Genomic DNA, 57,671 nt, shown 5'->3' with positions numbered 1-57,671 from the left:
CACCGCGCCGATCTTGCTCTGCTGGCCGAAACGGCTGCGCAGGGTCTCGCTGGGCACGTCGGCGCGCACCACCAGGACGAAGCTGGCGCTGTCGAGCAAGCTGCGGTCGGCCAGCATGCCGACATGAATGCCGTAGGCCTTTTCGACCAGCGGGATGGCCACGGCCTTGCTGTCGATCAGCATCGACAGGGCCTCGCGCAGGGCGGCCAGCACTGGTGCGAAGGTCGCCGCCAGGTCGTCGTGCTGGTACACCGGATATGCCTCGGGGCGGCGACCTTCGCGGGTGAAGGTGGCGAACTCGCCGGCCAGGGCCACCAGCTCGCTGTACAGCCGCTCGGGGTGCAGCGGCGTCAGCTGGTTGAGGTGCTCGACCAGCGGCTGGGCGCGGTTGACCAGTTGCAGCAGCATGAAATCGGCGATCTCCGAGGCACCGCCGTTGGCCGAGGCCACCACGCGCCCGGCCAGGGCCTCGCCGCGCTGGTGCAGCAGGCCGAGCAGCTCGCCACGGAAACCTGACAGCAGGTTGCTGGCGGTCACGTCGAGCAGCGGCGGGATGTAGCTGTCATCCAGCACCAGGGCGCGATCGGCGCGTTTTTCCCGGATGCGCACCACGCCCAACGCGGCATAGTCGCTCAGGCCGTCCTCGGCGCGCAGCAGGCGCAGGGCGCGGCTGCCCAGGGCCAGTGGGGCCCGGTTCTCGAACGGGGCGTTGTCGTCGCGGACTTCGCTGATACGGCTGACATAGCGCGCACCATCAGGTATTTCACCGTCATCGACGGTATCGCGGGCACCGGCGCGCTTGAGCGGCAGGCCCAGGTAGATCACGCCGTTGCGCAGGTCATCGGGTATCTCCAGCGGCGCGGGCGGCAGGTCGTCACGCGGGATGTCGAACGGAGTACCGTCCGGCAGCAGGCCACGGGCACTGAGGATCGCCAGCTTGCCCTGGGCCAGCAGGCCTTGGTCGACCAACAGCTCGGAAAAGCCCCAGGCGGCGGCGTGGAGCGGCCGGCTGCGAGCATCGACGAAGTTCTCCAGGTAGCGGTCGTGTTGCTGGAAGTGCTGGGTGGTGATGAACATCCCTTCCGACCAGACCACGCGATTGTTCCAGGACATGGGTTCTCCGATTGCCTAGCGGGCAGGCTCAGGTTGTGGGGTGGCCACGGCGCTGCGCACGGCGCGCACATCGAGGCTGATCTGATAGTCGCGGGGCGGCACCGGCAGCACGCTGCGCCACTGGGCCTGGTCGACCTCGCGGTAGCCGACCACCAGGCCGACCAGGCGCGTGGACGGGTCGAGCGGACGCTCCAGGCGCAGTTGCTCGCCGGGCTGGAGCAGGACTTCGTCCTGGTCGATCAGGTCGGCGGCCAGGGTGGCCTGGGCGCGCTCGGCCAGGGCGAAATAGTCGGCGCGGGCGAAGGCGGCGCTGTTCTTCAACTCGTAGATGCGTACGCGCACCGGCGCGGGCGTGCCGCCGGCGCCGGGGTTGAGCCCGGCCGCGGCGCTGAAATACAGGGTGATGCCCGTGGCCGCCGGCGCCGCGTCGGTAACGGCGGGCTCGACCGGGCTGTCCTTGCTGCAGGCACTGAGCAGCACCATGGCCAGGGCTGCGATCAGTCTCGTTGCACTCATCCTCGTCCTCATGACGTCCTGTGTTCTTCCTGTGCTCCGGGCGTTGGCCTCAGGAGCGTTGAATGCGTTGGCTATGGGCCTCGTAGGCGCGGCTGAACTCGCGGCCGAACAGGTCCTGGAAGTCGTCTTCGGCTTCCTGGGAAATTTGGCTGTAAAGCTCGGTGAACTGCTGCCAGCAGTGGGCCTGGCGCGAACCACCGAACAGCTTGGCCAGCCCGGCGGCGGGCGCCAGGCGCTGCTCCAGGCGAGCGGGTTCGAAGCGTTTGAGCAAGTGCTTGATGGCCGCCTCGACACCCGCCATCACCGCCAGCTGGTGGGCGCGCAGGTCGTCGAAACTGTCGCGCACCGCCTGGTCCGGGGCCATGAACGCCTGATTGCCCTCGCGCAGCAGCAACAGCAACGCTTCGTCGGCGTTGGGGGCGAACTTCAGCGGGTTGTTACGCACCGGGGCGATGGTGGTCTGCTGCATGCGGAACTCGCCCTTCAGGCTGCTGCGCGCGCGCAGCACATCGATCAGGCCTTCGACCATCAGGCGGTAGCTGCGCCCGACCGCCTCCATCTGCGCGGCGGCATCGGCCGCGTCGATGCGCAGGTGCTCGATGCCCGCGCCACGCAGGAAGGCCTGCAGCAACGCATCGCCGGCACCAGTCGGGTCGGGCGCAGGTGCCGACACGGCGGTAGGTGGCGGCGCAGGCGTGACGACCGGTGCCACCGGCGCTACCGGCTCTGGCAGGGGCGGCGCGATCACAGGCGCAGGCTGGGGAGCAACCACCGGCGTTTCATCGAGCAGGTTCCAGTCGTCGGGGATCATGCCCGGCGCGGCGGGTATGGCGGCCTGCACTGGCGGGGGCGGCGGCGCCACTGGCGTGGGCGGACGGAAGTCATGCTGCTGGGCGGGGACATGATCCGGCAGGCTGACCGGAGGCACAGTGGATGGGCCAAGAAAATCGAACAGGTCCGGCAGGGTATCGTGGCTCGATGCACCCTGCAGGAATGCGGCCGGCGCGCCGACGATGGGCGCGCTCTGGGCGGCCGCCTGGTTGGCCATCAATGCTTCGAAACTATGGGCCTGCGGCTGCCCGGCAACCGGGATCGACAGGCCGGCATCGATGCGTGCCTGGATCTCGTAATCGCCGATTCGAATAACTTCGCCGTCCATCAACGGTTCGCTGTTACCGCGACGCAGGCGAATACCGGCGTGTACCAGTTCCACGCCGTTTGTGCTGTTATCGGTCAAGTAATAGCGGCCATCCTTGAACTGGATCACACAATGTTTCGAAGAAACAAGGCGTTCCGGATCGGGAAGTACCCAGTCATTATCCGCCGCACGACCTACGCTGATGGCACCGTTTTCCAGCAACTTCTCCGGGCATTGCCCAGGGGTGATCTTGTGATAACTGGTAATGGTCAGGCAAAGTGCCATCACGCCTCCTTGCATATATATGAAACACTCACACATCCATTTGAGTGGATTCGCGAGCCCGACCTCACTTTCCGGCTAAACCCTTGTAAGTACTGGGCCTCACACCGAAATTCGCTTCCCGGAAAGGTCGTATTAAACCCTATCGGCAAGGCACTTTGATGGCACCTGACCAATGGACACGAATACCTGCCAACTGGTTCACAGTCACCCTTCGCGGCGCGTAGCTTACCTTGACAGCAATTTGGAAATAAACCATAAATGCGCAACTTAAGAATGCCAAAGTGATATCACGGTGATATCAACTTCGCATTCTTTGACAAGTTTGTGCGCCATTTCACATTTGCAACTTGGCGCAAACGACGCCCTCACCAAGGGCCGATAGGGAGATCGATTTCTGGTGAACTCACCGCAGCTGCTCGCCGCTGTTTCCGCAGACTTTCCGTGCGGCGACGACCTCGAATACGATGCCGATTTCCTGCAACTGGAACGTGACGCCCAGGGCCGCCCCGAGCGCGTGATGGGCGACGCCGTGCAAGCGGCCGAGCCGCCGCAGTGGCGTGCCATCGAGCAGTCCTGCACCAGCCTGCTGCAACGCAGCAAGGACCTGCGCATCACCCATTTCCTGGTCCAGGCCAACCTGGCCCTGCACGGCCTGCCGGGCCTGGCCGCGAGCCTCGAGCTGATCCGCGACCTGCTGGGCGAATACTGGCTGCACCTGCACCCGCAGCTGGACGCCGCCGACGACAACGACCCCACCGTGCGGGTCAATGCCCTGGCCGGGCTCACCTGCGACACCAACATCGCCCTGCTGCGCGACGCCGTGCTGGTGCGTTCGCGCACCTTTGGCCCGGTCACCCTGCGCGCCGCCCTGCATGCGGCGGGCGTGCAGCACTTCGCCAGCGAGCAGCTGAGCGCCGAGGAACTGGCCGCCGCCCTGCGCGACGCCGACCCCGAGCAGCTCGCGCAATGCCGCCAAGCCCTGCAACTGGCCCGCGAAGCCCTGGACACCATCGAGAGCCGGGTCAACGACCAGGTCGGTTCGGCCAGCGGCGTCGACCTGTCCGCCCTGCGCCAGCCGCTGCGCCAGGTCCAGCAGGTGCTGGCCGACTACAGCCCGGAAGGCTCGGCGCCGGTCAGCGCGAGCATGGACGAAGTGACGGCGCATGGCGCCCCTGACGACCCGCAGCCCGTCGCCGTCGCCGCGCCACGTGTCGCCGTGCGCCCCGGCGAGGTGAACAGCCGCGATGACGTGCTGCAGAGTCTCGAGCGGGTGCTCCAGTACTACGCCCGCCACGAGCCCTCCAGCCCGCTGCCGGTGCTGCTGCGCCGGGCGAAGAAGCTGGTCGACGCCGACTTCGCGACCATCGTCCGCGACCTGATCCCCGATGGCATGTCGCAATTCGAGAACCTGCGTGGCCCGGAACACGACTGACGTCGTTCCGGCCGCCTAAACACCGACGCCCGCAACAAGCAGAGCCGCCGTACCGGCGACCAGGAGGAACAACGTGGCGAAAGACAGCTCCCAGAAATTCATCGCGCGCAACCGTGCGCCGCGGGTACAGATCGAATATGACGTCGAGCTGTACGGCGCCGAGAAGAAGGTCCAGCTGCCCTTCGTCATGGGCGTGCTCTCGGACCTCGCCGGCAAGCCCGCCGAGCCGCTGCCGGCCGTGGCCGACCGCAAGTTCCTGGAGATCGACGTCGACAACTTCGACTCGCGCCTGAAGGCCATGAAGCCCCGCGTGGCGTTCAACGTGCCCAATGAGCTGACCGGTGAAGGCAACCTGAGCCTGGACATCACCTTCGAGAGCATGGACGACTTCAGCCCCGCCGCCGTGGCGCGCAAGGTCGATGCCCTGAACCAGCTGCTCGAGGCCCGCACCCAGCTGGCCAACCTGCTGACCTACATGGACGGCAAGACCGGCGCCGAGGACATCATCCTCAAGGCCATCAAGGACCCGGCCCTGCTCCAGGCCCTGGCCAGCGCGCCGAAACCTGCCGACAACGAGCCGAAGGCCTGAGGAGACCGACCATGAACGATCCGTTGCGCGACAGCCAGGCCCCGCAGGCGGCCACCCAGGACCCGAGCGAGTTCGCCAGCCTCCTGCTGCAGGAATTCAAGCCCAAGACCGAGCGGGCCAAGGAAGCCGTCGAGAGCGCCGTGCGCACCCTCGCCGAGCAGGCCCTGGCACAGACCAGCCTGGTCTCCAACGATGCCATCGGCTCGATCGAGCAGATCATCGCCGCCATCGACGCCAAGCTCACCGCCCAGGTCAACCAGATCATCCACCACGATGACTTCCAGAAGCTGGAAAGCGCCTGGCGCGGCCTGCACTACCTGGTCAACAACACCGAGAGCGACGAGCAGCTGAAGATCCGCGTGCTCAACATCTCGAAGAACGACCTGCACAAGACCCTGAAGAAGTTCAAGGGCACCGCCTGGGACCAGAGCCCGATCTTCAAGAAGCTCTACGAAGAGGAATACGGCCAGTTCGGTGGCGAGCCCTACGGCTGCCTGGTGGGCGACTACTACTTCGACCAGTCGCCACCCGATGTCGAGCTGCTGGGCGAAGTGTCCAAGGTCTGCGCCTCGATGCACGCGCCGTTCATCTCCGCCGCCTCGCCGACGGTGATGGGCATGGGCTCGTGGCAGGAGCTGTCCAACCCGCGCGACCTGACCAAGATCTTCACCACCCCGGAATACGCCGGCTGGCGCTCGCTGCGTGAATCGGAAGACTCGCGCTACATCGGCCTGACCATGCCGCGCTTTTTGGCGCGCCTGCCCTACGGCGCCAAGACCGACCCGGTGGAGGCCTTCGCCTTCGAGGAAGACACCGACGGCGCCGACAGCAGCAAGTACACCTGGGCCAACGCCGCCTACGCCATGGCGGTGAACATCAACCGTTCGTTCAAGCACTACGGCTGGTGCTCGCGCATCCGCGGCGTGGAATCCGGCGGTGAAGTCGAGGGACTGCCGGCGCACACCTTCCCCACCGACGACGGTGGCGTGGACATGAAGTGCCCGACCGAGATCGCCATCTCGGATCGCCGCGAGGCGGAGCTGGCCAAGAACGGCTTCATGCCGCTGCTGCACAAGAAGAACACCGACTTCGCCGCCTTCATCGGCGCGCAGTCGCTGCAGAAGCCGGCCGAGTACGACGACCCGGACGCCACCGCCAACGCCAACCTGGCCGCGCGCCTGCCGTACCTGTTCGCCACCTGCCGCTTCGCCCATTACCTGAAGTGCATCGTTCGCGACAAGATCGGCTCGTTCAAGGAAAAGGACGAGATGCAGCGCTGGCTGCAGGACTGGATCCTCAACTACGTCGACGGCGACCCGGCGCACTCCACCGAGACTACCAAGGCCCAGCACCCACTGGCGGCCGCCGAAGTGGTGGTCGAGGAAGTCGAAGGCAACCCGGGTTACTACAACTCGCGCTTCTACCTGCGCCCGCACTACCAGCTCGAAGGGCTGACCGTGTCGCTGCGCCTGGTGTCGAAGCTGCCTTCGGCCAAAGGGGCCTAAGCCTGAACGGGGCCGCTGCGCGCCCCATCGCGGGACAAGCCCGCTCCTACAAAGGCTGCACAAACCCTGTAGGAGCGGGCTTGTCCCGCGATGGGCTGCACAGCAGCCCCACTAGCACCGCCAACCGACTGGAAATCCCGAGGACATCATGGCTGTAGATATTTTCATCAAGATCGGCGACATCAAGGGCGAGTCCCACGACAAGGCTCACAAAGACGAAATCGACGTGCTCAACTGGAGCTGGGGCATGTCCCAGTCCGGCAACATGCACATGGGCAGTGGCGGCGGTTCGGGCAAGGTCAACATCCAGGACCTGTCGATCACCAAGTACATCGACAAGTCCAGCCCCAACCTGATGGCCCACTGCTCCAGCGGCAAGCACATCGACAAGGTCAAGCTGACCGTGCGCAAGGCCGGCGGTGAAAGCCAGGTCGAGTACCTGATCATCAACCTCGAAGAGGTGATCGTCAGCTCGCTGAGCACCGGCGGCTCGGGCAGCGACGACCGCCTGACCGAGAACGTGACCCTGAACTTCGCCAAGGTCACCGTCGACTACCAGCCGCAGAAGGCCGACGGCACCAAGGAAGGCGGCCCGATCAAGTACGGCTGGAACATCCGCTCCAACGTCAAGATGTGACCGACCGCGCCCGTGCCGCCCCAGGCGGCGCGGGCGCCCCTCTCCACGCCTCACCCGCCCACGGTGAACATCATGGCCAAGCCTTCTTTCATCAACCTGTGGAATGCCTATCCGAAAGTGTCCTCGCCCTGCGATGGTCCGTGGGACAACCAGTGCGCCATCCGCATGAGCATCGCGCTCAACGGCGAGATGAGCCTCAAGGTCAACAAATCGACCTATACCGAACCCAAGTGCGCCCATGGCCATGCCCGTGGCGCCGAATCCCTGGCCAACTGGCTGGAGCGCCAGCTGGGACGCCCGCAGCGCATCGGCGGCAGCGCCCAGGAGCGCGACAAGCTCAAGGCCAAGACCGGGATCATCTTCTACAAGGACTGCTTCGCCCGCACCGGGCAAAGCCAGGAAAACCGCACGGGCGACCATATCGACCTGTGGAACCGCGGCCTGACCAAAGGCTTCTCCGATCAGAACTACCAGTCGAAACAGGTCTGGTTCTGGGAGCTGACATGAAGCGCGTGGCCTTGGCCGGCGCCCTGCTGCTGGCCCTGAGCGCCTGCGCCGACGCCGAACTGCTGGACCAGGCGAACCTGGGCGGGCAGGCCGTGAAGCTGACCGAGAACGCCGGCCAGTGCGTGCTCGACCGTGGCGAACAGCGCCTGGCGCTGGACATGCCATGGCCCTGCGGCCTGAGCCCCGATCGCGCCGGCAAGGCCCGGGTCGAGCAGTTCGACGGTGTGCCGATCGTGCTGGTGACCCATGTACAGCCACACCCGACGCTCAAGGGCGAATGCCTGAAGACCTCGCGCGCCGTGCGCCTGACCCCGGCCGGCCTGGAAGCCTCCACGCCGGCACCGAGCGCGTCCTGCGACACCGGTTTCGAAGACCAGAAAATGTTCACAGGGATGTTCCAGTGGTAGCCGAGATCGCCACCCGCGACCGCCTGCAGCCCTCGCTGCTGGATCGCCTGACCGATGACGACCCGGGCAACCCGCAGGAAGCCCCCGACAAGCGCGTGCTCAGCCTGCAGCAGCTCAAGGCCTCGGTGCTGCGCGACCTGGCCTGGCTGCTCAACACCACCTCGCTGCTCGACACCGGCGCCACGCTGAATTCCCCGGCCGGCGCCTCGGTGATCAACTACGGCCTGCCGGCCCTGGCCGGCAACAGCGCGTCGAACATCGACCTCAACGCGCTCGAGCGCATCATCCACCAGGCCATCGCCACCTACGAGCCGCGTATCCTCGCCCATACCCTGAAGGTGCGCGCCCAGGCCGCGCCCGGCGAGATGAACGCCAACGCCCTGAGCTTCGAGATCGAAGGCGACCTGTGGGCCCAGCCGGCGGCCCTGCCGCTGCTGCTGCAGACCGACGTGGACCTGGAGTCCGGACACGTGCGCGTGGCCCCCGCCGACCGCCGGAGACGCGCATGAACCCGCGCCTGCTCGAACTGTACAACCAGGAGCTGCAGCACATCCGCGAGGGTGCCGCCGAGTTCGCCAAGGAATACCCGAAGATCGCCGGGCGCCTGACGCTGTCCGGGATCGAATGCGCCGACCCCTATGTCGAGCGCCTGCTGGAAGGCTTCGCCTACCTCACCGCGCGGGTGCAGCTGAAACTCGACGCCGAGTACCCGACCTTCACCCACAACCTGCTGGAAATCGCCTACCCGCACTACCTGGCGCCGACCCCGTCGATGACCGTGGTGCAACTGCAGACCGACCCCGACGAGGGCTCGCTGGCCGCCGGCTTCCAGCTGCCCCGCGACAGCGTGCTGCGCGCCAACCTTGGCCGCAACTCGCAGACGCCATGCGAATTCCGCAGCACCCAGGACGTCACCCTGTGGCCGCTGCAGGTGGCCCGCGCCGAATACTTCGGCAACCCCGGCGCCGTGCTCGGGCGCCTGGCCGCCAGCGAACCGAAGGCCCGCGCCGGCCTGCGCCTGAGCTTGCGCAGCGGCGCGGAAATCCCCTTCAGCAGCCTGCCGCTGACGCACCTGCCGCTGTACCTCAATGGCGCCGACGAAACACCCTTCCGCCTTTACGAGCAACTGCTGGGCAGCGCCTGCGCGGTGTTCGTGCGCCAGCCGGGGGCCGACTGGGTCGAGCGCATCCCGGTCGAGCAGGCCTTGCTGCCGTGCGGCTTCGACGATCGCGAAGCGGCGTTGCCGGTGGTGCCCCAGGCGTTCCAGGGCTATCGCCTGTTGCAGGAATACTTCGCCCTGCCGCAGCGTTTCCTGTTCGTCGATTTCGCCGGGCTGGAGCGCGCGGTCAAACGTTGCAACGGCCAGGAGCTGGAGCTGCTGGTCCTGTTCGAGCGCTTCGACCCCACGCTGGAGAGCAGCGTGGGCAGCGCGCAGTTCGTGCCGTTCTGCACCCCGGCGATCAACCTGTTCCCGCGCCGTGTCGACCGTATCCACCTGACCGACCGGGTCCACGAGCACCATGTGATCGCCGACCGCACCCGGCCCACCGATTTCGAGATCCACTCATTGCAGCAGGTCAGCGGCCACGGCACCGGGCCGGACCAGGCGTTCCTGCCGTTCTACGCCGTGCGCGACCCGTCACGCTACGGCCGCGACCAGGCCTACTACATCGTCCGTCGCGAGCCACGGGTGCTGTCCAGCGAGCAGCGACGCAACGGCACGCGCTCCAGCTACATGGGCAGCGAGACCTTCGTCAGCCTGGTCGACGGCCACCAGGCGCCGTACCGCCACGACCTGCGCCAGCTGGGCATCAGCGCGCTGTGCAGCAACCGCGACCTGCCGCTGTTCATGAACGTCGGCGACGGGCGCAGCGACTTCAGCCTGGCCGACAGCGCGCCGGTGTCCGCCGTGCGCTGCCTGGCCGGCCCCAGTCGACCGAAGGCCAGCCATGCCCACGACAACCGGGCCTGGCGCCTGATCAGCCAACTGTCGCTGAACTACCTGTCCCTGGCCGAACAGGGCCAAGGCGCCGCCGCCCTGCGCGAACTGCTGCGCCTGTACGGCGACCAGCAGGACAGTGCCCTGCAACTGCAGATCGACGGCCTGCGCGAAGTCAGCTGCAAGCCCTGCACCCGGCGCCTGCCGATGCCCGGGCCGATCGTCTTCGGCCGCGGCCTGGAGATCACCCTGACGTTCGACGAAAACGCCTTCCGCGGCACCGGCGTGTTCCTCCTGGGCGCGGTGTTCGAGCGTTTCCTGACCCGCTACGTGTCGATCAACAGCTTCACCGAAACCGTGCTGCGCACCAGCGAACGTGGCGAGATCATGCGCTGGAACGCCAAGCCCGGGCGCAGGCCGACCCTGTGAACACGCTACAGGCCATGCAGGCGCAGCCCTGGGAGTACGACTTCTTCCAGGCCTTGCGCCGCCTCGAGGCGGAAAACCCCGAGCTGCCGCGCTTCGGCCATTCGCTGCGCCTGGCCGACGAGCCGGTGCGCCTGGGCCAGCGCCTGGATTGCAGCTTCGCCCCGGCGACGCTGGCCTCGGTCACGGCCAACGACGATCAGCCGGCGCGCCTGGAGCAGTTCTTCTTCGGCCTCGGCGGCCCCAACGGTCCGCTGCCGCTGCACCTGACCGAGTACATGCGCGAGCGCCAGCGCAACCACGCCGACCCGACCAGCAAGCGCTTCCTCGACATCTTCCACCACCGCCTGCTGAGCCTGTTCTACCGCGCCTGGGCCGAGGCCCGGCCGACCGTCAGCCACGACCGCCCCGGCGACGACTACTGGGCCGCGCGCCTGGCCGCCCTCAGCGGTCGCGGCCAGCCGGAACTGCAAGGCCAGGGGCCGCTGGCCGACAGCGCCAAGCTGCACTGGTCCGGCCACCTGGCGGCGCAGACCCGCTACCCGGACGGCCTGTGCAGCATCCTGTCGAGCTATTTCGGCGTGTCGGTGCGGCTCGAGGAATACGTCGGCCAGTGGCTGGAGCTGCCCGAGCGCAGCCAGCTCGGCGTGCGCGCCAACCGCCTGGGCGTCGACCTGTGCCTGGGCCGCTACGTCTGGGACCGCCAGCACAAGTTCCGCCTGTGCCTGGGCCCGCTGACCCTCGACCAGTACCACGCCCTGCTCCCCGGCGGACAGGCGTTCGTCGAGCTGGCGGCCTGGGTCGCCGAGTACCTGGGCCAGGAACTGGACTGGGACCTCAACCTCATCCTCGCGCAGGGCCAGGTGCCCGCGCTGCAACTCGATGCCGGTCAGCGCCTGGGGTTCGACACCTGGCTCGGCCGCCCTTCGCACGATGCACGCGACCTGAAGCTGGCCCGGTACTACGCCGACCAGCCGGTCGCCGCACCCCTCACAAGGAGTCAGGACCATGGGTGAAATCAGCCGCGCCGCGCTGTTCGGCAAACTCAACAGCGTTGCCTACAAGGCCATCGAGGCCGCCACGGTGTTCTGCAAGCTGCGGGGCAACCCCTATGTCGAGCTGGCGCACTGGCTGCACCAGTTGCTGCAGCTGCAGGACAGCGACCTGCACCGCATCATCCGCCAGTTCAACGTCGAGCCGGCACGCCTGGCCCGCGACCTGACCGACGCCCTGGACCGCCTGCCACGGGGCTCGACCTCGATCACCGACCTGTCCTCCCAGGTAGAAGAGGCCGTCGAGCGCGGCTGGGTCTACGGCAGCCTGATGTTCGGCGAAAGCCAGGTGCGCACCGGCTACCTGCTGGTCGGCATCCTCAAGACCCCGAGCCTGCGCAATGCGCTGCTGGGGCTGTCCAGCGAGTTCGCCAAGCTGAAGATCGAAGCCCTGAGCGAGCGCTTCGACGAGTACGTTGGCGACTCGCCGGAAAACAACCTGGCCGCCAGCGACGGCTTCAGCGCCGCCGCACCGGGCGAGGCCAGCGGCGCCGTGGCCCCGGCGGCGATGGGCAAGCAGGAGGCGCTCAAGCGCTTCACCGTCGACCTCACCGAGCAGGCCCGCAGCGGCAAGCTCGACCCCATCGTCGGCCGTGACGAGGAGATCCGCCAGCTGGTCGACATCCTCATGCGTCGCCGCCAGAACAACCCGATCCTCACCGGCGAGGCCGGCGTCGGCAAGACCGCCGTGGTCGAAGGCTTCGCCCTGCGCATCGTCGCCGGCGACGTGCCGCCGGCACTGAAGGACGTCGAGCTGCGCAGCCTGGACGTCGGCCTGCTGCAGGCCGGCGCCAGCATGAAGGGCGAGTTCGAACAGCGCCTGCGCCAGGTGATCGAGGACGTGCAGGCCTCGCCCAAGCCGATCATCCTGTTCATCGACGAAGCCCACACCCTGGTCGGCGCCGGCGGCGCGGCCGGCACCGGTGACGCCGCCAACCTGCTCAAGCCGGCCCTGGCCCGCGGCAGCCTGCGCACCGTCGCCGCGACCACCTGGGCCGAGTACAAGAAGCACATCGAGAAGGACCCGGCCCTGACCCGCCGCTTCCAGGTGGTCCAGGTGGACGAGCCGAGCGAGGCCAAGGCGCTGTTGATGATGCGCGGCGTGGCCTCGACCATGGAGAAGCACCACCAGGTGCAGATCCTCGACGAAGCGCTGGAAGCCGCCGTGAAGCTGTCGCACCGCTACATCCCGGCGCGCCAGCTGCCGGACAAGTCGGTGAGCCTGCTCGACACCGCCTGCGCCCGCGTCGCCATCAGCCTGCACGCGGTGCCGGCCGAGGTGGACGACAGCCGTCGGCGCATCGAGGCGCTGGAGGTGGAACTGCAGATCATTGCCCGCGAAGCCGCCATCGGCGTCAGCACCGGGCAGCGCCAGATCCAGGCCGACAGCCTGCTGGCCGAGGAGCGCGAGCGCCTGGCCAACCTGGAAAACCGTTGGGCCGAAGAGAAGGCCCTGGTCGATGAACTGCTGGCCACCCGCGCGCAATTGCGCGAGCAGGTCGGCGTGGTCGACCGGGAAGTGGACGCACAGGGCAGCCATGAGCTGCGTGAAACACTCATCGATCTGCAGCAACGCCTGAGCCTGCTGCAGGGCGAAAGCCCGCTGATCCTGCCGACCGTGGACTACCAGGCGGTGGCCTCGGTGGTCGCCGACTGGACCGGCATCCCGGTGGGCCGCATGGCGCGCAACGAGATCGAGACCGTGCTCAACCTCGACAGCCACCTGGCCAAGCGCATCATCGGCCAGGACCACGCGCTGAAGATGATCGCCAAGCGCATCCAGACCTCCCGCGCCGGCCTCGACAACCCGAACAAGCCGATCGGCGTGTTCATGCTCGCCGGCACCTCCGGGGTGGGCAAGACCGAGACCGCGCTGGCCCTGGCCGAGGCCATGTACGGCGGCGAGCAGAACCTGATCACCATCAACATGAGCGAGTTCCAGGAAGCCCACACCGTCTCCACCCTCAAGGGCGCGCCACCCGGCTACGTCGGCTACGGCGAGGGCGGCGTGCTGACCGAAGCGGTGCGCCGTCGCCCGTACAGCGTGGTGCTGCTGGACGAGGTGGAAAAAGCCCACCCCGACGTGCACGAGATCTTCTTCCAGGTGTTCGACAAGGGCGTGATGGAAGACGGCGAAGGCCGTCAGATCGATTTTCGCAACACCCTGATCCTGCTCACCACCAACGCCGGCACCGAGCTGATCGCCAACATCTGCAAGGACCCGCAGGCCCTGCCCGACCCTGAGGCCGTGGCCACCTCGCTGCGCAAGCCGCTGCTGGAGATCTTCCCGCCGGCGCTGCTCGGCCGCCTGGTGACCATCCCCTACTACCCGCTCAGCGACGCGATGCTCAAGGCCATCACCCGCCTGCAGCTGGAGCGCATCCGCAAGCGCGTGGAAGGCACCCACAAGGTCGGCTTCGCCTACGACGAAGGCGTCGTCGAGCTGATCGTCTCGCGCTGCACCGAGACCGAAAGCGGGGGCCGCATGATCGACGCCATCCTCACCAATGGCCTGCTGCCGGACATGAGCCGCGAGTTCCTGACCCGCCTGCTCGAGGGCAAGCCGCTGGCCAGCGTCAGCATCAGCCGCCGCGACAACGACCTGCACTATGACTTCGGCGCCGCCGACTGACAGGACCGACCATGCTGTTCAAGCAGTTCACGCGCCTGGCGCAGATCAACAGCCCACTGGGGCCGGACAAGCTGATCCTTGCCGAGATGGGCGGCAGCGAGGAGCTCGGCCGCCTGTTCGACTACGAGCTACAGCTGACCAGCGACGACCCGGCCATCGACCTCAACCAGCTGCTGGGCAAGCCCATGAGCCTGAGCGTGCAGCAGAGCGTCGGCAGCTCGCGGCATTTCCACGGCATCGTCGCCCGCTGCAGCCAGTCGGTGGACCAGGGCCAGTTCGCCGCCTACCGGGTCACCCTGCGCCCGTGGCTGTGGCTGCTGACGCGCACCAGCGACTGCCGGATCTTCCAGCACCTGAGCGCGCCGCAGATCATCAAGCAGGTGTTCCGCGACCTGGGCTTCTCGGATTTCGAGGACCTGCTCAGCCGCAACTACCGCGAGCGCGAGTACTGCGTGCAGTACCGCGAGACCAGCTTCGACTTCGTCAGCCGCCTGATGGAAGAAGAAGGCATCTACTACTTCTTCCGCCACGAGCAGGAACGCCACGTGCTGGTACTGGCCGACGCCTACGGCGCGCACCAGAAGGCCCCGGGCTACGAGACCGTGCCCTACTACCCGCCGGACGGCCAGCACCGCGAGCGCGACCATATCAACGACTGGCACCTGGCCCAGGAAGTCCAGCCAGGCTCCCTGGAGCTCAACGACTATGACTTCCAGCGCCCCAGCGCGCGCATCGACGTTCGCTCGGCCATGCCGCGCCCGCACCAGGCCGGCGACTACCCGCTGTACGACTACCCCGGCGCCTACGAGCAGACCCAGGACGGCGAGCACTACGCCCGCACCCGCCTGGAGTCGCTGCAGAGCCTGCACGAGCGGGTCGAGCTGCGCGGCAATGCCCGGGGCCTGGGCAGCGGTCACCTGTTCAGCCTGAGCAACTTCAGCCGCCAGGATCAGAACCGCGAGTACCTGATCGTCGCCGCCCGCTACTACGTACACCAGGAGCGCCTGGAAAGCGGTGGCGGCAGCGGCGCGGCGCAGTTCGAGAGCAACCTCAGCTGCATCGACGCGCAGCAGAGCTACCGCCCGGTGGGCAGCACCCTACGGCCGATCGTCAAGGGGCCGCAGACCGCCGTGGTGGTCGGCCCATCCGGCGAGGAGATCTGGACCGACCAGTACGGCCGGGTCAAGGTGCACTTCCACTGGGACCGCCACGACCAGTCCAACGAGAACAGCTCGTGCTGGATCCGCGTATCGCAAGCCACGGCGGGCAAGAACTGGGGCTCGATCCAGGTGCCGCGGATCGGCCAGGAAGTCATCGTCAGCTTCCTCGAAGGCGACCCCGACCGGCCGATCATCACCGGGCGGGTGTACAACGCCGAACAGACGGTGCCCTACGACCTCCCCGGCGGCGCCACCCAGAGCGGCATGAAGAGCCGTTCGAGCAAGGGCGGCAGCCCGGCCAACTTCAATGAAATCCGCATGGAGGACAAGAAGGGCGCCGAGCAGCTGTACATGCATGCCGAACGCAACATGGACACCGTGGTCGAGCAGAGCGAGACCCTGTCGGTGGGCATCAACCGCACCCAGACCGTCGGCATGCTCGAGACCATCACCATCGGCCAGGACCGCATCCGCGCCGTGCGCCGCGACGACATGCTGCTGGTCGGCGCCAGCAAGACCGACAGCGTCAGCACCAGCTACCTGATCGAAGTCGGCGAGAACCTGCGCCTGGTCTGCGGCAAGAGCGTGATCGAGCTCAACGCCAGCGGGCAGATCAACATCAGCTGCGAGCAGTTCAGCTTCCACGCCAACGCCGACGCCGAGATCAACACCGGCGGCACCCTTGACCTGAACGTGGGCAGCGGCGCGCAGACCGCGCCGAACAACCAGGGCGTGAAAACGGCCATCGACGGCGCGGTGAAGGCCCTCTTCCCCGCCGCCAGCAAGTAACGAGACCGAACCATGAGCTACCGCCTCAACGAATTCCGCTTCGCCCTGCCCGACGCGCAGGTACGCGACACCAGCATCAACATCCTGCGCTTCGAGGCGCTGGGCACCTCGCTGATCGTCAGCCGCAGCCTGCTCGAAGAGGGCGAGACCCTGCAGAGCAACTTCGACGGCCAGCTGCAGCGCCTGCAGCAGCAGGTCAAGGACCTGCAGTTCCAGCCGGCCCGCGCCACCCAGGTGGGCGCGGCCCAGCCGATCGAGGCGATCGAGCTGAGCAGCCAGTTCAGCAAGGGCCAGGAGAAGGTCTACCAGTACCAGCTGGCGCTGGTGCTGCCGGGCACGCGCAAGATGTTCGCCCTGAGCTACGTCAAGCCGACCCCGCTGGGCGAGGCCGAGGCGACGCACTGGGCGGCGCTCAAGCAGTCCCTCGCCTTCGACAACCTGGGCTGACGTAGCGGATGTCCGACGCACTCTGGGCTGCCCGCGAGGGCGACGCGCTGCTGCACACCTCGGTGATGGCCGACATCATCGGCGGCGTGCTGGAAGTGGCCGCCAACGTCGCCATCGGCGCCCTGGCCACCGCCGCGGTGGCCGCGGCACTGGGCATTACCGTGGTCACTGGCGGCCTGGGCTGCTTCGTGCTCGGCGCGGTGGTGGGCCTGGTGGTCGGCGTGGTCATGGCCAAGACCGGCGCGGACACCGGGCTCAGTCGATTATGCGAGGGCATCGGCAACGCCCTGTTCCCGCCGACCGTGCAGGCCACCATCGTCAGTGGCTCGCCCAACACCAGGACCAACGGCATGCGCGCCGCGCGCGCGGCTGGCGTGGTGACCGCCCCCTCGGCCCCGGTCAGTGGCGGGGGCGGTGACGCGCAGGCCGAGGAACAGGAAGAGACTTTCCTCGACATGGCCAAGGGCTTCTTCTCGCAGATGTGGCGGCCGACCGTCGCCAGCCCCGCGCCCAACACCCAGGAAGCCCCCGACGACAAGGTGCTGTGCACCAAGCACCCGCCGATGCCGCCGCAGTACCTGGCCGAAGGCTCGAGCAAGGTGCTGATCAACGGCCACCCGGCCTGTCGCAGCGGCGATCGCAGCACCTGCGAGGCGGTGATCGTCGATGGCGGACTGGTGTCGAACAACGTGCGCATCGGCGGCGGGCCGATCGTGGTGCGCGAGATCCGCAGCGGCAAGACGCCGGGGATCGGCCTGGCGATTACGGCGTTGATGATGTTGCGGGGGCGGGGGGGGAAGTTTTATAGCAAGTTTGGGTGCATGCTCGTCGGAGGCGTGGTCAGTTTTGCCAGCAGCCAAGTGACCGCCGCCCTGACTTCGGCCATCGTCGGCTCGCCAAACCCTGTACACGCGCCTACTGGCGCGAAGATCCTGAGCGACGAACACGACCTCGACTTCACCCTCCAGGCCATGATCCCACTGGACTGGCAGCGCTACTACAACAGTCGCGACGAACGTCGCGAGGGTCTGTTCGGTGCCGGCTGGAGCGTCCCCTATGAAGTGTCTGTGAGGGTCGAGCACGACCGCCTGCTGTATACAGACGAGCAAGCTCGCGTCATCGACATGGGCATGATCGCCCTCGGCGACGCCGTCTTCAGCGCTGGCGAAGGCATCAGCGTGCGACGCGCCCTTGATGGCGAGCTGCTGATCGAAGACATCAGCAGCGGCCTCTATCGTTTGTTCGAACCCAGTCCACAGGACGCCAACCACCTCCGTCTGGCGAAACTGGGAGATCGCAACGACAACCGCATCCACCTGGACTATGACGATCTCGGGCGCCTGATGTGGCTGCGCGACACCTTTGACCGCGTGCGGATCAAGCTGCACTACAGCGGCGCTTGGCCACGTCGAGTCAGCCATATCGAACGGGTGTTCGTCGATGACGATACTGAAACGCTCGCCAGCTATCGCTACGACGCCGCTGGCGATCTGGCCGAGGTCCACGATGCACTGGGGCAATTGCAGCGTCGATTCATGTATGACGAAGGTCGGCGCATGGTCGGGCATCAAACAGCCAATGGCCTGCTTTGCCATTACCAGTGGCAGAAACTGGACGACTGGCGGGTGATCCGGCACTGGACCAACGCCGGCGACGAGTATCACTTCGAATACGATATCGAGGCTGGCATCACCTGCATCACCGACCCGCTGCTACGCACCAGTGTGCGGCGCTGGAACGCGCAGTTCCAGATCATCGAGTCGAGCAACGCGCTGGGCCAAACCTGGCGCTTCCACTGGAACGATGAACGTCAGCTGCTTGCCGCTACCGATCCTGAAGGCGGTGAATGGCGCTTCAGCTACGACGAATCCGGCAACCTGTGCGAAACCATCGATCCGTTGGGACGCAGTGAATCGACCCAGTGGCTCGAGCATTGGGCGTTGCCTCGCAGTGAAACCAATGCCGCCGGGGCAACCTGGACCTATCGCTACGACCAGCACGGCAACTGTATTCGCGAAACCGACCCCTTGGGCGAGGTGACGCGCTACCGCCATGACGAACATGGCCTACCGCTGGAAACCATCGACGCCACGGGCAAGCGCCAACGTCAGCGCTGGAACGAACAAGGTCTGCTGATCGAGCAGGTGGACTGCTCAGGCTACGCCACACGGTTGCGCTACGACCGGCGTGGCCATTTGCAGAGTCTGACCAACGCCCTCGGCCAGACCAGCCACTTCCAACACAATGCCTTGGGACATCGGATACGCCAGGAGCTGGCGGATGGGCGCATTGTCCAGTACCGGTACACCGCCTCGGGCCTGCTCGAATGCTTCATCGATCCGCTCGGCAACGCCGAGCATTTTCGCTATGACCTGAATGGCCAGCTCATCGAGCAGCGGGACAACCTCGGCCGGCCGACGCTGTTTACCTATGACCGTTGCACACGACTGGTGGCACTGACCAACAGCAACGGTGAGTCCTATCGTTTCACCTGGGATGAGGCGAACCGCCTAGCCGAGCATGAAAATCTGGATGGCAGTCGCAAGGCCTACCAGTACGATGGACTCGGCCAGATCATCGCCATGGACTTCATTCCGGCGCCGGGCGCCAGAGAGGCGCCGATCCATCACCGCCTTCGACGTGACGCCGCCGGCAGGCTGGTTGCGTTGCTTACCGAGGACGACAGCACTACCTACAGTCTCGATCCGATGGACCGGTTGATGGAGGTGATCAGCGAGGATCGTCAGGGGAATGTGCAACGCGTCGCGTTCGAGCATGATGCCTGCGGACGCCGCACTGCCGAAAGCAACAGTGCCGGAAGGCTGGAGCACACCTACGACGCACTGGACAATCGCTTGCAGACGCGGCTGCCCGATGGCCGCCAACTGAACCGCCTGGTGTATGGCTCGGGACACCTCCATCAGATCAACATCGACGGGCAGGTGATCTGCGATTTCGAGCGCGATCGCCTGCACCGTGAGGTCTCGCGAACCCAGGGACGGCTGCTTACCCGTAGCCAATATGACCTCAGTGGCCGGCCGAGCGCCCGTCTGCGCTGGGGCGCCGACCACAACGAACACCTGCCTGCGCCCTGGCAGCAGCGCTTCGACTTCGATGATCGCGACAATCTGGTGCTCTACCTGCGCCAGCAACCCGATCATCAACATCAGCTGCTGATGCAATACGACGCAACGGATCGCCTGCTTGCCAACCAGGGACCGTTGCCAGGCCAAAACGAACAATACCTCTATGACGCTGCGGCAAACCGTGTGCCCGGTGCTGGGCAAGTCGCCCGCCATGACCAGTTGCTCCAACTGGAAGATCGCCACTACCGCTATGACGGTTTCGGACGCCTGTCGGAAAAACGCAGCACGCTGTATGGCGAACAGCATATGAGCTACGACCAGCATCATCGCCTTGTTCAGGTGCGCTCTGTACGCGGCGGGCGCGAGCGCATCGTCAAATTGCACTATGACCCTCTCGGGCGCCGCATCGGCAAGACCGAGCAAGACGATCAGGGCAATCTGCTGGGCAGCACCGACTTTGGCTGGGACGGTCTCAAATTGCTGCAAGAGCGCTGCAACGGCCACCTCACTTTGTATGTCCATGAACCGGGCTATAGAGTCCTGGCACGTGTCGACGGTCAAGGTGCGCATCAACGCACGCTCCATTACCACAACGCCCTCAACGGTCTGCCCGAGCAACTGACCGACAGTGACGGCACGCTGGCTTGGGAGGGCGAATGCTCCGCCTGGGGCATGACCTTGCGCGAGTGGAGGACTGAGGACTTCATCGAACAGCAGAACCTGCGCTTTCAAGGTCAGTACCTGGACCGTGAGACTGGCTTGCACTACAACCTGTTCCGCTACTATGACCCACAGAGCGGCCGCTTCACTCAGCCCGACCCTATTGGCCTGGAAGGCGGCATCAACCTGTACCGCTATGCGCCGAACCCTGTCGGCGGGATAGATCCGCACGGGTTGGACTGGAGCTATTTCCTTTCAGACGAGAAAGGCAACCCGTATTACAACGGGCGAGCCTCGGACAACGATACGCTCGAAGGCGTGGTACGCCGACATATGGAAACCAAGGGCGCAGACGGCCCACGCTTCAAGGAAGGTGACCGCATCAACCGCGTGACACCGATTGGTACCGACTACGACACGATACGCGGCATCGAGGACTCAGGGATCCGCGAGCGAGAAGTGCTCGGCAGGAAGAACCCGAACGTGCGAGGCAACAAGATCTATGGCATCTCCGACGCCAAGGCGAAAAAAGACCCTGGCCTCGAGCGGATAGCGCTCGCCAACGACTTCCTGAAGGCACGCGGTGTCAGCAAAGTCACGCAACTGCCCGTGCTCGACAGCCGTGGCGCCCTGCCCCCCAAGGCCAACAAAAGCTCCTGCGGGAAATGAACATGACTGCAACTCCTGAACAACTTTGCAAGATCCTCAAGGCGCAGCATCCCAGCGAGCCACCAAGCTCGGCGCTGGTAGCCACAGGCCTGGCGACCGAGACCCGCAGAATGAGCCATGACCAGGTGCTTACCTGGCTGTTCAAGGCGCGAGAGACCGTGGTGAAGAAAGAGGTGGTCGCCAACTTTCTCACCGGTGTCGAGCGCAACCAGGCCTACCTGCGCGCCGCCCTGTCGGCCTATGCTTGCGCGACACACCTGCCGCAACACGCCTTCACGGCGCAGGACCAACTGAACTGTCAGGTCTGCAGTTTCTTCAAGGAGCGCGAAGTCAACTTCATTGCCCTCAACAGGGTGCGTTTTCTGATCGGCGCAGCGCTTTTCGGCAGCCCCTCCAATATCGCGTTCCAGTTGCAGGAGCATAACGCCGGGCCGAAAGAACAGCCGGGCAACCTGGAGCTGATGGTGTCGATCCTGGACCTGATCCGTAACGTGCCTGCCGTGACCAAACCCAAGGACCTGCTCAAGCTGCTGCGTAAACTACCCGGTATCAAGATGAGCGAAGAAGAGGGCCGGGGGTTCCTCGACCTGCTGGGACACTGCGGAATACTGCAGACGCCAGAGCATCCAGGCCTGCTGTACCGCTACACCAACCTCGGCCTGGCGCCACGTAGCGCGCGCTCGTCAGATTGGAGCTACCCGATGGACTTCTGGCGCGGTGAGCATGGTCTCAATCAGGATGCCCTGGACTATTGGTTCAGTGACTATCCCGAGCTGCTCAAGGTTTAAGTCCTTGGCGGCCAATCTGCTCGCTGGGCGCCGCATGGGCAATACAACTGTTGCGCGCCCCCCTCATGGCAATGGCTCTATGAAAGACGTTGCGACCAGAACAGCAAGAGCCGTGAAGCCTGATATGAACATCTATTTTGTCTGCAACGCACAAGCACCCTGGGGCGATTGGGGTGAGGTGCTAGCCTACGGCATGATCGCCTGGGACGAAGACACCGACATTGACAGCATCGAGCGTACCGGCCCCTACACACCGCCCGCCTACATCCGCTCTGGCCTGCTGGTACTGACCGAGCCGACAAAGGAGGCGTTGGAGAAATCTGGCCTGAAAGGTATCAGCCGCTTCGAGCATCTGGAAAAGACCCATATTGTCGAACTCGACTGGCAGCAATGGGACGCAGCCAAGGACATCAGCGTCTACCTGGAGCTGGAAGGCGAGCCCGAATCGATCATCGAGTCACGCCCCCATGACCCTCAACTGTCAGCACGCATGCCGGCGTTCTGGTGCGCCTACGTCGCTGGCAAGCTCGCCTTGCGCATGGACGAGAGTGTGAAGAGCAACGATCCCTCTCATTACCTGCAGGTAGTCCGTGCTGATGAGCGCGTCGACTTCTTCAAGGCCGATGTGCACGGCGGCTATTTCGTCAGCGAACGGGCAAAGAACTGGCTCGAGCAGCACTGCCCGGAAGCATTCCAGTTCGCCTTGATACCCCTCCCGCGCAAGTGATATTTCCGTGTGGCTGACAAGGGTCTTACTTAACTGAACCAGACCCTCGGACGGGGAACCGCTATTTGATGATCGGTTGGCAACAACTCTACGAAAAGCATGAGACCAAGCTCGACCGCCTCTACGACGATGTAGAAGAAGGCAAGCTGGAGCGGCTACGTGCGTTCGCACAGAAATACCCCGAACTGCTGGTGCTGCCCCGCTATGGCGAGGCCGACGAGGAGGGGCTGCTGCACATGGCCGCCCGAGCCGGACAGGCGGCGAGCTGTGGCCTGCTCCTGGAGCTGGGCCTGGCGCCGAACCAGCCGTATGTAGACGAGGGTCATGCCAGTGCTCTTGAACTGGCAGCCAGCGAAGGGCACCTTGAAACCTGCGTTTGCCTGCTCGATGCCGGTGCCTGGGTCGACGGCCTGCCACTCAGCGTCTGCCCACCGCTATACGCAGCGGCCCAGTCGGGCCACATCGAGGTCGTTGCACTGCTGCTGACACAAGGCGCACAGGTCAATCGCCTGCACCGACGCGCCAATGACAGCGCACTGGACGCTGCGCGCGAATGGGGGCATCAGCGCACGGTCGATCTGCTGCTCGAACACGGCGCACGCAGCATCAACGATGTCGAGGGCGCCGATGCCGAAGGCGCCGGACAGGCCATTGTCACCTTCGTGCACAATACCGCTGGGTGGGTCCTGCCCACCGCGTTCTGCCCTCCCAGTGAAGACCCTCGCAGCACGCTGCATGTCAGCCTGATCGATAGCAAGACCGACTACAAGCTGCTGTTCACCACCGGCCTGTACCAGGTTGCCCCGATGACCGAGTTGCTCCTCTGCCTGCCAGGGGACTGGGCACTGCCCCAGGCCGGATTGCCGGTGCCAGACGCCTGGTGTTTTCCAGTAGGAATGCTGGCACGCCTCGCCGCCAGAACCTTCGAGCAGGGCCCGGTGGCCGAGGGCATGCTGTTCCAGCGTGACGATCCACAGTTTGCCGACCTGCACTGGCCTTGCGCGGTGGATGCGCTGTTGGCGGTGGACAAGCCCTGGAACAAGCATGGTGATGGCGAGCGGATTCCCGAAAGTGAGAAGGTCACCCTGCTGACCCTGGCACCGGTGAAGTTCACCGACAAGGGTGCTCCGACCGCCAAGGCCCTGGCCGCGCTCATCGAGCGTAAACGCAAGGCGAGCTGGAAGGTCCTGGCGCTGGAGACGCCGATCTGAAGTGGAACAACCCGTAAGACGCAAAGGATGCTATTGACCATGACCTCGCAAAAAATCGTGCTTTCCGGCCAGGATCACGGTCTGGGCCAGATCGGCGGCGGCGCCCGTCTCAAGGATGCCTCGCTATGGCCACGAAGCCCGGACACTGATGAGCCGATGACCCCGCTGCTGACATTGAGCGACCGCTTCCTGCCCGTCACCTTCATTCCACCCGGCATGGCGATCACGGTGTTCATCACCGCGCGTCAGCAAGACGGCGCCTTCAACCGGTCCACCCAGCGCCACTACACCGTCAATCAGCAGAGCGAGCTCGACGAAAAGCGCGCCAATCGTTTTGCCCGGGTCATCCTGCACGAGCTGGCCGACCAGTCGATCGCCCCGCCCGCCGCGGCCTTACTGCTGGACCGTGCCTACATTCAGTTCGAACCCTTCAGCGATGAGGAAGAAGAACAGGAACTGGAGGACGAGGACAGCGGTATCGACCTGAGCAAGCCCGTCGGCAGGCCGTGCTGGCTGCAGGACCCGATCTACGAACCCCAGCGCTTCCTGTTCCTGATGCAACTGCTCGACAGTGATGTGGCCGCCGCCAGCCGGCAGCACGTGGGATTGTTCTCGGACGGTATCGGCTACCTGTATGTCGACAGGCAGGCACGGCGCGGCAAGCAAGGCGATGAAGCCGGCTTCTTCTTCATCCAGTTCACCTGATTGGAGACCGGGGCCCTGGCTACAGTCAAACCTGGCCATGTGCTCTCCAGGCAATTCCGCGTCGAGTAACAGTCTTTTACCGAAACCCCAGGTTTTCCCCCCGCAGCCTTTGCCTATCCTAGGCCGGGTCATCCCGCCTGCGATGGACCCATGAAAGACTCGCTCCCCAGCCGCTATGCCTGCCTGTTCCTGTGCCTGGCCTTCACGATCACCAGCGTCCCGTTCCTGCCTGCGCACACCTGGCTCTGGCCCTTCACCGTCATCAGCGCCCTGCTCAGCCTGGTCGGCCTCAACGACCTGCGCCAACGCCACCACGCCGTGCGCCGCAACTATCCGATCCTGGGCAACATCCGCTACCTGATCGAAACCATCCGCCCGGAGATCCGCCAGTACCTGATCGAGGGCGACGACGACAAGCTGCCGTTCTCCCGCGCCCAGCGTTCGCTGGTCTACGCCCGGGCCAAGAACGAGAGCGCCGAGAAAGCCTTCGGCACCCTGAACGATGCCTACAAGCCGGGCTTCGAGTTCATCAGCCATTCGATGCTGCCGGTGCCGATGCCCGACCCGGCATCGTTCCGCATCCGCATCGGCGGCCCGCAGTGCCGCCAGCCGTACTCGGCGTCGATCTTCAATATCTCGGCCATGAGCTTCGGCGCCCTCAGCGCCAACGCCATCGCCGCGCTGAACAAGGGCGCGCGCCTGGGCCGCTTCGCCCATGATACCGGCGAGGGCAGCATCAGCCCCTACCACCGCGAACACGGCGGCGACCTGATCTGGGAAATCGGCAGCGGCTATTTTGGCTGCCGTACCGAGGACGGCCACTTCGACCCCGATCGCTTCGCCGAACAGGCCCGCGCGCCACAAGTGAAGATGATCGAGATCAAGCTCAGCCAGGGCGCCAAGCCGGGCCATGGCGGGATTTTGCCGGGGCACAAGGTCAGCGCCGAGATCGCCGCCACCCGGGGCGTGCGCGAAGGCGAGGACTGCATCTCGCCGGCCGCCCACAGTGCCTTCAGCACACCGCGGGAGCTGCTGCAGTTCGTCGCCCGCCTGCGCGAGCTGTCCGGCGGCAAGCCGGTGGGTTTCAAGTTCTGCCTGGGCCATCCGTGGGAGTTCATGGGCATCGCCAAGGCCATGCTGGCCACCGGCATCACCCCGGACTTCATCGTCGTCGACGGCAAGGAAGGCGGCACTGGCGCGGCGCCCCGGGAGTTCTCCGACAACATGGGCGTGCCGCTGCGCGAGGGCCTGATGTTCGTGCACAACACCCTGGTGGGGCTGAACCTGCGCGAGCGCATCCGCATCGGTGCGGCGGGCAAACTGGTCAGCGCCTTCGACATCGCCAGCGTGCTGGCCATCGGCGCGGACTGGGTGAACTCGGCGCGGGGCTTCATGTTCGCCATCGGCTGCATCCAGTCGCAGAGCTGCCACACCAACAAGTGCCCCACCGGGGTGGCGACCCAGGACCCGCTGCGCCAACGCGCGCTGGTGGTGCCGGAGAAGGCCGAGCGGGTCGCCAGCTTCCACCGCAATACCTTGCATGCCTTGGCCGAGATGCTTGCCGCCGCCGGCCTGGACCATCCCAGCGAACTCAAGCCCAAGCACCTGGCGCGGCGTATCAGCGCCAGCGAGATCAGCCTGTTTTCCCAGCTGCACACCTTCCTCAAGCCGGGCGAGCTGCTCAGCGGCGCGATCGACAGCGAGTTCTATGCGCGGATGTGGCGGATGGCACGCAGCGACAGCTTCGCGCCGGAGACGAGTGAAATCGAGGTGGCGGCGGCGGTCAACGTGCGCCGGAAAGAAACAGCCCCGGCATAGGCCGGGGCTGCGGGTGACGCGGGATCAGGATCAGAAGATGCTGATCGGGTACTCGACGAATACGCGGACTTCGTTGCCGTCGTCCATGTAGAAGTCGGCGACGTTGCGCGAAGTACGCAGGAAGGAACTACGCAGTTTGACCGAGAGATCCTTGGCCGGGCCTTCTTGTACGACGTAACGCAGCTGGTTGAAGATTTCGCGCTCTTTACCTTCACCATTGCCGTGGGTGTTGATGTTGTCACCACGCACGTAGGCAACTTTGTAGGTCAGGCCAGGGACGCCGAATGCGCCAAAGTCCAGGCCGTAGCCGATCTGCCAGGAGCGCTCGTCTTCTGCGTTGAAGTCGGACCAGTAGGAGTTGGCCAGGTAAATGGTCGAACCACCATCGCCGAAGCCGCCATCACGCTGGTAACCGCCGTAGTTGTAGCCGGTATCGCCAGTACTGCGTTGGTGCGCGATGGTTACCGAGTGAGGACCGTACGCATAGGTAGCCGCCAGGCTCCAGATAGTGTTGTCCTGATCGCCCTCACGCATGCCCCATTTTTCGATGAACTTCTTGTCGAGCTTGGACTTATAGCCATTGAAGTCCAAGGTCAGGGACTGGTCTGCCGCGATCGGGTAGACGTAGTTCATGCCCAGGTAGTGCTTTTTCATCACGTCTTCGTTGTCGGCGGTGTACAGCGACGCGGTGAAGTTGTCAGTGAACTTGTAGCTACCGCCCAGTACGTTGATTGCCTTCAAACGACCACTGTCGTGACCTTGGGCGCTCTTTTGCACTTCGCTGGTGAAACGCCCAGCGTTCAGCTCCAGGCCTTTGATCTCTTTGGAGGTGATCGAAGTACCGCTGAAGCTTTCTGGCAACAGGCGCGAATCGTCGTACTGCAGGACCGGCAGGGCCGGCATCTGGTCACCGTACTTGAGCACGGTGTTGGAGACGCGGAATTTGATCGCCGCACCGGCGCGGGCGAGGTCATTGGCAGCATCGCTGCGCTCACGCTCGTTGACCGTGTTTTCACGCTTGAAGAAATCGATACCGCCACCGCCGTTACGGCCTTTGCCGCCATCCAGGCGCAGGGCGTACAGACCGAAGGCGTCGACGCCGACACCGACGGTGCCCTGGGTGAAACCGGAGGAGAAGTTGGCGATCACACCCTGGCCCCACTGGGACTGGTCGTTGGTGTGGTGCTTCTTGTCACGGTTGATGAAGGCGTTGCGCAGCAGGACGTTGGCGTGGCTGTCCTCGATGAAGCCCTTGCTTTCGGCCTGCTCATTGGCCTGTGCCTGGGTCGCGGCGATCATCGCCAGGGCGACCAGGCTGATCCTGGTTTTCAACATGTTGTTTTCCTTATTTCGTATTCAAAAACGCTCTGCATTAGAACGCCAGGAACCAACGCCCCTTCGTAGGTTCGACGCTATGCGGATCCAAGCCGAAAGGCCCGCCAATGGTCTGCAACGGGCCTTGCAGCCGCATGGCCAGATCATGGCCAGCAGGCGTAGAGCCCGAATCCTAGCCCTGCCTGCTTATACATGTCAAAAAAACGTGAAATGCAGGTTGATATAACCAAAAACTAGGTCAGTGCTGGTGCATTTCCATGCATATCTGCCGTGGGTCAGCGCAAATTTGTCTCTTTTGTGGAAAGCGGGCGAAATCCATAAAACCGTCATACGACCGTGCTCCCGCAGGCCTCTCGATACCCTGTCGGAAATTGCCCTGAGCAGCGTGAGAGCGGCGGTGCGACTTGCCCCGCGATAAGGTCGGCAATGCCCCCATCACCGTCCAGCCAGGGCGCCATCGCGGGACAAGCCCGCTCCTACAGGTCATCCCCGTGCGCATCTGTATGAATATCAAGACAATTCAAAATCAATCCGAATAGATAGCAACATTTTGAAACATATGTAAAGACAACCCTTTACAAATGTCGATGCAACAGTAAATAGCAAGCATTACCATTCGCGCCCAATTTCTCACTCCATTCCTTGGACGCCTTCGATGCCTGCCCCCTGCCGCCTTTCCCCCCTGACCCTGGGCCTGTCACTGCTGTTCAGCGCCGGCCTGGCCAGTGCCGCCACCACGACCCTGCCGGAAACCTCGGTGACCGCCGACAGCACCCGCGAAGAGGACAACCCGCGGGTCAAGGACGTGACCACCGCGACCCGTACCTCGACCCCGGCGCGCTATGTGCCGCAGGCCATCGATTCGGTGAAGACTCGCAACGTGCTGGACTACGGCAGCAGCAACCTGGGCAAGGCGCTGGAAGGCATCCCCAACGTCAGCAGCGGCGCCGACACGCGCTTCGACAGCCTGCGCATCCGCGGCTTCGACGCCAGCAACGACTTCTACCTGGACGGCATCCGCGACGACAGCCAGTACACCCGCGACCTGCACAACATCGAGCGGGTCGAGGTGCTCAAGGGCCCGGCGGCGGTGCTCTATGGCCGTGGCAGCCAGGGCGGCATCGTCAACAGGGTAAGCAAGGCGCCGGAGCACGGCCGCCGCTCGACCGTCGAAGCCCAGGGCGGCAGCCAGGACCTGCGCAGCCTGTACGCCGATCTCAGCGCCGACCCCAGCGACACCCTCAGCCTGCGCCTGAACCTGGGCAACGAGGACAAGAACAGCTTCCGCGACGGCATCGACGGCAACCACCGCCAACTGTTCGCCCCGTCCATGAGCTGGCAGATCACCCCCGAGCTGAACTGGCTGGTGCAGTACGAGTACAGCCGCTACGACCGTACCCCCGATCGCGGCATCCCCGGCAACCCGCTCACCGGGCGCCCGGCCGACGTCAGCCGCAAGACCACCTACGGCGACACCCAGCGCGACTACATCAACGACCGCGCCGAGTCGCTGCGCTCGCGCCTGAACTACGAGCTGAACGACCAGTGGCAACTGCGCCATACCTTCAGCCTGTTCACCCTGGAGAGCGACTTCGACAACACCTACCTGACCGCCTACCGCCCCGCCGCGGGATTGGTGGACCGCCAACGCTGGCAGCAGGACCTGAGCACCCGCAACCTCTACAACACCATCGAACTGGAAGGCCATGTAGAGACCTTCGGTCTCGAGCACACCCTGCTGGTAGGCCTGGAAATGGGCGAGCAGCGCCGCAACTCGCTACTGCACCAGGGCGTCGGCGTGCCATCGGTACCCGTGCAGGGCTCGACGGCCAGCCAGCAGCACAACGGCACGATGCGGGTGTCCAGCAACAACCACACCGACGTCGAGAGCACCGGTATCTACCTGCAGGACCAGATCCGCCTCAACGACCAGTGGCAGCTGCTGGCCGGCGTGCGCTTCGACCAGTTCGAGGTGGACACCACCAACAAGCTGCGCGACATCTCGGAAAAACAGAAGGACAACAGTTTCAGCCCGCGCATCGGCGTGGTGTACACGCCTTGGCAGGACCACTCCTTCTATGCGTCCTGGAGCAAGACCTACTCTCCGGTCGGTGGTGGCCTGATCGGCATCACCCCAGGCGCTGCCGGCAACACCAACCAGACCGACCCGGAACAGACCCGGCAGAAGGAGATCGGGGTCAAGAGCGAGTGGTTCGACGAGCGTCTGAGCACCACCCTCGCGATCTACGAACTGGAACTTTACAACCGCCGTACCCGCGACCCGATCAACCCCGAGCTGATCCAGCTCAGCGGCCTGCAACGCTCGCGCGGCATCGAGCTGACCGCTACCGGCAACGTGGTGGGCAACTGGTATGTGCGCGGCGGCATCGGCCTGCAGGACGCGACCATCGTCAAGGACAACAACGGCCAGCAGGGCAACCGCATCAACGATGTCGCCAAGCGCAACGCCAGCCTGTTCGTCACCTGGAAACCGGAGCTGGGCTGGTACGCCGAAACCGGCCTGACCCTGGTCGGCGACCGCTACGCCGATAACCAGAACACCGTGATCCTTCCGGGCTATGGCCGCTGGGACGCGCTGGCGGGCTACCGCACCCATGACTGGGATGTACGCGCGGCGCTGAGCAACATCACCGACAAGACCTACTACAGCTCGGCCACCAGTGCGGCGCAGATCCAGGTGGGTGATCCGCGTAGCCTGGTGGTGACCGGGACCTACAGCTTCTGATCGTCAAAGGCCATACACGATCCCTGTAGGAGCGGCCTTGTGTCGCGAAAGGGCTGCGAAGCGGCCCCAGGATTTCAGCGTTCATGCAAGATCGCCGGGGCCGCCTTGCGGCCCTTTCGCGGCACAAGGCCGCTCCTACACACAGGGGATGCGTACTTCTGCTGCACGCCTCACAAACGAAAACGCCACCGCGGATGCGGTGGCGTTTTTTTCTGCGACGGGTTCCTTCCCGGTCAATGCCAGACAGCCAGCAGAGCTTCGAGCTCTTCCTCGCTGATCAGACCTTGAGGGTATCGCCCATCCAGCAGGCGGCGTGGATCGGTCGTCCTGACCCGATTGTCTCCATGACGTTTCAACCACTGAGCCAGGATTCTGAGCGATTGGTGACAGGCTGCCGTTGCGGGCAAAGCCGACTCACTTGCTGCGTTCATTTCCTCACGTACTCCCTGGGCCGAGTGAGCGGCTAAGTTACTTCAGACGCGTTACAGAATGGCGTAGGTCCATTCGTCTGAAGTACGAGGAAAAATCAATACAATTGCTGTGCCATGCCACCCGACCGAGTATCGCGAACATAAAAAAACCCGTCATCCGACGGGTTTTTCATTCATTGGCCGATCAACGTTTTACCGGTGCCGGCTGCTGCTGGGTCAGGCAGTGGATGTTGCCACCACCAAGCAGCAGCTCACGTCCCGGGATCATCACTACTTCGTGGTCCGGGAAGACCTTGGCCAGGATCGCTCTGGCCTGCGCATCGGCCGGGTCGTCGAAGCTCGGGGCGATGATGCCGCCGTTGACGATCAGGAAGTTCACGTAGGAACCGGCCAGGCGCACAGAAGGGTCGCGCTCCTGGCTGCCCACCACATGGTCGACGCCGTCGCATTCCGCCTGGGTGGCATACAGCGGCCCCGGGATCGGCATCTTGTGCACCACGAACTCGCGCCCTTTGGCGTCACGGGTGTTTTTCAGCACCTCGTAGGCGGCGTGGCAGCGCGCGTAGTTGGGGTCATTGGAATCATCGGTCCAGGCCAGTAACACTTCACCGGGGCTGACGTAACAGCAGAAGTTGTCGACGTGGCCATCGGTCTCGTCGTTGTACAGGCCGTCCGGCAGCCAGACGATGGTCTCGACCGCCAGGTGCTCGCGCAGGATCTCCTCGATCTGCTCGCGGTTCAGGTGCGGGTTGCGGTTGCGGTTGAGCAGGCATTCCTCGGTGGTGATCAGGGTGCCTTCGCCGTCGACGTGGATCGAGCCGCCCTCGAGCACGAAGCCTTCGGTGTGGTAGCGCTGCACGCGCTCCATCTCCATGACCTTGGCGGCCAGCTCCTCGTCGCGGTTCCAGGGTGCGTACAGGCCACCGTCGAAGCCGCCCCAGGCGTTGAAGCCCCAGTCCACGCCACGCACCTCGCCGTGATCGTTGATGACGAAGGTCGGCCCGGTATCACGCACCCAGGCGTCGTCGTTGCTGATCTCGACCACACGGATGTTGGGCAGGTCGAGCTGGCGACGGGCGTTCTCGTACTGGCCGGCGGACACCGCCACGGTGACCGGCTCGAAACGGGCGATGGCCTTGGCCAGGGTCACGTGCGCGGCCTGCGCCGGCTTGCCACCCAGGCGCCAGTTGTCCGGGCGCTCCGGCCAGACCATCCACACCTGGGTTTGCGGGGCCCACTCGGCGGGCATATGGAAACCGTCGGCGCGGGGGGTCGAGTTGAGCGTTTTCATCGATGACCTCTAATTGGCAACTGTCGGTGGTCCGGGGCCCGCTGCGCGCGCCTTTCGCGGCACAAGGCCGCTCCTACAGGTCGAACGCTATCCCTGTAGGAGCGGCCTTGCGTCGCGAAAGGACCGCAAAGCGGTCCCGACTGCTTTATGACGAACACTTATATCCGATAAATATCGACTTTTAAAGCAAGCGACGAGACCTTTTCTGCATAAGGCGCCACTGAAAATCGATAAGAATCGATTTTACAAGCCCTCACCCAGAATCCGCTCCACGCTGTCGACAAAGTAGTCCACGCTGGCCCGCGTGGTGCACATCGGCGGCTTGATCTTGAGGATGTTCAGGTAGTCGCCGGTAGGCTGCATGAAGATCCCCAGGTCGCGCAGGCGATCGCACAGGATCATGGTCTCCTCGGTCGCCGGCTCCAGGGTCTGGCGATCGCGCACCAGTTCCAGCCCCAGGTAGAACCCGGAACCGTGGGCGGCGCCGGCTAGCGGATGTTTATCGACCAACGCCTGCAGGCGCGCCTTGAAGTGGCGGCCAACGTCACGGGCGTTGTCCCACAGCCCTTCGTCGCGCATCACATCCAGCACCGCCATGCCGATGCGGCAACTGACCGGGCTGCCCCCGGCCGAGGAGAAGAAATAGCCCTCGGCCTCCAGCGCCTCGGCGATCTCGCGCCGGGTGATCACCGCGCCCAACGGCTGGCCGTTGCCCATGCCCTTGGCCATGGTGATGATGTCCGGCACCACGCCCTGCTCCTCGAAGCCCCAGAAATACTCGCCCAGTCGCCCGTAGCCGACCTGCACCTCGTCGGCGATGCACACCCCGCCGCGCTGGCGCACCTTGGCATAGGCCTCGCGCAGGTAGCCCGGCGGCAACGAGATGCCCCCGGCGTTGCCGTACACCGGCTCGCAGATCATGCCGGCCAGCTGGCGGCCACGGGCGTCGAGGTCAGCCAGCTTGGCATCGACATCGCGCAGGTAGTCGGCGGCGCTGTCGGCGCCCCGGTAGCGCCCGCGGAAGGTGTTCGGTGCCTCCACCGGGTGCACCCAGTCCGGGCGGGTCTCCAGGGCCTGGGGGTTGTCGGCGATGGAGGTGGAGATCGCGTCGGTGGCCACCGACCAGCCGTGGTAGGCCTCCAGCACACTGAGCAGGTCGCGCCCGCCGCTGTAGGCCCAGGCCAGGCGGATCGCCAGGTCGTTGGCCTCGGTGCCGCTGTTGACCAGGAACACCCGGTCGAAGCCTTCCGGGGCTACCTCCAGCAGTCGCTCGGAGAACTCGGCAATGGCCGCGTAGTGGAAGCGCGAGTTGGTGTTGAGCAGCGACCACTGGCGCGCCGACTCGGCGACCATGCGTGGATGGCCATGGCCAAGTACCGCGACGTTGTTGAGCATGTCCAGGTACGAACGGCCCTGCATGTCGATCAGGTAGTTGCGCCAGCCGCGCTCGATGTGTGGCGGCTGGGCGTAGTAATGCTTCTGCGAGCGGGCGAAGCTGGCATCGCGACGGGCCAGCAGGGCTTGCGGGTCGGCCAGCGGATCGGCATCGCAGTCAAAGCCCAGCAGGGTGCGCGGTGACGGGCACAGGGCCAGCCAGGCGGCGGCGTGGGACGGGGTGGCGAAGAACGGTGGGCGGGTATCGGCATCCAGGCACAGCTGCACGCTGAGGAAGCCACAGGTCGCCCCCAGCGCCTGACCCTTGAGCAGCGCCTGGCCATCGGCCGGCGTCTCTTCCAGGCCAGCGAGCCACAGGCTCCAGTGTGCGGTTCGCAGGCAGCCGCGACCCTCTCCGGTGCGCTGCCAGACACCAGCCTCGGGGGCTTGCAGCGCGCTGCCTGGCAACAGGTTCAGCTCCACGCCCAAGGCACAGGTGGCCGGCTCTTCTGGCCGATCGATATGGGTTTGCGACAGACGGTACTGCCCATGGAGGCTGCACGCCGGCCCCTGCTGGGCGGCGAGCAAGCGCTGGTCGAAGCCCGGCTGCTCCCAGTTGCCTGCCTCGCAGAGGGGGCTGAGCACGCCCAGGTCGACCCGGGCGACCGGCTGCCCGGCAAGACTCGGCAGCAACGCGGCGCAACCGCTGATGTCCGGCATCACGGGCACCTGGCCCGCCGCCTGCAGGATCGCCGCCTCCATCAACGCGGCGGGTACGGAGCAGGCAGTGTCGAAGATCTCCCATTCATGGGCAATGTTGTCACGGGTGTACTGGTTGCCCGGGTCGATCGCCAGCTGCTGCTCGCTGCTGAGCACCAGCACTGCGGCGCGATTCAGCACCAGCGGCCACAAGGCGCGCAGCTCGACCTCCTGCAACGGGTTCGCCGCGTGATAGGCGCTGACCGCTGGCAGGATGCGCAACGGGTCGCCCTCGGCGTGGTGCAGCAGGGCCGCGCAGGTCACCGACAGGTCGGCGATACGCCAGGTGCGCAGCAGGTCGCCGAAGTCGATGACGCCCTGCACCTGCCACTGCCGCTGATCGTCGCGGGCCCAGACCACGTTGTCGTCGGTGATGTCCAGGTGCACGGCCTGGACCGGCAACTGCTCGACCAACGGTTGCAGGCGAGCGGCCGCCAACCGTGCGACCTGTGCCACCTGCTCGCGACGCTGGGCATCCTGCAACACCGGCAACAGGTGCTCGATCAGCACCGAGGCGTGCCGTGGATCCCACTGCAAGGTACGCTCGAGACCCGGGTGGTCGAAACCGGCCAGTGCCTTATCGACCTCGGCGCAAAGCGTGCCGAGCTCGGCCATCACCCGCGCCGGCAAATGCCCCAGGCGGGTCAGCAGCCGCCCGTCAATGTAGTCGAGCAGGCGGGCTCGCAACGGCTGGCCATCGATCTCCAATTCCAGCAGCGGCTCGCCTGTGTTCGCAGGACGCACCGCGGGCACCGGCACGCCTTGCCCGTGCAGAAAAGCCAGTGCCGCATGCTGCGCCTGCAGTTCGATCGCCGCATAACTGCCATGGCAGACCTTGAGCACAAACCGGCCCTGGTCACTGTCGACGCGAAAATTCAGATCCTGCTGGCTGCCTAAAACATACGCAGTTCCCTCCAGATCGTAATACGCCCGCAACAAGGCATGGGCCTGAGCGCCGCCAAGCAGAGGGGCTGGCAGGCTGGAGCGCTGGATCAAGGTGGAGAGGGGCATTACAGGAAACCTCGTATTTTTCCTGTATATCGCCATCAGATAGGCAAATTGGCAAGACGGCAGCGTACAATCGCACCTCGTCGCGTGGGATACGCAAACCAGCGTATTCAACTTGCCTACAGCCTTGTCAGCCGACAAGCTATGGCCCCGCAAGCTACCGTCATTAATGGAAGGAAAGGGAATCCGACATGCGTATTCTCATTACCGGGGGAGCCGGTTTCATCGGCTCGGCACTGGTACGTCACCTCATCAGCAATACCGAGCATGAAGTCCTCAATCTCGACAAGCTGACCTACGCAGGTAATCTGGAATCCCTAGCCAGCATTGCCAGCAACACACGCTATGAGTTTGTCCAGGCCGACATCGTCGACCAGGCCGCAGTCAGTGCCGTGCTCACCCGTTTCCAACCGCATGCCATCATGCACCTGGCGGCCGAGTCGCATGTAGACCGATCCATCGACGGTCCGTCGGACTTCATCCAGACCAACATCGTTGGCACCTACAGCCTGCTGGAGGCTGCGCGTGGTTATTGGAACACGCTGGATGAGAACGAGCGCAAGGCATTCCGCTTCCACCATATTTCCACCGACGAGGTCTATGGCGACCTTCATGGCGTCGATGACCTGTTCACCGAAACTACGCCCTACGCCCCCAGTTCGCCCTATTCGGCGAGCAAGGCGGCGTCGGACCACCTGGTACGCGCCTGGCACCGTACCTATGGGCTGCCGGTGCTGCTGACCAACTGCTCGAACAACTATGGGCCATTCCACTTCCCGGAAAAACTTATCCCGCTGGTCATCCTCAATGCCCTCGAGGGCAAGCAGTTGCCTGTTTACGGTGACGGTTTGCAGGTTCGCGACTGGCTGTTCGTCGAAGACCACGCACGCGCCCTCTTCAAAGTGGTTACCGAAGGCAAGGTAGGCGAAACCTACAATATCGGTGGCCATAATGAGCAAAAGAACATCGATGTGGTACGTGGCATCTGCGCCCTGCTTGAAGAGCTGGCGCCACAACACCCCGCGGGCGTCGGCCACTACGCCGACCTGATTACCTTCGTCAAGGACCGGCCTGGTCACGATCAGCGCTATGCGATCGATGCAAGCAAGATCGAACGCGAACTTGGCTGGGTACCGGAGGAAACCTTCGAGACCGGTCTGCGCAAGACCGTTCAGTGGTACCTGGATAACCTCGAATGGTGCAAGCATGTCCAGGACGGCAGCTACCAACGCGAACGCCTGGGCAACAATGACTCCAAGGACCTGATCGCATGACCAAGGGCATCATCCTCGCCGGGGGTTCCGGTACTCGCCTACACCCCATCACGCTTGGCGTTTCCAAGCAACTGCTGCCGATCTATGACAAGCCGATGATCTACTACCCGGTCTCGGTGCTGATGTTGGCGGGCATCCGCGATATCCTGCTGATTTCCACGCCACATGATCTGCCTCAGTACCGTCAGTTGTTTGGTGACGGCAGTCAGTTCGGCATCAACATCAGCTATGCCGAGCAACCTTCGCCTGACGGTCTGGCCCAGGCTTTCCTGATTGGCGAGGAATTCATCGGCGAAGACCCGGTGTGCCTGATCCTCGGCGACAACATTTTCCACGGTCAGGGGTTCAGCGAACAACTGCAGCGTGCGGTCAAGCAACCGACCGGCGCCACCGTTTTCGGTTACTGGGTCAAGGATCCGGAGCGCTTTGGTGTTGTCGAGTTCGACGCTGAAGGCCGCGCCCTGTCGATCGAAGAAAAGCCCACCAAGCCCAAATCCAGTTATGCCGTGACCGGCCTCTACTTCTACGATAACGATGTAGTGCAAATTGCCAAGGGCATCAAACCCTCTCCACGCGGCGAACTGGAGATCACAGACGTCAACAATGTCTATCTGGAACGAGGCGACCTGCGTGTCGAGCGCTTTGGTCGAGGTTTTGCCTGGCTCGACACAGGTACGCACGACAGCCTCCTCGAGGCCTCCCAGTATGTGCAGACCATCGAACACCGCCAGGGGCTGAAAGTAGCCTGCCTTGAAGAGATCGCCTTCCAGAAAGGCTGGATCTGCCGTGAAAAGCTGAAGGCGAAAGCCGAAGAACTGAAGAAGACAGGTTACGGCCAGTATTTGAGTATTCTGGCCGCCGAAGCATGATGATTTTCACCGCCAACAGTGCGGGATGACCAGAAGCTGATTTGTCCACGGGAGCCTGGTGAGGATGCTTCTGCGCCCACCAGACGCCTGGCAGGACCTAACCTGACTGAAATCGAGTTGCCACCATGAAACCCCTGAAAATTCTCGTCTGCGGCCGCAATGGCCAAGTTGCCCAGGCGCTGCAAGGCGCCTTGGCCGGTTTAGGCGAAGTACATCTGGTCGGCCGAGACAAGCTCGATCAGGCGCAACCAGAACTATTGCGCGAACCGCTACGCCAGCTGGCGCCTGACTTGATCATCAATGCCGCCGCCCATACCGCAGTGGATCAGGCCGAAAGCGAGCCGGAACTGGCCTTCGCGATCAATGCCGAGGCGCCACGAGTGCTTGCCGAGGAAGCGGCGCGCCTTGGCGTGCCGCTGATCCACTACTCCACGGACTATGTCTTCGACGGCTGCAAGTCCGAACCCTATAACGAAGATGATACGACCCATCCACTCGGCGTTTATGGCAAAAGCAAATTGGCGGGCGAACAAGCTATCAGGGCTGTGGACGGCGAGCACCTGATCCTGCGCACCAGCTGGGTCTATTCGCTGTATGGACGCAACTTCCTGTTGACCATGCAGCGCCTGCTTCAGGAACGTCCTCAGCTTAACGTCGTGAACGACCAGATCGGCGCCCCGACCTGGGCAGCCACAATTGCCGCCAGTACGCGTGCATTGATCGAGCGCTGGCAGAACGGTCAGGCCGGCGCCTGGGGCACCTACCACCTGACCGCCCAGGGTGAAACCTCCTGGTTCGGCTTCGCCCAGGCCATCGGTGAACAGCTGAAGGCGCGCGGGCTGCCCTGCGCCGAACTGCTGCCGATCCCCTCGAGCGAGTACCCGACGCCAGCGCAACGACCGCTCAACTCACGCCTGGATTGTTCCCGCCTTGCCCGCGAATGGCAGGTCAGCCAGCCGCACTGGCACGATGCACTCATCGACTGCCTCAAGTAGCGCATAATTGCGCCAGATCCTACTGGCGCCCTTATCGCGATGATCCCAAGACCCACGCCTCCCCGCCGCCCCCGCTGGCGCAGCCTGGCCCTGCTGGCGCTGTGCCTGGCCCCGCTGCTGTGGCCGCTGCAGCACCTGGCCGAGCGTTACTACCAGGACGAGCTGGCTTCGCAGAACCGCCAGACCCTCGACCTCTACGTCGCCAACCTGCTGGGCACCCTGCACCGCTACGAAACCCTGCCGCAAATCCTCGGTGACCTGCCGGCGCTGCGTGGCGTGCTGGCCGACCCGTTTCGTCTCGAGGCGGTGACCAACGCCAACCGCCTGCTCAAGCACATCACCCAGCAGACCGGCGCCGAGGTGATGTACCTGATGGATGTCAGCGGCAACACCCTGGCCGCCTCCAACTGGGACAAGCAGGACAGTTTCGTCGGCCGCAACTTCTCGTTCCGCCCCTACTTCATCGAAGCGATGGAAGGCCACCTGGGGCGCTTCTTCGGCCAGGGCACCACCTCGGCCAAGCGCGGTTACTTCTTCGCCGCCGCCGTGCACGACCGCGACAAGGTGATCGGCGTGCTGGTGGTCAAGGTCGACCTCGACCACACCGAGACCCTCTGGGGCCGCACCCCGGAACAACTGCTGCTGACCGACCAGAACGGCGTGGTGGTGCTGACCTCGCGCCCGGACTGGCGGTTCCGCGCCACCCGCGAGCTGACCGCGGCCGAGCGCCAGGCCATCGTCGCCATCCAGCCCTACCCGACCCAGGCGCCGCAGCCGCTGACCCTCGACCAGGCCGCCTGGCTGATCCAGACCCGCGACATCAAGGAAACCGGCTGGCAGGTGAGCATCCTCGCTCCGCGCCTGCTGGTCGACCGCTCGGTGCAGACGGTCATGGCCATCGGCGGCGGCGCGCTGCTGGTGACCATGCTCCTGGCCGGCCTGGTGATGCAACGCCGACGCCACTACATCGACCGCATCGACTTCGAGGCCCGTGCCCGCCAGGAGCTGGAAAAGCGCGTGGTCGAGCGCACCGCCGACCTCGAAGGCCTCAACACCCGGCTCAAGAGCGCCGTGCTCGAGCGCGAAAGCGCCCAGCAGGAGCTGGTGCGCGCCCAGGACGAGCTGGTCCAGGCCGGCAAGCTGTCGGTGCTCGGCACCATGTCGGCGAGCATCAGCCACGAACTCAACCAGCCGCTGGCGGCCATCCGCAGCTACGCCGAGAACGCCGAGATCCTGCTCGATCATCAGCGCACCGAGGACGTGCGCGGCAACCTCAAACTGATCGGCGAGCTGACCGGGCGCATGGCCTCGATCATCGCCCACCTGCGTGCCTTCGCCCGCCGCGACCAACACGCCCCGGAAAGCGTGGCCCTGCAACCGGCCCTGGACGACGCCCTGGCGCTGCTGGCCAAGCGCCGCCGGGCCATGGCCGTGGAGCTGGTGCGCGACCTGCCCGAGGCCACCCTGTGGGTACAGGCTGGCGAGACCCGCCTGCGCCAGGTGCTGGGCAACCTGCTGGCCAACGCCCTCGATGCCCTCACCGAGAAGGCCAACCCACGCCGGCTGTGGCTGAGTGCCGAACGCCAGGATGACTGCGTCTACCTGTACATCCGCGACAATGGCCCCGGCTTCAGCCGCCAGGCCCTGGAGCACGCCAAGGAGCCGTTCTTCACCACCAAGACCCGCACCCAGGGCCTGGGACTGGGGCTGGCCATCTGCGAAAGCCTGATGCATGCGCTGGGCGGCGAGCTGCTGCTGGGCAACCACCCGGAAGGCGGTGCCCTGCTGACGCTGAAACTGCGCGTGGCCAAGCCCGGCGCCAACCTGCAATCTTCGGAGGACACCTCGGCATGACCGAGACACTGATCGACAGCCGCGCCCAGGTGCTCCTGGTCGACGACGACCCGCACCTGCGCCAGGCCCTGAGCCAGACCCTGGACCTGGCCGGGCTCAAGGTGGTGGCCCTGGCCGACGCCCAGGGCCTGGCCGGGCGCATCGAGGAAGACTGGCCGGGGGTGGTGGTCAGCGATATCCGCATGCCCGGCATCGATGGTCTGCAACTGCTGGAACAACTGCATGCCCGCGACAGTGAGCTGCCGGTGCTGCTGATCACCGGTCACGGTGATGTGCCCCTGGCGGTGCAGGCCATGCGCGCCGGGGCCTACGACTTCCTCGAAAAGCCTTTCGCCAGTGATGCCCTGCTCGACAGCGTGCGCCGCGCCCTGGCCCTGCGCCGCTTGGTGCTGGATAACCGCAGCCTGCGCCTGGCCCTGAGCGACCGCCAGCAGTTGGCCACGCGCCTGGTCGGCCAGTCGCCGGGCATGCAGCGCCTGCGCGAGCAGATCGGCGCCCTCGCCGGGACTCGCGCCGACGTACTGATCCTCGGTGAGACCGGCGCCGGCAAGGAGGTGGTGGCCCGCGCCCTGCACGACTTGTCGAGCCGCCGCGACGGCCCGTTCGTGGCGATCAACGCCGGCGCCCTGGCCGAGTCTGTGGTAGAGAGCGAGCTGTTCGGCCACGAGCCCGGGGCCTTCACCGGGGCGCAGAAACGCCGGATCGGCAAGTTCGAGTTCGCCAACGGCGGCACGTTGTTCCTCGACGAGATCGAAAGCATGAGCCTGGACGTGCAGGTCAAGCTGCTGCGCCTGCTGCAGGAGCGGGTGGTCGAACGCCTGGGCGGCAACCAGCTGATCCCGCTGGATATCCGCATCATCGCCGCGACCAAGGAAGACCTGCGCCAGGCCGCCGACCAGGGCCGTTTCCGCGCCGACCTGTACTACCGCCTGAACGTCGCGCCACTGCGTATCCCCGCGTTGCGCGAGCGCGGCGACGACATCCTCGTGCTGTTCCAGCACTTCGCCGATGCCGCCAGCGAGCGCCACGGCCTGCCGCCCCACAGCCTGCAACCGGCGCAGCGCGCCGTGCTCCTGCGCCACGACTGGCCGGGCAACGTGCGCGAGCTGCAGAACGCCGCCGAACGCTTCGCCCTGGGCCTGGAGCTGGCCCTCGATGGCCAGGTGCCTGCGGCGGCCCATGACATCCAGGTGCCCGTGCCGACCGGCAACCTCAGCGAGCAGGTCGAGCAGTTCGAGCGCTCGTTGATCGCCGCCGAACTGGGCCAACCGCACAACTCGATGCGCAGCCTCGCCGAGGCCCTCGGCATCCCGCGCAAGACCCTGCACGACAAACTGCGCAAGCACGGCCTGAGCTTCGACGGCGGTGGCGGGCACGACGACCAGGAGGACAACCGTCCATGAGCACCGACAGCCAGTACCTGCAATCGGTATTGCACAGTGATATTCCGCTGACCCGCGAGATGGGGATGGAAGTCCTCGATTGGCAACAGCACTGCCTGCGCCTGAAGCTGCCGCTGGCACCCAACGTCAACCACAAGAGCACCATGTTCGGCGGCAGCCTGTACTGCGGCGCGGTGCTGGTGGGCTGGGGCTGGCTGCATCTGCGCCTGCGCGAGCTGGGGATCGATGACGGACATATCGTCATCCAGGAAGGGCAGATCAGCTACCCGCTGCCGGTCACCGGTACGGCAGTGGCACAGTGCCCGGCGCCGGACGAGAAGACCTGGGAGCGGTTCCTGACGATGTACCAGCGTCGCGGGCGGGCGCGGCTGACGCTGGAGACGGTGGTGAGCAACGAGGGCAGCGACCAGCCTGCGGTGAGGTTCAGCGGGCAGTACGTGTTGCATCGCTGAAAGCTGGGGGCGCTTCGCGCCCCTTTCGCGGCACAAGGCCGCTCCTACAGGGGGCACGTTTCCCTGTAGGAGCGGCCTTGTGCCGCGAAAGGGCTGCAAAGCAGCCCTGGCTATCTCAAGCTCAGATCGCACCCGCCAGCTCGACCAACGCCTGCCGCCAACCGGCAGCCTTGGGCAACGCCAGGAAAAACGGATTGAGCAACGACTCCCGCGCCGGGTACCGGAACGGCAATCCATCCAGCCCGATCACCTCGCCCCCGGCCCCTTCCAGCACGCCCTGGGCAGCCGCCGTATCCCACTGCGAAGTCGGCGCCAACCGCGGATAACAGTCGGCACTGCCTTCGGCCAGCAGGCAGAACTTCAACGAGCTGCCGATATTGGCCAGTTCCAGCTCACCAACGGCGCTTGTCAGGCCAGCCAGTAGCGCTTCCTGCTGCGGACTGGAATGCCGACGGCTGGCGACGACGGTAAACTTCGCCCCCTGCGGTGGCGCGTTGCGTACCTGGATCGGCTGCGCGCCGCCATCACGCTCCACACGCCAGGCACCCAGGTTGCGCCCGCCGAAATAACAGCGGCCATTGGTCGGCATCGCCACCACCCCGAACACCACCTCGCCGTTCTCGACCAGCGCGATATTGACGGTGAACTCTTCGCTACCGGCAATGAATTCCTTGGTGCCATCCAGCGGATCGACCAGCCACCAGCGCTGCCAGCCTGCGCGGGTGGCCAGCGGAATCTCGCAGTCTTCCTCGGACAGCACCGGGATCTGCGGTGCCAGCGCCTGCAACCCATCCGCGATCACTCGATGAGCCGCCAGGTCGGCAGCGGTCACCGGTGAATCGTCGGCCTTGCTGGTCACCGCCACATCGGCGCGCCAGAACGGCAGGATCGCCTCGCCGGCCGAGCGGGCGAGCGCCACCACGTCCTGCATCAATAGCCGATCGCTCATACGCTCAGCACTCCACGCTGGATCAACAGGTCACGGGCCAGGTACAACGCCGCCAGCGCCCGACCTTCGGTGAACTGTGGGTGCATGGCCAGCGCCGAAAGCTCACGCAGGTTGACCTTGTCGACCCGCATCGGCTCGGGCTCGTCGCCCTCCAGGCGTTCTTCGTACAGGTCCGAGGCCAGCACCACCTGGATCTTCTGGCTCATGTAGCCGGGCGACAGCGACAGCTCGGTCAGGTGCTCCAGTTGGCGTGCGCCGAACCCGGCCTCTTCCTTGAGCTCCCGGTCGGCGGCAGCCAGCACGTCCTCGCCCGGCTCGATAAGCCCCTTGGGCAAGGACAGCTCGTACTCATCGGTGCCGCCGCAGTACTCCTCGACCAGCACCGCGTGCTCGGCATCGAGCATGGCCACGATCATCACCGCGCCATAACCGTTGCCACGACCGACCAATCGCTCGTAGGTGCGCTCGGTGCCGTTGGAAAAGCGCAACTGCACGGCTTCGACCCGGAACAGGCGGCTGCTGGCGACGATCTCGCGGCTGAGGACGGTGGGTTTCTGGCGCATGGGGCGGCTCCTTGGCGTGAACGGGTTACTATACCGTGGCTAGCCGACTGATCGAGAATTTCCCATGCCCGTTCTTCCCTGGTCCGCCATCGATACCGTCCTGCTGGACATGGACGGCACCCTGCTCGACCTGCATTACGACAACCGCTTCTGGCTGGACCACCTGCCCCAGCGCTACGCCGAGCTGCATGGTGTGAGCCGGGCCATGGCCGAGCTCGAGCTGCGCCCGCTGTTCGAGCAGCACGCCGGCACGCTCAACTGGTACTGCCTGGATTTCTGGAGCCGCGAACTGCGCCTGCCGATCCGCGAGCTGAAACAGGAGATTGCCGACCTCATCGCCCTCAAGCCGGATGCCGACACCTTTCTCGCGGCCGTGCGCAAGGCGGGCAAGCGGGTGGTGATGATCACCAATGCGCACCGCGATTCGCTGTCGCTGAAACTGGAGCGGGTGGAACTGGCGCCGTACTTCGAACGGCTGATCAGCTCGCATGACTATGGGTATCCGAAAGAGAGCCCGCAGTTCTGGGACGCGCTGCAGGCGGATATCGGCTTCGAACCGGCGCGCAGCCTGTTCATCGATGACACCCTGGCGATTCTGCGCAGTGCCCGGCGGTTCGGGGTGGGGCATCTGCTGGCGGTGCGCCAGCCGGACAGCCGGGCTGAACCTCGGGATACCCAGGAGTTTGCGGCGGTCGAGGATTACCGGGAGTTACTGGTTGGCCTGTGAGGGCCTCTTCGCGGGTAAACCCGCTCCCACAGGAGTTGCACAGTCCTTGAATGTGGTGCAGTACCTGTGGGAGCGGGTTTACCCGCGAAAGAGCCGGATCAGACGATGAAGATTAATCCGGAATACGCAGCACCTGCCCCGGATAGATCTTGTCCGGATGCTTGAGCATCGGCTTGTTCGCCTCGAAGATCTTGTTGTACTTGTTGGCGTCGCCATACTCGGCCTTGGCGATGGCACTCAGCGTATCGCCCTTCTTGACCGTAACGAACCGCGCCGCCTGGGCGATGGGCCCAGTGACGGTGATCTGGTCATCCACCGAAGCCACCCCTGCGATATTGCCGGCGGCCAGGATGATCTTCTCCTTCTCCTCCTGGCTGGCAACCTCGCCCTTGAGAATGACCTTGTCACCCTCTACAGTGGCCGAGATGTTCGGGTTGCCCAGACCAACGTCCTGGACGTGTTTCTTCAACTGTTCCTCGGCATTGGCATTGCCCGGCGTCAGCAGGTCGATCAACTTCTCGCCGGCTTCCTTCACGAAACTGAACAGGCTCATGTGGCGCTCCTTTGATGGTGAATCCATGGAAGCAGGAGTCTAGGCCAGGATCACCCATCCCGCCCCGCTGCGACCAATCGACGCGCTCTATCACGACATAGACGCTAGCGATTAGACGCCATCGGCACAGGGGCCTAGGCTTGTGGGGTCAAACTGCCAGCCGGTATTCGCCCCGATGAACAGCAAGCCACCGGTCTGCGCGGCGTCCACGCCTTTTGCCCTGCCCGCCGCCAGCAACACCTACGACTACGTCCAGCTCACCGACACGGCCCCCGACAGCACGCCGCTGGCCGAGGAAGTAGCACTGGCCATCGTCTACAACGGCCTGAACCAGGCGGTGATGCTGGTCAGCCCGACCGACCTGGAAGACTTCGCCGTCGGCTTCAGCGTGGGCAGCGGCATCGTCGCCGGTACCGAGGAAATCTACGACGTGAAGCTCTCCGGCAGTGGCTCGGCGCTGTATGCCGACCTGGAGATCTCCAGCCGTGCCTTCTGGAACCTGAAGAACCAGCGCCGCCAGCTGGCCGGCACCAGCGGCTGCGGCCTGTGCGGCGTCGAGGCCCTGGAGCAGGCATTGCCCGAGCTGGACGTGCTGCCCGGCGCGCCCTTGCCGCCCGCGCACTGGCTGAAGGACCTGCGCCAGCGCATCGATGCCTTCCAGCCCCTCGGCCAGCATTGCGGCGCGGTGCACGCGGCGCTGTTCATGGACCGCGACGGCCAGTTGCTGCTGGGCCGCGAGGATATCGGCCGGCACAACGCCCTGGACAAGCTGATCGGCGCCCTGCTGCGCCAGCGCATCGACACCGCAGGCGGCCTGGCCATCGTCACCAGCCGCTGCAGCCTGGAACTGATCCAGAAAGTCCTGCGCGCCGGCATCCAGACCCTGGTCAGCCTCTCCGCGCCCACGGGCCTGGCCCTGCAATGGGCGCGCAAGCACAACCTCAACCTTATCCATCTGCCCAAACACAGCGCACCGCGGGTGTTCAGCCCAGCGGCGGAGTAGCAACAGCCGTGACCTCCTACGAAAAACTGCCAGACAACGCCCCCGCCTCCACCCCTCGCTACAAGCCCTACCCCGGCCCCGCCGGCGGTTGGGGGGCGCTGCGCAGCGTGGCCAAGGCCTGGGTGGGCAGCGACAACGCCCTGAAGAACATCCGCGCCCTGCTCAAGACCAACCAGAACGGCGGTTTCGACTGCCCCGGCTGCGCCTGGGGCGACTCGCCCGAAAGCGGCATGGTCAAGTTCTGCGAGAACGGCGCCAAGGCGGTCAACTGGGAGGCCACCAAGCGTCGCGTCGATGCGGCGTTCTTCGCCCGCTACAGCGTCAGCGCGCTGCTCGAGCAGAGCGACTACTGGCTCGAATACCAGGGACGCCTGACCGAGCCGATGGTCTACGACCCGGTCACCGACCGTTACCGGCCGATCGACTGGGACGCGGCCTTCGCCCTGATCGCCCGCCACCTGAACAACCTGTCCAGCCCTGACCAGGCAGAGTTCTACACCTCCGGCCGGGCCAGCAACGAGGCGGCCTACCTGTACCAGCTGTTCGTGCGCGCCTACGGCACCAACAACTTCCCCGACTGCTCGAACATGTGTCACGAGGCCAGCGGCGTGGCCCTGGGGCAGAGCGTCGGCGTGGGCAAGGGCACGGTCACCTACGACGACTTCGAGCACGCCGACGCGATCTTCGTCTGGGGCCAGAACCCCGGCACCAACCACCCGCGCATGCTCGACCCGCTGCGTGACGCGGTGAAGCGCGGCGCCCAGGTGGTCTGCGTCAACCCGCTCAAGGAACGTGGCCTGGAGCGTTTCCAGCATCCGCAGAACCCACTGGAGATGCTGACCAACACCGACCGCCCGACCAACACGGCGTTCTTCCGACCGGCTCTGGGCGGCGATATGGCGCTGCTGCGCGGCATGGCCAAGTTCCTGCTGCAATGGGAACACGAAGCCCAGGCCAAGGGCGAGCCGGCGATCTTCGACCACGCCTTCATCGCCGAGCACGGCCATGGCGTGGACGAGTACCTGGCGGTGGTCGATGCCACCTCGTGGGAGCAGATCCAGGCGCAGTCGGGCCTGACCCTGGCCGATATCGAACTGTCGGCGCGCATGTACTGCAAGGGCAAGCGGGTGATCATGTGCTGGGCGATGGGCATCACCCAGCACCGCCATTCGGTGCCGACCATCCAGGAAATCGTCAACCTGATGCTGCTGCGCGGCAATCTCGGCGTGCCGGGCGCCGGCCTGTGCCCGGTGCGCGGCCACAGCAACGTACAGGGCGACCGCACCATGGGCATCAACGAACGCCCGCCGGTGTTCCTGCTCGACGCCCTCGAAAAGCGCTTCGGCTTCCCGGTGCCGCGCCACAACGGCCACAACACCGTCGAAGCGATCCACGCCATGCTCGATGGCCGGGCCAAGGTGTTCATCGGCCTGGGCGGCAACTTCGCCCAGGCCACGCCAGACACCGAGCGCACCGCGCAGGCGCTGCGCAACTGCGAGCTGACCGTGCACATCAGCACCAAGCTCAACCGCAGCCACCTGGTCCACGGCAAGCAGGCGCTGATCCTGCCGTGTCTGGGCCGCACCGATATCGACCTGCAGGGCGAAGGCCCGCAGGCGGTGACGGTGGAGGACTCGTTCAGCATGGTCCACGCCTCCAACGGCCAGCTCAAGCCGCTGTCGCGGCAGATGCGCTCGGAGCCGGCCGTGGTCGCCGGTATCGCCGCCGCCACCCTGGGCAAGCAACCGGTGGACTGGCACTGGTTGGTGGCCGACTACGACCGCATCCGCGACCTGATCGCCGACACCATCCCCGGCTTTGCCGACTTCAATGAACGCCTGCGCCTGCCCGGCGGCTTCTACCTGGGCAACAGCGCCGGCAGCCGCCAGTGGAAGACCGCCAGCGGCCGCGCCAACTTCAAGGCTAACCTGCTGCCCGACAGCCTGCTCGACGAGCGCGTGCGCGCCAGCGGCCAGTTGCCGGACCTGATCATGCAGTCGATGCGTTCGCACGATCAGTACAACACCACCATCTATGGCATGGACGACCGCTACCGCGGCGTGCGCGGCCAGCGCGACGTGCTGTTCGTCAACGAAGCCGACATCGTTCGCCTGGGCTTCCAACCGGGGCAGAAGGTCGACATCGTGTCGCTGTGGGGCGATGAGCATGTGCGCCGGGTGCAGGGCTTCACCCTGCTGGCGTTCGACATTCCCGCCGGCCAGGCGGCGGCGTACTACCCCGAGGTGAACCCGCTGGTGCCGCTGGAGAGCATCGGCGACGGCAGCCATACGCCGACGTCGAAATTCATCGCCATCAAGCTGGAGCGGGCGCGGGACGACGGGCGCATCATCTGAGCCCTGTGCCGCCCCCCCTGTAGGAGCGGCCTTGCCGAGGCGTCGGACCGGCCGGAAAGGGCCGCGCAGCGGCCCCGGCAATTTCTGCATCCACGCTAAGATCCTGGGGCTGCTTTGCAGCCCTTTCGCGGCACAAGGCCGCTCCTACAGGGGCGAGCGCAGATTCCGAGCAACTGCCCACAAAAAAGCCCTGTTCCGCAACGGTTCAGGGCTTCGTCATAAATAGCTCAGACAACCGAAAATCGCGAAAGTTTCATACATAATTCAATAACTTAGAGAATTGTGTACAACTCGTGCTACTCGTCGGATTCCGATTGCCAGGCGCCTCGGCGAGCCTCAAATTCCGCTTCGTCATCCCTCTGAGGCTCTCTTGATGAAGAAGTACTCCTCGATTCTGTTGTTGTCTTTTGGTCTGCTCAGCGGCGTTGCCATGGCAGGCGGCACCACCGAAGCCGGCATTGGCGGCGCATTGGGTGGGGTACTGGGCTCCGTGGTGGGCAACTCCATCGGCGGTAGCACCGGCGGCGCCATCGGTGCCGGCTTGGGCGGCGCGGCCGGCGGTGCGCTGGGTGCCGACAAGCGCCAGCGTGGCGAAGCCGCCATCGGTGGCGCGCTGGGCGCCGCGGGCGGCAACGTGGTGGGTCGCTCCGTGGGCGGCACCACCGGCAGCTACATCGGCGCGGCCGCCGGTGGTGGCGCCGGTGGTGCACTGGGCAACTACATGGGCAACAAGGCCGACGAAGACGAACGCCACGAGCGTCGCTACCGTCGCGACTACGACGATCGCCGCTATTACGACCGTGGCCACCACTACGGCCATCGCAAGCACAAGCGCCACTGGCGCCATGACTGATCGTCTGGCTTACGCCTGAGGCCTAAGGCCCTGCCCTCATCGGCAGGGCCTTTTCGTTTGCATACCCGCCAGAGGATTAGGGGCTGCCCCGATATGGAGGCCACTAGCCACTAGTTATCATCGCTGTTTCGATCAAGCACAGGACGCAGGGAATGCGCACGATCTTCACCTACCCTATCTGTCCGCCCCGGGCCAGGAGAGGCTGAAGGATGCCTGGCCGCCGCCCGCCACTGCTCGGCGAAGCCAGCTTTGCGTCGATTCGCCAGCGGGTCGTGCAGGCCACCGGCGTGCAACTGGCCGACGACCGCCGCGCCGTGGTCGCAGCGCGCCTGCACAAACGCCTGAAGGCCTTGGGCCTGGCGGATTTCGAGCGTTACCTTGCCTTTCTCGACAGCCCCCTGGGCGTGAACGAACACGAGCACCTGCTGCGCCTGCTGGTCGCCCGTGACAGCTACTTCTTTCGCGAGCATCGCCACTTCGAATGCCTGGCCCGCTGGCTGGCCGACCTCGACCACCCCGCACGCCTGTGGAGCGCCGCCTGCGCCACCGGGGAGGAAGCCTGGAGCCTGGCCATGGTCGCCGCCGAAAATGCCCGCCATCCCGGCTGGCAGGTGCTGGCAAGCGACTTCGACTCAAAACTGCTGGAGACCGCCGCTGCCGGTATCTACGACATCGCCCAGGCACGCTACTTCCCCGAAGGCTGGCTGGCCCGCCACTGCCTGTGCGGCGTCGACGAGATGGCTGGCCGGCTGCGGGTCACCGCAGCCCTGCGCGAGCAGGTGCGCTTCGAGGCGCTCAACCTGATCCGGCCCCTGCCCGAACAGCTCGGCAGCTTTGACGTCATCCTGTTGCGCAACCTGTTGTCGAACCTGGCGCCACGGTACAAGAACGAGGTACTCCAGCGCCTGCTGGCACATCTGCGCCCCGGTGGCCTGATGATCATCGGTCACAGCGAGAGCGTCCACGCCCTGGGCCTGCCCCTGCGTCCACTACTGCCGTCGGTGTTCGAACGCCTATGATAAGAGGCACTGCCGCGACCATCGGCAGACAAGGACTGATCGCGCAACCGCGCGGCAGTGCGCTTTCGGATCGAGCAGGCCTGCCGCCCCCCTTCCCTTGCGAAACAGGCCCTTATCCATGCCCTGCCGAATCTTGCTTGCCGATCACTCGCCGCTCTTCCGCGCCGGCCTGCGTGCCCTGCTTGAACAGAAGAAAGATTTCGTCGTGGTGGGCGACACCGGCGATGCCATGACGGCCGTGAGCCTCGCGGAAAAACTCAAGCCGGACATCGTGGTGCTCGACATGAGCGGCGAGCTGGACAGCCAGCAGGCCCTGCAGGAGCTGTTCATCCGCGCCCCCGCCAGCCGGGTGCTGATGTTTTCGCCACGCTCAGAGCTCGAGCATGTAATGAGCTGCCTGCAACTGGGTGCCCATGGTTTCCTGCTCAAGAACGCCACGGTCAGCGAACTGGAGCAGGCCCTGCAGACCCTGCGCGGTGGCGGCCAGTACCTGTCGTCGGCGGTGCTGCCGATGGTCATCGGCCAGGCCCTGAAACACAGCCGCAAGCGCGTCGTCAGCCAGGTGCAGACACCGCCGCTGACCAACCGCCAGCTGGAGATCCTGCGCCTGATCGCCCGTGGCGAGACCACCCGCTCAATCGCCGACGGCCTGGGCCTGAGCATCAAGACCGTCGAGGCTCACCGCTCGCAGATCATGCACCGCCTGCAGATCCACGACGTGCCCGGCCTGGTGCTGTTCGCCGTGCGCGAGGGGATCATTCGCCTCAACGATTGAGCGACAGTCCGGCGAGGATCAGCTGCAGCGTTTCCGGCAGCACCACCGGACGGCCCGAGGCCCGCTCGATGAACACCTGCACCACACTCCCCGCCGCGCAGGCCTCGGCCTCGCCCGGGCGGAACAGCGCCAGGCGGAACTCCACGGTGCTGCCCGCCAGGCGCGTCACGCCCAGGCCCACCTCGAGCACGTCGGGAAAGCCCGGCAAAGCGAAGAAGTCCGCCGCCGAGCTGACGACGAAGCCGGCCAGCTCACCGTCGCGCAGGTCCAGTTCGGCCTGTTCGACCAGGAAGGCCTGGATGGCTGTTTCGAAGAAGGCATGCACGGTGGCGCCAGCGAGGTGACCGTTGTGGTCGTTGTCCTGCGGGCGGGTGAGGATGGGATGGAAATGGGAGAAGGCGGAGCGTTGGGGGGATTCTGTCATGAGGACAACCTGATTTCCTTTGCATGTCAGCGAAGCTTCCCACATAGACTTGGGAACGCCTATAGTCGCAATCAACAGTAGATTGCATAAGATGGTACGCGTCCCATGAAGCCGAGACATACACCCGTGCCGACCCTGCAACTGGATCATGCCCACCTCAGCCGCCTGGCTGAAAGCCGTCGAATCAACGCCACCCACATCGTTGGGCAACCCGGAGGCTGGGCGGTCCAGGTGGATGTCGACGATCAGGAGCACGTACTCACCGCACAGCGTAGCGGCAACGTCCGGCTGTTCAAGAAGCTCGAGACACTGGTCAGCTACCTGCATGATCTGGGTATCGACCATTTCTTGGTCGACAGCTCGATCTGGGATCCGCGACAGACCACCACCTACCAGCGGCCGGATCGCGCCCAGGCACTCAAAAGGGCCCATGAGGCGGCAGCCTACGACACCTGGTTCAGCGAACAGGTCGACGCCAGCCGTCGCGATCCATCCCCCACGCTGGATGACGAAGAAGTCGAGAAGTTCTTTGCCGCCCGCCGAGCCGAGCTGAGAGCCAAAAACCGCTGATGCGCCTTGTCTGGTCGGCAATGGCTCGCAACGATCGTCTGCGCATCATGACCGTCGTTGCACAAGACAACCCGGCAGCGGCAGAGGCGCTGGATGAAGCCTTCAGGGACAAGGCCAGACGCGCCGCTCGCAACCCGCGCCTGTACAAGCCCGGCAGATGCGTCGAAACACACGAAATCGTGGTAACGCCCAACTACGTGATGATCTACCAGGTACAGGAGGACGAAGTCGAAATCCTCCGGATCCTGCATGCACGGCAACAATGGCCTTGATCTGAAAAACGAAAAAGCCGCCCCGAAGGGCGGCTTTTCATCCGAACCGGCTGCAGCTTACAGCTGCGGACCAGCAGCCTTGATGGCGTCGGAAACGTCGAACTTCTTGAAGTTCTCGGTGAACAGCGTGGCCAGGCCCTTGGCGGCTTCGTCGTAGGCAGCCTTGTCAGCCCAGGTGTTGCGCGGGTTGAGCAGCTCGGTCTCGACGCCCGGAACAGCCTTCGGCACGTCCAGGTTGATGATGTCCAGGTGCTCGGTCTCGGCACCGACCAGAGCGCCGCTCTGGATGGCAGCGATCACGCCACGGGTGGTCGGGATGCTGAAGCGCTTGCCAACGCCGTAGCCACCACCGGTCCAGCCGGTGTTGACCAGGTAGACCTTGGAGCCGAACGCCTTGATACGCTTGATCAGCAGTTCGGCGTATACGCCGGCCGGACGCGGGAAGAACGGTGCGCCGAAGCAGGTGGAGAAGGTCGACTTGATGCCGCCGCCCGAACCCATTTCGGTGGAACCGACCAGCGCGGTGTAGCCGGACAGGAAGTGGTAGGCCGCCTGCTCGTTGTTCAGGATCGACACCGGAGGCAGTACGCCGGTCAGGTCGCAGGTCAGGAAGATGACCGCGTTCGGCTCGCCGCCCAGGTTCTCTGCCGAGACCTTCTCGACGTGCGCCAGCGGATAGGCGGCACGGCTGTTCTGGGTCAGGCTCACGTCGGCGTAGTCGGCGTGCTTGTTGGCGTCGATCACGACGTTTTCCAGCACCGCGCCGTGCTTGATGGCTTTCCAGATGACCGGCTCGTTCTTCTCGGACAGGTCGATGCACTTGGCATAGCAACCGCCTTCGATGTTGAAGACCACGCCCTCACCCCAGCCGTGCTCGTCGTCACCGATCAGGTAACGGCTTTCGTCGGCCGACAGGGTGGTCTTGCCGGTGCCGGACAGGCCGAAGAACAGGGTGACATCACCCGCTTCGCCGATGTTGGCGGCGCAGTGCATCGGCAGCACGTCGGCGGCCGGCAGCAGGAAGTTCTGCACCGAGAACATGGCTTTCTTCATTTCACCGGCGTAACGCATGCCGGCGATCAGCACCTTCTTCTGGGCGAAGTTGATGATCACGCAACCATCGGAGTTGGTGCCGTCACGCTCAGGCACGCACTCGAAGTTGGCGACGTTGAGGATCTGCCACTCACCACGGCCAGCCGGGTTGTACTGCTCGGGGTTGATGAACAGGCAACGACCGAACAGGTTCTGCCAGGCGGTCTGGGTGGTCATCTTGACCGGCAGGTAGTGCTCGGCCGCAGCGCCTACGTGAACGTAGGAAACGAAGTGATCCTGGGCGTTGTTGAACGCCTCGACGCGGTCCCACAGGGCATCGAACTTGTCGGCCGGGAACTTGCGGTTGATCGGGCCCCAGCCAATCTGGTCCTGGGTGGACGGTTCTTCGACGATGAAACGGTCAGCTGGCGAACGGCCAGTGCGGTGACCGGTTTCCACCACCAGCGCGCCAGTATCGGCCAGCACGCCTTCACCGCGGGACAGCGCTTCTTTTACCAGCTCATCGACGCTCAGGTCGGTGTACACGGTGTTGTTGGCTTGCGTCATGAGATACCCCATCCGGCCCGAGGCCGAGTGCTCCAAACGTTTTGTAGTCGTCTCGAAAAAACTACTACAGCGAAAAAAGTGGCCGGATTATGCCAGAAACGCCCAAAAAAAGTAGGCCCCTCCTGTCAGAACTGCGTTTTTGCGCAATTCGACAGGAGAATATCCTGTAGTGAACCGTTTCAGTGCTGAGTTTCTGACGGCGCCTCGGTGCCGCCACCGGCAAACAATTGCGCCACATCGCTTGCATCGAAGAGATAGCGCTCGTTGCAGAACTGGCAATCGATCTCGACCTGGCCGCCGCACTCGGCCACCAGCGCCTTGGCATCCTGCTCGCCGAGGCTGACCAGGGCGTTGCCGGAACGCTCGCGCGAGCAGCTGCAACGGAAGCGTAGCGGCTGGATATCGAACAGGCGAACCGCGTCCTCGTGGTACAGGCGGTGCAACACGGTTTCGTTGTCCAGGCCGAGCAGTTCCTCGGTCTTCACGGTGTTGGCCAGGGCCTTGACGTGGGCCCAGCTTTCCTCGCGCTCCTCGCTGTCCTTGTGGATCTCGGCCGGCAGCTGCTGCACCAGCAGGCCACGGGCGCGGGCGCCATCGGCGGCCAGGGAGATGCAGGTGTTCACCTGCTGCGACATGACGAAGTAGTTGGTGAAGCACTCCGACAGGTCCTTGCCGTCCAGCTCTACGGTGCCCTGGTAGCGCTGGCCGTTGACCGGAATGATGGTCAGCACCAGGTGACCGCCCGGCATCAGGTCGGCAAGGCTGGCATCCGCCTTGATCTGCTCGGCCTCGTAGCGGGCCAGGCCACGGATGTCGTGCTCGCTGGTGTACTCGATGGCCAGCAGCGGCACCGGGCCCGAGGACTGCGCCTGGAGCACCAGCAACCCGTCGAACTTCAGGGTGCCGACCAGCAGCGCGGCGGCGGCCATGAGCTCACCCAGCAGGTGCTGCACCGGCTGCGGATAGTCGTGCTTGGCCAGCACCTCGGCGTAGCTGCGTTCCAGCGCGACCATCTCGCCGCGGGCGTCGCGGTCGTCGAACAGGAAGCGTTGGGTGAAATCGGTATCTGGCAAGTCGCTCATGGTTGTCTGGCTTTCTAAAAATGATTACAAAATAATTACAGGAGACCGAAAGGTCCGTCGTAGAGCGCTCAACGAGACGCTCAAATCCTGCTGGATATCGAGGTATTTTATGGACAATCGACCACTGTTCCAAGCAAGGTGGTCCTGGGGCCCCTTGGCAGCCTGCACCCTGCTACCCATCGCATTACTGTGTTTCTGGTTGTGGCCCGTTGGCCAGATCCTGTGCCTGACTTTCGACGAGTGGCTGTTCCACAGCCTCAATGCGCCCCTGGCCGACAACCTGGTCTGGCGGTCGATCTGGGCGGTCGGCAGCCTGCGTCCCTTCGACATCCTGGTCGGCCTGATCATGCTGTCGCTGCTGATCCGCGGCGATTGGGTATTCAAGGCCACCCAGGTACGCCAGGCGTTTTTCGGTTTCCTGGTCACCCTACTCCTCTTAGTGGTGATTCGCGCGCTGTTTTCCAAGTGGGTCAGCGCAATGGGCTGGCAACACAACAGCCCGTCGATGGTGTTCGACAACGCCGTGCACCTGAGCGACTTCTATCCGCACATGGAAGCGAAGTGGGAATTGAAGGACCGTTCCAGCCAGAGCTTCCCGGGTGACCACGCCTCGGTGCTGCTGATCTGGGCGCTGTTCATGAGCCTGTTCAGCCGCCGCCTGGTACAGCACCTGGTGATCTGGGCACTGGCCTTGCTGTTCATGCTGCCGCGCCTGGTGGCCGGCGCCCATTGGGGGCAGGACGACTACATCGGCGGCCTGTTGATGGCGCTGCTGGCACTGGGCTGGAGCTGCCACACGCCCCTGGCGGCCAAGGCCAGCGCGGCGCTGGTGCGCTGGACGGCGCCGCTGTTCGGCCTGCTCGGCAAGCTGCCGTTGGTCAGGCGCATGAGCGTGATGCGCGCCGCCTGATCCATTGCCGGGGCCGCCAGGCGGCCCCGCTCTCAGGCCCTGGCCAGCTCCGGCAAGTCCCCGGACAACCCCAGCGCCTGGCGCACGAACAGCGCCTTGGCCTCGGGCATCTGCTCCACCAGCTTCAAGCCGCTGTTGCGCAGCCAACGCAGGGGCAGCGGATTGGCCTGGAACAGGCGCTCGAAGCCCTCCATCGCCGCCATCAACGCCAGGTTGTGCGGCATGCGTCGCCGCTCGAAGCGGCTCAGCACCTTCACATCGGCCAGGCGCTCGCCACGCTCGCAGGCGCGGACCAGCTCCTCGGCCAGCACCGCGGCGTCGAGAAAGCCCAGGTTGACCCCCTGCCCGGCCAACGGGTGGATGGTATGGGCCGCATCGCCAATCAGCGCCAAGCCCTCCTCAACGTAGCGTTTGGCATGGCGCTGGCGCAGCGGCACGCAGACCCGCGGATCCGCCTCCAGCACATCGCCCAGACGCCCCTCGAAAGCCCGTTCCAGCGCTTGGCGGAAGGTCGCGTCATCCATCGCCATGGCCTGCTCGGCCTGCTCCGGGGTGGTCGACCAGACGATCGAACACCAGTCCTGGCGGCCATCGCGGCTCAGCGGCAGGAACGCCAGCGGGCCTTCGTCGGTGAAACGCTGCCAGGCCGTTGCCCGGTGCGCCTCGCTGCAGCGCACGCTGGTGACGATGGCATGGTGCAGGTAATCCCACTCACGGGTCGCGCAGCCGGCCAGGCGGCGTACCGCCGAGTTGGCGCCATCGGCGGCGATCACCAGCGGCGCGCGCAGCTTGCGGCCATCGGCCAGGGTCAGCAGCCACTCATCGCCGGAGCGGCGCAACTGCTCCAGGCGAGCGTTGGCCAGCAGCCCGACATCGCTGTCGTGCAGACGCTCCAGCAGGCCGTCCTGGACCACGCGGTTCTCGACGATATGACCCAGCACCTCGGCATGCACGCTGGCGGCGGAGAAATGGATCTCGCCGGTGCCGCTGCCGTCCCAGACATGCATGTCCGAGTACGGCGAGACACGCCGCCGGGCGATGCCGTCCCAGGCGCCGAGGCGCTCGAGAATGCGCTGGCTGGCCGCCGACAGGGCGCTGACCCGCGGCTCGAAAGGTGCCTCGCCGTCAAACGGCTTGACCGTCATCGGCCCGCCGTCTAGCAGGAGCACCTCCAGGCCACTGTGGCGCAGGGCCAGGGCCAGGGCGCTGCCGACCATACCGGCACCGACAATCAACAGATCTGCGCGCATTTCCATGCCTTACGCCTGCCTCGCTTGCGGCTTGAGCCGCACGTATAGGGTTTTGTCGACCCGCGCCACCAGCTCGCCGGCACCGTCGCGGATCTCCACCTGCAACCGGGGCAGGTATTTCTTGCCGCTGGCGGTCTGCTGGCGGATCTCGTCCAGCAGCGCGTCGTCGACGTGGAATTCGGCATACACCGGGCCCTTGCCCGGCGAGATGAAATCGATGCTGGCGGCCTTGTCCCAGACGATGTATTCACGGCCCAGCTGCTCGATCAGCAGCAGCATGTAGAACGGGTCGACCATCGCGTACAGGCTGCCGCCGAACTGGGTGCCGACGTAGTTGCGATTCCACCGCGTCAGCTTCATGCGCACCTTGACGCTGCGCATGTCCGGGCTGATTTCCTGGATGTGGATACCGGCGCCCAGGTAGGGTGGGTAGAAGTTCAGCAGCCAGCGCAGCATCCGCGCCCGCCGTGCGAGCCTGCGCGCATCGCTCATGGGCGGCCTCGCGGATCGGGGCGGGTGCCCAGGCCCATGGCCTGGCGGGCGAACCAGCTTTTCGCCGGCGGCAGCAGGTCCAGGCCGAGCAGGCCAAGGTTGCGCCCGGCAGCCAGCAGCGGCTGGCTGCTGCCAAACAGGCGGGTGACCTGGTCGGAGAAGCCGATGGTCAGGGCCTGGTCGAGGCGCTGGCGCTGGTGATAGGCCTGCAGCGTGGCCAGGTCACCCGGCAGCGCCGGGCCGGCCA

49 protein-coding genes (2 of these 49 only partly in view) are annotated in these 57,671 nt (G+C 65.0%); 34 read left to right on the top strand and 15 right to left on the bottom strand.

All coding sequences use genetic code 11. The annotated features are described in order from the left end of the window. The 3 genes in view from tssK to tagH are tightly spaced (at most 49 nt apart) and all read right to left on the bottom strand, a layout consistent with a single transcriptional unit that may run on beyond the window. Positions 1 to 1,113, bottom strand: partial view of a type VI secretion system baseplate subunit TssK gene (gene tssK, locus K2O50_RS01310; protein ID WP_050703371.1) — the 5' portion only. Its footprint begins 222 nt before the window's first position; the window shows 1,113 of its 1,335 coding nt (coding positions 1–1,113); its start codon is at positions 1,111 to 1,113; the stop codon falls past the left edge of the window. A gap of 15 nt (positions 1,114 to 1,128) precedes the next feature. After that, positions 1,129 to 1,629 (bottom strand): type VI secretion system lipoprotein TssJ, encoded by a 501-nt coding sequence (tssJ, locus tag K2O50_RS01305; RefSeq protein ID WP_050703370.1) that lies wholly within the window; start codon positions 1,627 to 1,629, stop codon positions 1,129 to 1,131. A 49-nt stretch (positions 1,630 to 1,678) separates the two neighbouring features. Next, on the bottom strand, positions 1,679 to 3,052 hold the full coding sequence (tagH, locus tag K2O50_RS01300) for a type VI secretion system-associated FHA domain protein TagH (RefSeq protein WP_050703369.1): 1,374 nt from the start codon (positions 3,050 to 3,052) through the stop codon (positions 1,679 to 1,681). Between the two features lie 397 nt (positions 3,053 to 3,449). On the opposite strand from tagH, the gene tssA reads away from it, so the two are divergent. The 18 genes from tssA (at position 3,450) to K2O50_RS01210 (ending at position 26,238) form a co-directional block, all read left to right on the top strand. Further along, positions 3,450 to 4,484, top strand: a complete 1,035-nt coding sequence (tssA, locus tag K2O50_RS01295; protein WP_050703368.1) for a type VI secretion system protein TssA — start codon at positions 3,450 to 3,452, stop codon at positions 4,482 to 4,484. 73 nt (positions 4,485 to 4,557) lie between these two features. Beyond that, entirely contained in the window at positions 4,558 to 5,073 is a 516-nt protein-coding gene (gene tssB, locus K2O50_RS01290) for a type VI secretion system contractile sheath small subunit (protein ID WP_050703367.1), read from the top strand. An 11-nt stretch (positions 5,074 to 5,084) separates the two neighbouring features. Further along, on the top strand, positions 5,085 to 6,578 hold the full coding sequence (gene tssC / locus K2O50_RS01285; protein WP_050703366.1) for a type VI secretion system contractile sheath large subunit: 1,494 nt from the start codon (positions 5,085 to 5,087) through the stop codon (positions 6,576 to 6,578). Between the two features lie 148 nt (positions 6,579 to 6,726). Next, positions 6,727 to 7,215 carry a type VI secretion system tube protein Hcp gene (locus K2O50_RS01280; protein ID WP_050703365.1) on the top strand — a complete coding sequence of 163 codons (489 nt, stop codon included), beginning with the start codon at positions 6,727 to 6,729 and terminating at the stop codon, positions 7,213 to 7,215. A 72-nt stretch (positions 7,216 to 7,287) separates the two neighbouring features. Further along, entirely contained in the window at positions 7,288 to 7,722 is a 435-nt protein-coding gene (locus K2O50_RS01275) for a type VI secretion system amidase effector protein Tae4 (protein WP_028689174.1), read from the top strand. Next, positions 7,719 to 8,129, top strand: coding sequence for a hypothetical protein (locus K2O50_RS01270; RefSeq protein WP_050703364.1), 411 nt, complete (start codon positions 7,719 to 7,721; stop codon positions 8,127 to 8,129). The genes K2O50_RS01275 and K2O50_RS01270 overlap by 4 nt, the downstream gene beginning before the upstream one ends. Continuing rightward, the gene (tssE, locus tag K2O50_RS01265; protein WP_038707176.1) at positions 8,123 to 8,638 is read left to right on the top strand and encodes a type VI secretion system baseplate subunit TssE; all 516 of its coding nucleotides are present in this window, start codon (positions 8,123 to 8,125) and stop codon (positions 8,636 to 8,638) included. The genes K2O50_RS01270 and tssE overlap by 7 nt, the downstream gene beginning before the upstream one ends. Beyond that, positions 8,635 to 10,497 carry a type VI secretion system baseplate subunit TssF gene (tssF, locus tag K2O50_RS01260; protein WP_050703363.1) on the top strand — a complete coding sequence of 621 codons (1,863 nt, stop codon included), beginning with the start codon at positions 8,635 to 8,637 and terminating at the stop codon, positions 10,495 to 10,497. The genes tssE and tssF overlap by 4 nt, the downstream gene beginning before the upstream one ends. Continuing rightward, a complete protein-coding gene (gene tssG / locus K2O50_RS01255; RefSeq protein WP_050703422.1) occupies positions 10,461 to 11,510 on the top strand; it encodes a type VI secretion system baseplate subunit TssG in 1,050 nt (349 codons plus the stop codon). The genes tssF and tssG overlap by 37 nt, the downstream gene beginning before the upstream one ends. Continuing rightward, the gene (gene tssH / locus K2O50_RS01250; RefSeq protein ID WP_050703362.1) at positions 11,503 to 14,178 is read left to right on the top strand and encodes a type VI secretion system ATPase TssH; all 2,676 of its coding nucleotides are present in this window, start codon (positions 11,503 to 11,505) and stop codon (positions 14,176 to 14,178) included. The genes tssG and tssH overlap by 8 nt, the downstream gene beginning before the upstream one ends. An 11-nt stretch (positions 14,179 to 14,189) precedes the next feature. Then, a complete protein-coding gene (locus tag K2O50_RS01245; protein ID WP_050703361.1) occupies positions 14,190 to 16,127 on the top strand; it encodes a type VI secretion system Vgr family protein in 1,938 nt (645 codons plus the stop codon). Positions 16,128 to 16,139: 12 nt separating this feature from the next. Continuing rightward, on the top strand, positions 16,140 to 16,574 hold the full coding sequence (locus K2O50_RS01240) for a DcrB-related protein (RefSeq protein ID WP_050703360.1): 435 nt from the start codon (positions 16,140 to 16,142) through the stop codon (positions 16,572 to 16,574). Positions 16,575 to 16,582: 8 nt separating this feature from the next. Beyond that, the gene (locus tag K2O50_RS01235; protein WP_050703359.1) at positions 16,583 to 20,989 is read left to right on the top strand and encodes an RHS repeat-associated core domain-containing protein; all 4,407 of its coding nucleotides are present in this window, start codon (positions 16,583 to 16,585) and stop codon (positions 20,987 to 20,989) included. A gap of 2 nt (positions 20,990 to 20,991) precedes the next feature. Beyond that, positions 20,992 to 21,777, top strand: a complete 786-nt coding sequence (locus K2O50_RS01230) for a hypothetical protein (RefSeq protein ID WP_156329570.1) — start codon at positions 20,992 to 20,994, stop codon at positions 21,775 to 21,777. 4 nt (positions 21,778 to 21,781) lie between these two features. Then, on the top strand, positions 21,782 to 22,504 hold the full coding sequence (locus tag K2O50_RS01225) for a hypothetical protein (protein WP_177330812.1): 723 nt from the start codon (positions 21,782 to 21,784) through the stop codon (positions 22,502 to 22,504). A 68-nt stretch (positions 22,505 to 22,572) separates the two neighbouring features. Continuing rightward, complete coding sequence (locus tag K2O50_RS01220) at positions 22,573 to 23,715, top strand: ankyrin repeat domain-containing protein (RefSeq protein WP_050703357.1); 1,143 nt, start codon at positions 22,573 to 22,575, stop codon at positions 23,713 to 23,715. Between the two features lie 39 nt (positions 23,716 to 23,754). Beyond that, entirely contained in the window at positions 23,755 to 24,420 is a 666-nt protein-coding gene (locus K2O50_RS01215) for a hypothetical protein (RefSeq protein ID WP_050703356.1), read from the top strand. A 150-nt stretch (positions 24,421 to 24,570) separates the two neighbouring features. Beyond that, positions 24,571 to 26,238: an FMN-binding glutamate synthase family protein gene (locus tag K2O50_RS01210; protein ID WP_050703355.1), complete on the top strand. Its 1,668-nt coding sequence runs from the start codon at positions 24,571 to 24,573 to the stop codon at positions 26,236 to 26,238. Between the two features lie 30 nt (positions 26,239 to 26,268). Here K2O50_RS01210 and K2O50_RS01205 read toward each other — a convergent pair whose 3' ends face one another. Further along, positions 26,269 to 27,573, bottom strand: coding sequence for an OprD family porin (locus tag K2O50_RS01205; RefSeq protein WP_050703354.1), 1,305 nt, complete (start codon positions 27,571 to 27,573; stop codon positions 26,269 to 26,271). A gap of 655 nt (positions 27,574 to 28,228) precedes the next feature. On the opposite strand from K2O50_RS01205, the gene K2O50_RS01200 reads away from it, so the two are divergent. Beyond that, complete coding sequence (locus tag K2O50_RS01200) at positions 28,229 to 30,319, top strand: TonB-dependent siderophore receptor (protein ID WP_050703353.1); 2,091 nt, start codon at positions 28,229 to 28,231, stop codon at positions 30,317 to 30,319. Positions 30,320 to 30,934: 615 nt separating this feature from the next. Here K2O50_RS01200 and aguA read toward each other — a convergent pair. Both aguA and K2O50_RS01190 read right to left on the bottom strand, forming a co-directional pair. Beyond that, positions 30,935 to 32,041: an agmatine deiminase gene (gene aguA, locus K2O50_RS01195; RefSeq protein ID WP_050703352.1), complete on the bottom strand. Its 1,107-nt coding sequence runs from the start codon at positions 32,039 to 32,041 to the stop codon at positions 30,935 to 30,937. 243 nt (positions 32,042 to 32,284) lie between these two features. Beyond that, positions 32,285 to 35,185: an aminotransferase gene (locus tag K2O50_RS01190; protein WP_050703351.1), complete on the bottom strand. Its 2,901-nt coding sequence runs from the start codon at positions 35,183 to 35,185 to the stop codon at positions 32,285 to 32,287. Between the two features lie 188 nt (positions 35,186 to 35,373). Between K2O50_RS01190 and rfbB the strand changes: the two genes are divergently transcribed. The 6 genes from rfbB (at position 35,374) to K2O50_RS01160 (ending at position 42,029) form a co-directional block, all read left to right on the top strand. Continuing rightward, positions 35,374 to 36,456 carry a dTDP-glucose 4,6-dehydratase gene (gene rfbB / locus K2O50_RS01185; RefSeq protein WP_050703350.1) on the top strand — a complete coding sequence of 361 codons (1,083 nt, stop codon included), beginning with the start codon at positions 35,374 to 35,376 and terminating at the stop codon, positions 36,454 to 36,456. Continuing rightward, complete coding sequence (gene rfbA, locus K2O50_RS01180; protein ID WP_050703349.1) at positions 36,453 to 37,325, top strand: glucose-1-phosphate thymidylyltransferase RfbA; 873 nt, start codon at positions 36,453 to 36,455, stop codon at positions 37,323 to 37,325. Before rfbB ends, rfbA begins: the two co-directional genes overlap by 4 nt. Before the next feature lie 134 nt (positions 37,326 to 37,459). Continuing rightward, positions 37,460 to 38,320 (top strand): dTDP-4-dehydrorhamnose reductase, encoded by an 861-nt coding sequence (gene rfbD / locus K2O50_RS01175; protein ID WP_050703420.1) that lies wholly within the window; start codon positions 37,460 to 37,462, stop codon positions 38,318 to 38,320. Positions 38,321 to 38,359: 39 nt separating this feature from the next. Then, the gene (locus K2O50_RS01170) at positions 38,360 to 40,174 is read left to right on the top strand and encodes an ATP-binding protein (protein WP_050703348.1); all 1,815 of its coding nucleotides are present in this window, start codon (positions 38,360 to 38,362) and stop codon (positions 40,172 to 40,174) included. Beyond that, positions 40,171 to 41,577, top strand: a complete 1,407-nt coding sequence (locus tag K2O50_RS01165; RefSeq protein WP_050703347.1) for a sigma-54 dependent transcriptional regulator — start codon at positions 40,171 to 40,173, stop codon at positions 41,575 to 41,577. Before K2O50_RS01170 ends, K2O50_RS01165 begins: the two co-directional genes overlap by 4 nt. Continuing rightward, a complete protein-coding gene (locus K2O50_RS01160; RefSeq protein WP_050703346.1) occupies positions 41,574 to 42,029 on the top strand; it encodes a YiiD C-terminal domain-containing protein in 456 nt (151 codons plus the stop codon). Before K2O50_RS01165 ends, K2O50_RS01160 begins: the two co-directional genes overlap by 4 nt. A 121-nt stretch (positions 42,030 to 42,150) precedes the next feature. Here K2O50_RS01160 and cysQ read toward each other — a convergent pair whose 3' ends face one another. Then, entirely contained in the window at positions 42,151 to 42,978 is an 828-nt protein-coding gene (cysQ, locus tag K2O50_RS01155; RefSeq protein WP_050703345.1) for a 3'(2'),5'-bisphosphate nucleotidase CysQ, read from the bottom strand. Then, positions 42,975 to 43,541: an ADP compounds hydrolase NudE gene (nudE, locus tag K2O50_RS01150; protein ID WP_050703344.1), complete on the bottom strand. Its 567-nt coding sequence runs from the start codon at positions 43,539 to 43,541 to the stop codon at positions 42,975 to 42,977. The genes cysQ and nudE overlap by 4 nt, the downstream gene beginning before the upstream one ends. Before the next feature lie 64 nt (positions 43,542 to 43,605). Between nudE and yrfG the strand changes: the two genes are divergently transcribed. Next, on the top strand, positions 43,606 to 44,268 hold the full coding sequence (yrfG, locus tag K2O50_RS01145) for a GMP/IMP nucleotidase (RefSeq protein ID WP_050703343.1): 663 nt from the start codon (positions 43,606 to 43,608) through the stop codon (positions 44,266 to 44,268). A 112-nt stretch (positions 44,269 to 44,380) separates the two neighbouring features. Here yrfG and lysM read toward each other — a convergent pair whose 3' ends face one another. After that, entirely contained in the window at positions 44,381 to 44,821 is a 441-nt protein-coding gene (lysM, locus tag K2O50_RS01140; RefSeq protein ID WP_050703342.1) for a peptidoglycan-binding protein LysM, read from the bottom strand. Between the two features lie 175 nt (positions 44,822 to 44,996). Here lysM and fdhD point away from each other — a divergent pair, with 175 nt between their 5' ends. From fdhD to K2O50_RS01115, 5 genes are all read left to right on the top strand, one after another. Beyond that, positions 44,997 to 45,824: a formate dehydrogenase accessory sulfurtransferase FdhD gene (gene fdhD, locus K2O50_RS01135; protein WP_050703341.1), complete on the top strand. Its 828-nt coding sequence runs from the start codon at positions 44,997 to 44,999 to the stop codon at positions 45,822 to 45,824. An 8-nt stretch (positions 45,825 to 45,832) separates the two neighbouring features. Further along, a complete protein-coding gene (locus K2O50_RS01130; RefSeq protein WP_220689962.1) occupies positions 45,833 to 48,178 on the top strand; it encodes an FdhF/YdeP family oxidoreductase in 2,346 nt (781 codons plus the stop codon). 373 nt (positions 48,179 to 48,551) lie between these two features. Next, the gene (locus tag K2O50_RS01125; RefSeq protein ID WP_050703337.1) at positions 48,552 to 49,031 is read left to right on the top strand and encodes a glycine zipper domain-containing protein; all 480 of its coding nucleotides are present in this window, start codon (positions 48,552 to 48,554) and stop codon (positions 49,029 to 49,031) included. A gap of 209 nt (positions 49,032 to 49,240) precedes the next feature. Further along, entirely contained in the window at positions 49,241 to 50,050 is an 810-nt protein-coding gene (locus K2O50_RS01120; protein ID WP_050703336.1) for a protein-glutamate O-methyltransferase CheR, read from the top strand. A 118-nt stretch (positions 50,051 to 50,168) separates the two neighbouring features. Further along, on the top strand, positions 50,169 to 50,825 hold the full coding sequence (locus tag K2O50_RS01115) for a response regulator transcription factor (RefSeq protein ID WP_050703335.1): 657 nt from the start codon (positions 50,169 to 50,171) through the stop codon (positions 50,823 to 50,825). Here K2O50_RS01115 and K2O50_RS01110 read toward each other — a convergent pair. Continuing rightward, on the bottom strand, positions 50,815 to 51,249 hold the full coding sequence (locus tag K2O50_RS01110) for a thioesterase family protein (RefSeq protein ID WP_050703334.1): 435 nt from the start codon (positions 51,247 to 51,249) through the stop codon (positions 50,815 to 50,817). The genes K2O50_RS01115 and K2O50_RS01110 overlap by 11 nt on opposite strands. 105 nt (positions 51,250 to 51,354) lie before the next feature. Here K2O50_RS01110 and K2O50_RS01105 point away from each other — a divergent pair, with 105 nt between their 5' ends. Continuing rightward, positions 51,355 to 51,819 carry a hypothetical protein gene (locus tag K2O50_RS01105; protein WP_256205952.1) on the top strand — a complete coding sequence of 155 codons (465 nt, stop codon included), beginning with the start codon at positions 51,355 to 51,357 and terminating at the stop codon, positions 51,817 to 51,819. Continuing rightward, a complete protein-coding gene (locus tag K2O50_RS01100; RefSeq protein ID WP_050703332.1) occupies positions 51,819 to 52,091 on the top strand; it encodes a type II toxin-antitoxin system RelE/ParE family toxin in 273 nt (90 codons plus the stop codon). Before K2O50_RS01105 ends, K2O50_RS01100 begins: the two co-directional genes overlap by 1 nt. A 57-nt stretch (positions 52,092 to 52,148) precedes the next feature. Here the strand turns inward: K2O50_RS01100 and K2O50_RS01095 are convergent, their stop codons facing one another. Both K2O50_RS01095 and hslO read right to left on the bottom strand, forming a co-directional pair. After that, positions 52,149 to 53,690, bottom strand: coding sequence for a phosphoenolpyruvate carboxykinase (locus tag K2O50_RS01095; RefSeq protein ID WP_050703331.1), 1,542 nt, complete (start codon positions 53,688 to 53,690; stop codon positions 52,149 to 52,151). A gap of 179 nt (positions 53,691 to 53,869) precedes the next feature. Next, the gene (hslO, locus tag K2O50_RS01090) at positions 53,870 to 54,772 is read right to left on the bottom strand and encodes an Hsp33 family molecular chaperone HslO (protein ID WP_050703330.1); all 903 of its coding nucleotides are present in this window, start codon (positions 54,770 to 54,772) and stop codon (positions 53,870 to 53,872) included. Positions 54,773 to 54,881: 109 nt separating this feature from the next. Here hslO and K2O50_RS01085 point away from each other — a divergent pair, with 109 nt between their 5' ends. Beyond that, a complete protein-coding gene (locus K2O50_RS01085) occupies positions 54,882 to 55,682 on the top strand; it encodes a phosphatase PAP2 family protein (RefSeq protein ID WP_050703329.1) in 801 nt (266 codons plus the stop codon). A 32-nt stretch (positions 55,683 to 55,714) separates the two neighbouring features. Here K2O50_RS01085 and K2O50_RS01080 read toward each other — a convergent pair whose 3' ends face one another. The 3 genes in view from K2O50_RS01080 to ubiH are tightly spaced (at most 9 nt apart) and all read right to left on the bottom strand, a layout consistent with a single transcriptional unit that may run on beyond the window. Then, entirely contained in the window at positions 55,715 to 56,932 is a 1,218-nt protein-coding gene (locus K2O50_RS01080; protein WP_177330811.1) for a 2-octaprenyl-3-methyl-6-methoxy-1,4-benzoquinol hydroxylase, read from the bottom strand. 9 nt (positions 56,933 to 56,941) lie between these two features. Next, positions 56,942 to 57,424 carry a DUF4442 domain-containing protein gene (locus K2O50_RS01075; protein WP_050703327.1) on the bottom strand — a complete coding sequence of 161 codons (483 nt, stop codon included), beginning with the start codon at positions 57,422 to 57,424 and terminating at the stop codon, positions 56,942 to 56,944. Next, positions 57,421 to 57,671, bottom strand: the end of a protein-coding gene (gene ubiH / locus K2O50_RS01070) for a 2-octaprenyl-6-methoxyphenyl hydroxylase (protein ID WP_050703326.1). It continues 949 nt past the right edge of the window; only the last 251 of its 1,200 coding nucleotides appear in the window; its start codon lies off the right edge, out of view; it ends in the stop codon at positions 57,421 to 57,423. The genes K2O50_RS01075 and ubiH overlap by 4 nt, the downstream gene beginning before the upstream one ends.

This window comes from Pseudomonas sp. 2hn, assembly GCF_019646095.1.
Lineage (GTDB): Bacteria > Pseudomonadota > Gammaproteobacteria > Pseudomonadales > Pseudomonadaceae > Aquipseudomonas > Aquipseudomonas peradeniyensis.
Note: the sequence above shows the minus strand (reverse complement) of the source record. Positions and strands in the feature narration are given on the sequence as shown.

Excerpts from the sequence above, each read along its gene's own strand:
- tssJ (WP_050703370.1), bottom strand. The coding sequence starts at position 1,629 with ATGAGTGCAACGAGACTGATCGCAGCCCTGGCCATGGTGCTGCTCAGT.
- tagH (WP_050703369.1), bottom strand. The coding sequence starts at position 3,052 with ATGGCACTTTGCCTGACCATTACCAGTTATCACAAGATCACCCCTGGG.
- tssC (WP_050703366.1), top strand. The coding sequence starts at position 5,085 with ATGAACGATCCGTTGCGCGACAGCCAGGCCCCGCAGGCGGCCACCCAG.
- K2O50_RS01280 (WP_050703365.1), top strand. The coding sequence starts at position 6,727 with ATGGCTGTAGATATTTTCATCAAGATCGGCGACATCAAGGGCGAGTCC.
- K2O50_RS01275 (WP_028689174.1), top strand. The coding sequence starts at position 7,288 with ATGGCCAAGCCTTCTTTCATCAACCTGTGGAATGCCTATCCGAAAGTG.
- K2O50_RS01270 (WP_050703364.1), top strand. The coding sequence starts at position 7,719 with ATGAAGCGCGTGGCCTTGGCCGGCGCCCTGCTGCTGGCCCTGAGCGCC.
- tssF (WP_050703363.1), top strand. The coding sequence starts at position 8,635 with ATGAACCCGCGCCTGCTCGAACTGTACAACCAGGAGCTGCAGCACATC.
- tssH (WP_050703362.1), top strand. The coding sequence starts at position 11,503 with ATGGGTGAAATCAGCCGCGCCGCGCTGTTCGGCAAACTCAACAGCGTT.
- K2O50_RS01245 (WP_050703361.1), top strand. The coding sequence starts at position 14,190 with ATGCTGTTCAAGCAGTTCACGCGCCTGGCGCAGATCAACAGCCCACTG.
- K2O50_RS01240 (WP_050703360.1), top strand. The coding sequence starts at position 16,140 with ATGAGCTACCGCCTCAACGAATTCCGCTTCGCCCTGCCCGACGCGCAG.
- K2O50_RS01235 (WP_050703359.1), top strand. The coding sequence starts at position 16,583 with ATGTCCGACGCACTCTGGGCTGCCCGCGAGGGCGACGCGCTGCTGCAC.
- K2O50_RS01230 (WP_156329570.1), top strand. The coding sequence starts at position 20,992 with ATGACTGCAACTCCTGAACAACTTTGCAAGATCCTCAAGGCGCAGCAT.
- K2O50_RS01220 (WP_050703357.1), top strand. The coding sequence starts at position 22,573 with ATGATCGGTTGGCAACAACTCTACGAAAAGCATGAGACCAAGCTCGAC.
- K2O50_RS01215 (WP_050703356.1), top strand. The coding sequence starts at position 23,755 with ATGACCTCGCAAAAAATCGTGCTTTCCGGCCAGGATCACGGTCTGGGC.
- K2O50_RS01210 (WP_050703355.1), top strand. The coding sequence starts at position 24,571 with ATGAAAGACTCGCTCCCCAGCCGCTATGCCTGCCTGTTCCTGTGCCTG.
- K2O50_RS01205 (WP_050703354.1), bottom strand. The coding sequence starts at position 27,573 with ATGTTGAAAACCAGGATCAGCCTGGTCGCCCTGGCGATGATCGCCGCG.
- K2O50_RS01200 (WP_050703353.1), top strand. The coding sequence starts at position 28,229 with ATGCCTGCCCCCTGCCGCCTTTCCCCCCTGACCCTGGGCCTGTCACTG.
- aguA (WP_050703352.1), bottom strand. The coding sequence starts at position 32,041 with ATGAAAACGCTCAACTCGACCCCCCGCGCCGACGGTTTCCATATGCCC.
- K2O50_RS01190 (WP_050703351.1), bottom strand. The coding sequence starts at position 35,185 with ATGCCCCTCTCCACCTTGATCCAGCGCTCCAGCCTGCCAGCCCCTCTG.
- rfbB (WP_050703350.1), top strand. The coding sequence starts at position 35,374 with ATGCGTATTCTCATTACCGGGGGAGCCGGTTTCATCGGCTCGGCACTG.
- rfbA (WP_050703349.1), top strand. The coding sequence starts at position 36,453 with ATGACCAAGGGCATCATCCTCGCCGGGGGTTCCGGTACTCGCCTACAC.
- K2O50_RS01170 (WP_050703348.1), top strand. The coding sequence starts at position 38,360 with ATGATCCCAAGACCCACGCCTCCCCGCCGCCCCCGCTGGCGCAGCCTG.
- K2O50_RS01165 (WP_050703347.1), top strand. The coding sequence starts at position 40,171 with ATGACCGAGACACTGATCGACAGCCGCGCCCAGGTGCTCCTGGTCGAC.
- K2O50_RS01160 (WP_050703346.1), top strand. The coding sequence starts at position 41,574 with ATGAGCACCGACAGCCAGTACCTGCAATCGGTATTGCACAGTGATATT.
- cysQ (WP_050703345.1), bottom strand. The coding sequence starts at position 42,978 with ATGAGCGATCGGCTATTGATGCAGGACGTGGTGGCGCTCGCCCGCTCG.
- nudE (WP_050703344.1), bottom strand. The coding sequence starts at position 43,541 with ATGCGCCAGAAACCCACCGTCCTCAGCCGCGAGATCGTCGCCAGCAGC.
- yrfG (WP_050703343.1), top strand. The coding sequence starts at position 43,606 with ATGCCCGTTCTTCCCTGGTCCGCCATCGATACCGTCCTGCTGGACATG.
- lysM (WP_050703342.1), bottom strand. The coding sequence starts at position 44,821 with ATGAGCCTGTTCAGTTTCGTGAAGGAAGCCGGCGAGAAGTTGATCGAC.
- fdhD (WP_050703341.1), top strand. The coding sequence starts at position 44,997 with ATGAACAGCAAGCCACCGGTCTGCGCGGCGTCCACGCCTTTTGCCCTG.
- K2O50_RS01125 (WP_050703337.1), top strand. The coding sequence starts at position 48,552 with ATGAAGAAGTACTCCTCGATTCTGTTGTTGTCTTTTGGTCTGCTCAGC.
- K2O50_RS01120 (WP_050703336.1), top strand. The coding sequence starts at position 49,241 with ATGCCTGGCCGCCGCCCGCCACTGCTCGGCGAAGCCAGCTTTGCGTCG.
- K2O50_RS01115 (WP_050703335.1), top strand. The coding sequence starts at position 50,169 with ATGCCCTGCCGAATCTTGCTTGCCGATCACTCGCCGCTCTTCCGCGCC.
- K2O50_RS01110 (WP_050703334.1), bottom strand. The coding sequence starts at position 51,249 with ATGACAGAATCCCCCCAACGCTCCGCCTTCTCCCATTTCCATCCCATC.
- K2O50_RS01105 (WP_256205952.1), top strand. The coding sequence starts at position 51,355 with ATGAAGCCGAGACATACACCCGTGCCGACCCTGCAACTGGATCATGCC.
- K2O50_RS01100 (WP_050703332.1), top strand. The coding sequence starts at position 51,819 with ATGCGCCTTGTCTGGTCGGCAATGGCTCGCAACGATCGTCTGCGCATC.
- K2O50_RS01095 (WP_050703331.1), bottom strand. The coding sequence starts at position 53,690 with ATGACGCAAGCCAACAACACCGTGTACACCGACCTGAGCGTCGATGAG.
- hslO (WP_050703330.1), bottom strand. The coding sequence starts at position 54,772 with ATGAGCGACTTGCCAGATACCGATTTCACCCAACGCTTCCTGTTCGAC.
- K2O50_RS01085 (WP_050703329.1), top strand. The coding sequence starts at position 54,882 with ATGGACAATCGACCACTGTTCCAAGCAAGGTGGTCCTGGGGCCCCTTG.
- K2O50_RS01080 (WP_177330811.1), bottom strand. The coding sequence starts at position 56,932 with ATGCGCGCAGATCTGTTGATTGTCGGTGCCGGTATGGTCGGCAGCGCC.
- K2O50_RS01075 (WP_050703327.1), bottom strand. The coding sequence starts at position 57,424 with ATGAGCGATGCGCGCAGGCTCGCACGGCGGGCGCGGATGCTGCGCTGG.